A 57,671-nucleotide genomic window follows, 5' to 3' on the forward strand; every position below is an offset into this window, starting at 1 on the left:
GGTCGGGTTTTGAGTATGCTATCAAAATTGATTCGACCTATGAACATTCTGGAAATTGGGACTTATACCGGGTATTCCGCTTTATGTTTGTGCGAAGGCATGCGGGAAAATGGTCAATTGCATACGATTGACATCAAAGAAGAATTAGTTGATTTCCAGCGCAAACATTTTGACAAGTCATCTTGGGGAAAGCAAATTGTACAACATTTAGGTGAAGCAACAGCCATAATCCCAACTTTAGAACTGCAATTTGATTTGGTCTTCATCGATGCTGATAAAGAAAATTATCTGAATTATTTTGAAATGATTGTTCCTAAAATGAATAAAGGCGGCGTTATCCTATCCGATAATGTTTTGTGGAGCGGAAAAGTTCTGGAACCCTTACAAACCAATGATGTGAGTACAAAAGTATTACAAGCCTACAATCAATTATTAAAAAATGACCCCCGTATAGAAACTGTTTTATTGCCTATTCGTGATGGATTGACAGTGAGCAGAGTGCTTTAGTTAGCAATCTTTTTTTGAAACCAAATACCTTAGCCCCGGCAGGAACGACATCTCCCGATGTAGAAAAACAAGATCTTTAATCGTAGTTTTATATCGGAAATACAGTCTAGAGCAGGAAACGACTCCTGCTACTTGATAGGATTAACTGGGAAATATTTTTTCTGTGCTATTGTATATCCTTTAAACATAAGTGTTCCAAAAATAACGCCACATAAATAGCCGGATAAAATATCCAATGGATAATGCAATCCTAAATAGATTCTACTGTAGGCAAAAACTAAAGGCCATAAGAACAGAAAGGCCATATATTTAGTCGTTTTTTTGAGAACAAAGTATAAAAAAACGCAAACAGCCATTGTGTTTGAGGAGTGACCCGAGAAAAAACTAAAGGAATTGCGGACTTGCACAATACGAATAAAGGAATTGATTTCCGGATTATTACAGGGACGCAATCGTTGAAATCCGTTCTTGAATAAGTTCGTTGTCTGATCTGTAATTGTCACTAAAAGAGCTGCAAACAACAATACATATAAGGTTTGCTGTAGGCCTAATTTTTTATAAATGAAATACAACAAAAGCAAAAAAAGCGGAATCCAATTGAATTGACTGGTGATAAACAGCCAAAACCCATCATAAGTGGTCGAACCTAAACCATTCAAATAAACAAATAACTGGGTATCAAGGGATACTATTTTTTCTATCATTATACCTGACGTTTTATGGGACCTGCGGCATCTTCAATAATTTCTTTTGTTGTGTTGATCTGCGAAGTTGTTTCTTCCCGTAAACTCTCAGTAGTTTTATTAATTTCGGTCGATACGCCTTCTGTAATGTTTTTAAATTGCGAGGTATCCCCCATCAAATTGTCCTTTGCCTTATTGATTTCAGTCGTAATATTACCTCGAAAATCGCTCAAAGATTTGGTGTCAAACCCATTCGCCTCTGCTCCTTTTTGAATTTCGCTTTTTATATCGTTAGTTGCATTTTTCAATTGCGCCATTGCTTTACCCATCGTACGTGCCATTTCAGGTACTTTATCTGACCCAAAAAGCATGAGCACTATAAACATAATAAATATTAATTCTCCTCCTCCTATGCCAAACATATTTTTTGTTTTAGTTGCTACAAAGATACCTAATTTTGAAACTTTGCGTTTTAATTTTTTCATAAAAAAAGACTCTTTTTAGAGTCTTTTTTTAGCAGTACCGTTTATTTAATCAAATTTAGATTTCACTTCTTCTTTTGGCCACGTGTTATTGGTTACATCAATATCAGCTGTTTCTAATTTTGGATCTATCTGAATTTTTTTGATTGCTTTTTCAGTTGCATACACTTTCTTAGCCGTATCATTGTTTTTTCTCCAGATTTGCGCAGGATATTTGAAGGTTTCTTTTGTATCATCTTCATAGGTTAGCTCAACAATGATTGGCATTAACATACCGCCTGGCTTGTTGAAATCTACTTCATAGAAATACTTTGGCGATTTAAGTTTAGCTTTTTCATCTGCAGTAAAATTTTGATTTACATACTCCGAAAGTAAATTTACATCTGCAATTGCCAATGCTTTTTTATCTTTAGCGGACAATTCTTCACTTGTTTCTGGGACTAAATAAAGGAAGGGTCCTTTTTCTTGTCCAAAACGACCTCTTCGTACTGTGGCGTCTTTTAAATCTTTCGTGGGAGTCAGTGAAACATAATATTGTTTAACTTCCTTGATGCCTATATCTACAAAATCCGTGGAGTAGAACCAACCTCTGAAAAACCAATCTAAATCTACTGCAGAAGCATCTTCCATAGTTCTAAAAAAATCTTCTGGTGTTGGGTGCTTGAATTTCCATCGGTTTGCATATACTTTAAAAGCATGATCAAACAACTCTCTTCCCATGATAGTTTCTCTAAGGATATTTAAGCCTGTTGCTGGCTTTCCGTAGGCGTTTGCCCCAAATTGAACTATTGTCTCCGAATTAGACATAATAGGCTCCAAGAATTTTTGATCCCCGCTCATGTACGGAACGATCTTACTTGCTGGACCACGACTGGAAGGAAAATTAGTTCCCATTTCTTGCTCTGCCATATACTGCATAAAGGTATTCAATCCTTCATCCATCCAGGACCACTGACGTTCATCAGAATTTACAATCATAGGAAAGAAATTGTGTCCTACTTCATGAATTGTTACACCTATCATTCCATTTTTTATGCGATCACTAGTAACACCTTTTTCATCTGGACGTCCGTAATTCCAACAAATCATTGGATACTCCATTCCTTGATCTTCAGCAGATACTGAAACTGCTTTAGGATAAGGATAGTCAAAAGTATGCGCTGAATAACTCTTCAGCGTGTGTGCTACGGTTCTTGTTGCCGTTTCTCCCCAAAGTGGATTGGATTCTTTTGGATAAACTGAAATTGCCATTACCGTTTTATCATTCAATTTAACGGCCATTGCATCGTATATAAACTTTCTAGAAGTAGCAATACCAAAATCCCTCACGTTTTTAGCGCTAAATTTCCATGTTTTTTTCTTATCTGAAAATCCTTTTTCGCTAGCTTCCGCCTCTGCTTGCGTAACAACAACTACAGGTTTGTCGTACGTTTTTTGTGCTAACTCATATCTTTTTAGTTGCGCCGCCGTAAACACTTCACTCCTATTCATAAGATCACCCGTAGCTTCCATAATATGATCTGCAGGTACCGTGATGTTCACATCAAAATCACCAAAAGGCAACGTAAACTCTCCCGTTCCCCAAAATTGCATATTCTGCCATCCTTCAACATCATTGTATACTGCCATTCTAGGATAAAACTGCGCAATTACATATAATTTATTTCCTGATTTTTCAAATAATTCATACCCTGATCGGCCGCCTTCAGCTCTGTAATTATTGATATTATACCACCAATTGATTGCAAAAGAGAATTTCTCTCCTGGTTTCATCGGTGTCTCTAAATTAATACGCATCATGGTTTGGTTGATCGTAAAAGATAACGGATTTCCTTTCGCGTCTTTTACAAAGTCAATATTAAATCCACGCTCTAATTCTTGTTTTAAAAACTTATTTGTGAAGTTTCCCGCCGGAAAAACCTGTTCCATTCTTTGGCTTTCTGCTAAAGGGGTTTGCGAATTTTTAGCGGATTGATTTTGGTCTAGTTGTACCCACAAATATTCTAAGGTATCAGGTGAATTATTATAATACGTAATAGTTTCAGAGCCTGTTAGCTTAGAATTTTTGTCGTCTAAATCAATATTGATTTTATAATCAGCTTGTTGCTGGTAATAAGCAGGACCCGGAGCTCCTGAAGCCGTACGAAATAGGTTAGGCGTAGCTAACAAATCATACATTTGACTAAACTTATTGGTATCGTACTTTCCGGTTTGTTTTGGCGATACCGTAGTCGATTTTTCTTGCGCAACTAACAACGCAGGAAGAAATAAAAATAAAAATATTTTTTTCATAGTAAATTTATGGTTCTTTAATTGTGTGAAATTAGCATTTTAAATAGCCGTTTCAAAATTTATTCATACTTTAAAACTCCAGTTGATACAGAATCTGTAAACAGCATCGTGTTTTTAATCCCAAAAACCTTAAAATGCATGATGTTTTGCTGCTCGTTATTTCCTTCAATAAGGACTGTATTATACACTTCAAGAGTCGTTATTTTTGGAATATCTTTTATGCTCAAATAACAAATAAGCACATCGCCTTCCATTTCTTTACTCAAAAGATACATCGTGGTGGGATGTCCATTTATTTTTATGGAAAACTTTTCGGTGAAATACTTTTTCAATAAAACCAAATCCGCAGCGGTTTCTTTCTCAGAACCCAAGTTGATTTTTTTACTGTACTTTTTTCCGATAGCACTATTCAAATCATCTACAAAAATACGCGAGGTGATTTGGAGCATTTTCTTTTCGGGAGCGTAATTCACCTGATACAATGCCACGTAAAACTTGTGCATACTGAACGAAGTTAACGTCAAAAATATCAGTCCAAAAAAGGAAATTAAAATTATTTTTTTCATTTTTCAAAAGTAGTAATTCTTTTAAACTCTTCGTTCTTGGTAATTAAGAAATCAATCAGCAAAAACTCATCTTCTTGTTTCAAAAGGTTTTTTGCTTTTGGATCACCCTCACAATAATCCAGAAAAAGACCTATCTCATCCTTTTTCAACCTCAATGTATTGGTAAAAAAATAAGCATCCATTCCTTTCGAGACTACATCCGAAAAATCTACATTTGGATTTAAACCTGCTTTATCTTCGGAATCTTTCTTAAATAATTTCGAAACCATTTTGAACACTCTGACAAAATCCATTCCGTTTTCTATAGTTACGTCTGACGGCATTGTTCTATTAATAGGAGATGATTTTTCGTCATCTACAAATTCCATATCTACAATGCGCTGCGAACCTCCTACTATGGGTTTAATTTCGGCTTTTCGTTTCACAATAACTTCATTGAGCAGCGTAGTTTGCGTCTCTAAATTAATTACAAACAACGATTTTTCAAAATCTTTTTCCGCAACAACTATCTTTTTAGACTTGAATAAACTACTTGAAACAAGCAACGTATCTTTCGCTTTCGCCAAAATATCAAAAAAGCCCTGATTACTTATAAAAGTTCTGGTTTTTGAATTTAAATTAAAAACATACCCGTGATCCACTAAAGCAGATTCGTTAATAAACTGACCATGTAAAGACTTCCTGCTTTCATTTTGACCAAAAGAAAATTGGCAAAAGAAAATTAAACAAATGATTTTTATTCTTGTTTTCATTGTAATTTTTTTTAGTATTATTTTTTTAAAGACTGTTGTCTATTTTCTTTGGCAAGTATAGCTTTATATTCTTCGGCCAAAGCTACCATAAAAAAAGTAGTCTTTTGTTTATTTTTGGAGGCTAAAACTTCCAAAAAAAATTCATTATCTACTATAAAATATTTAAAATCATTTACGTAATCACTTGCAAGCACCAATTGAACCGTAAAATATTCTGGAATGTACAATTCAGAAATTAATTTGATATCGTTTTCTTTTTTCTCCAAAACAACTAATTTCTTAAGCCGTTTCGTTCTCCCATTGATCTTGTTTAGCAGCTTTTCATGGTGCGTTTGTCCAAAAGAAATTTGGTTTAGTAAAAATAACATCCCCGATAAAACACTATTGATTTTCAAGGGCTATTATTTCGTTATAATTTGCAGCAAGGCTTACAATTAAATACATAACCAATGTTTTATTTTTAGCACGCAACGCATTTGCAAAAGCTATATTATCCACACAATAATATTGAAATCCTTTGATATAATCCGAGGGTATTTTTAATGTTTGCGTATAGTACTTATCCTCAAAAAGCCCATCAATTCTCGCTAGTAACTGTTCTTTCTTCTCAATTATAATTTCTTTTTTCAACATGGCTTTTCGTCCAGAAATAGTATTGAGCAATCCATCAATTCCTCCACCGGAAGTTGCGGTGTATAATTTCCTCTCAGCAGGCGTATATTTCTTTTGACCGTAGGGAATAATCCCTAAACTCTCTGCTGAAATAGAAGATTCACCGACTACAACCTCATTTAGAATAATGCTTTTTGGGATCATTATCACTAAAAAAACCGTTTCTAATACATCTTGTTTATTAATTTTTCGGCGTAATGTTTCCAGATTAACGGCAGTAAAGACTAAAACGTCGCCTTCTTTTGCAGGTATAACAAAAAAGCCATTACCCTGTGACACGGTTGCTTTTCCTGTTGATATATTTACAATATTAATGCGGTCAACAGCAACAGAATCCGAAGTGATTTTTCCTCGAATTTCCTTTACCATTTCTACCTGTCCAAAAGTGGCTTGAACTACGAGAAAGAATAACAACTGTAAGGTATTTTTAATTTTCACTGGCAATTATTTCTTTATATTTTATAGCTAATTCCCCCATCAAGAAAGTGGTCATCGTCACATTTTTAGATTTCAAAACAGCCACAAATCGTTCGTTTTCAAGGCTGTAATATTCAAATCCTTTGACATACTCAACCGGTATTTTTAACTTACTCACAAAATAGTCAACGGCAAACAGGTTCTCTAATTGCCTCAAATAGGATTCTTTCTGCTCCACTTCAAGTTCTTTTTTCAGCATTTTTGTTCTTCCTGAAATCCAGTTCAATAACGGATCTGCTGACACGGACCCTCCCATCATGCTACCCACATTAGCACTGGCATTAAGATTGCTGGCAGTATATAGTTTGCGTTCTGCAGGGGTGTAAATTTTTTGCTCTCTAGGAATTATCCCCATTGATACTGCATTGATCCCATTTCGAACAATAACTTCCCGCAATTGATTCGCAATAGGTGTCATTTTTTCAAAAAGAATCCCTTGATCAAAATGGACTTGGGTCAAAAGTATTTTGGTATCTTTGAACTGCACTGCTGAAAACAACAACGTATCACCAACGGCAGCCATAATAGAAAAGTTACCATCCTGACCCGTAATAGAAGTCTTCTCTGTTTTTTTATTTATGACATAAACCCCTTCCGGAACAGAAACATCAGCTGTCACTTTTCCGTTCAGTTGTATTCGGCTTCCTTCTTGTGACATCGCCGCTGTTGTTGCAAAAGCCAAAAACAAATACATAATTCTAATCATCGTTCTTGAAGTCCTTATTGACTTATCGTAAAAGTATCTTAATGCACTCCAAATTAATTACTAATGCCCTGGTAAAAAAATGTTAATTAAAAATTTGAAATAAAAAAGCCTGATTTAATACCTTTAGCGCAAATTATGTGTCAAAAAAAATGAAAAACATCCTAATTGCAAGCACATCTACTCTTGCAAACGAGAACTATCTGGACTATTTATTACCAGAATTACAAGTGCATTTTCAAAACTGTAATACAATTCTCTTTATTCCTTACGCCAAACCTGGTGGGATCTCTCATAAAGAGTATACTGCAATGGTACGCTTGGCTCTCGCCAAAATAAATAAAGAAATAATTGGAATTCATGAGTTTGAAAACACCAAATTAGCTGTAAAAAAAGCAGAAGGAATTTTCACAGGAGGTGGAAATACATTTGTTTTAGTATCACAATTATACAAAAACAACCTTATGGAAACCCTCACTGATGTGGTAAAAAACGGAACTCCGTATTTTGGAACAAGCGCAGGAAGTAACATTTGCGGATTAACGATGCAAACAACAAATGACATGCCAATAGTTTATCCCCCAAGTTTTCAAACGCTGGGATTGGTTCCTTTCAATTTGAATCCGCATTATTTAGATCCGGATACTACTTCAACACACATGGGCGAAACTCGCGAAACCCGAATTAAAGAATACCATGCATTTAATACTGTTCCGGTTTTAGGATTGAGAGAAGGAAGCTGGCTGGATATAAAAGGAGATTCAATCACCCTGAAAGGCAATCTGACCGCACGATTGTTTCGACAAAATCAAAGTCCTGAAGAACTAGAAAGCGGAACTGATTTGAGTTTTGTAAAGTAATCCTAAAATAAATGACACAAAAAAAGCCAAAACAATTATGTTTTGGCTTGAAAGAGCGAAAGACGAGGCTCGAACTCGCGACAACCAGCTTGGAAGGCTGGAGCTCTACCAACTGAGCTACTTTCGCATGATAACAGTAAAATAAAATTTCAAACTAAAATTTGAAATTCAGAGCGAAAGACGAGGCTCGAACTCGCGACAACCAGCTTGGAAGGCTGGAGCTCTACCAACTGAGCTACTTTCGCATTAACAACGGTGCAAATATAATTAATAAGTTTGCTTCAATGCAAGTTTTTTTCTTAAAAAGTCTCAAACTTACTCCGACAGTCTTTTTTTAAAAGAGGATTCAAATCATAAAGAATTTAATATGAAAATATTATATCCTTATACTACTCAAAAAATACTTAAAAAAAACAAAGCAAAACATCAAAAAAAGGGCTGTTTAAAGACTTTTTCAGTACAATATCTTAAATTTAGGGATGAGAACTCGCTAGAAAACGGTCGTTTTGACGAAGATACTTGAGCAACAACTTGCCGTTTTGAATAGTATGCTGCTATAATCTCTTAAAAATAGCCCTCGTATTCAAGGCTAAAAATGATTTATTTACCAAAATAAGCAATTTCAAATATGGGTAATGACCATTCTAAAACAGGTTCAAACAAACTGGTTTAGGCAAAAAACGAATTGTTACCGGAGAAAAACGGCATCTCAAACAGAAACCAAATGTAATTTAGTTCAACGACCCAAAAGAAGTCCTTGGCTTTTACAAAAAAACAGAATATTTTACAAAGGAGTTAATAGTAACGGAATATTTACTGAACGACGGAGTCAATTGGAATCTGGAATAAATCAAAGAAACGTTACAGAACAAAAGAACAAAATTTGTCAAAATCAAAAAAAAAGTCGCCTTTCATCTCTTATATTGGACTGCTTGGAGCGAGAACAATAAATTGATTTTTAAAGATGATAGCGATACTTTTGATGCTGCTTTATACGGCAAATTACAAAACTGATTTGGATCCAAATTTTGACACTCTTGAAGGATGATAAATAAAGAAACAGGATTTATCTTTGATAACACTGATAATTGCTTTAGACAAGGTTACAGGAACAGCAGGACAACCCAAACTTCTTCCTAATCTTTGATTATTTTTTATAAATGAATTAGAAACATACTCTGCTGCATGCATCACCACGCCTCTTGCTCTGGCATTATCATTTACTCCTTTTTCCAGACCATCTAATCGAAGTGACATCCCATGTTTACCAACGTAAATTTCGCCTGTTGAATAAAAGCCTAAACTACTCTTAAAGGATTCCGCAGTATTTGAAAAATTCGAAGCAAATTCATCGCCCGTATTTCTACCATGTGCAACCAAAGAATTAAATAAGACCTCACCGGTACCCAGATTGATCACCCAGAGTCTTTTAATATTAGAAGACAAACTAAAATCAATTAAGGTCAAAATTTCCTTCTTGACTAATCCTTTTTCTTTCAACAAATAGTATCCTTTTAGCGCTTCTGAGAAACTTTCTAATTTAGGCAGTGCAAATTTATTGGAATGCAAATTATTATATGCCACTGTAATATTATCGTCTAAACTCGGTTTCACAGCTTCAGCGTAAATCACTGGCGTGTGTGTCTTTGGTTCAGGAAAGTTGTTTTTGATTGGCACAAACGAAACTAACAGCAAAAAAATAGTAAGAAATATGTTATAAATCATTGATTGTCTTTAAGTTATGGACTAATTGAGGATTGCAAACGTACGTTAAAAATCAAGCCAGAAACCACTTTTTAACAAAGTTTATTCTAACTCTAACGAAAAAAGTGACAAAATATTGAGTAATAAACTTAAAAAAAATACCGTTTATATGTTAATTTTACTATTTTTGTTCAATTATCCTTCAGATTTATGTTCAAATTACTACCTATCACTTTATTATATTTCATATTCTCTAGTTTGAATGCACAAAGTCAAAAAAAAACGCTTCAGGCAAAACCCACCACAGAAAACATTATAATTGACGGAAGATTTAATGAGGAAATATGGAAAACCGCCGCAGTAGCTTCGGATTTTATCATGTTTGAGCCTGATAATGGCAAACCAATCAGTGCGGATAAAAAAACAGAGGTAAAAATATTGTATGACAATAATGCCATTTACATCTCAGCACTGCTATATGATGACGAACCTGATAAAATTCAGAAAGAAATTACGAATAGAGATATTTTTGGTGTTTCCGATCATTTTTCCGTCTATATCAACGGATTCAATGATGGCCAGCAAGATTTTCGTTTTTTTGTAAGTGCGGCAGGCGTACAAATGGACTGTATAGCAACGGAAGATTTTGAAGATTTTAGTTGGGATGCCATTTGGGACAGCCAAGTAACGCTCACTGAATTTGGCTGGACTGTAGAAATGAAGATTCCCTACGCCGCTTTACGATTTTCCAAAGCGGACAAACAAATCTGGGGGTTAAACTTTATGCGGGAAATCAAGCGCGACGTACAAAAATATACCTGGAATAGGATTGATACTAAAATTGGAGCCGTAATTCCGCAAGCGGGAATCCTGCAGGGAATTGAAAATATAAAGACACCGACACGACTTTTTTTGATTCCGTATTCATCGGCGTATTACCAACAAAGTGCGATAGGCTCAGGCATTACTTTAAAAGCGGGCTTGGATATCAAATACGGCATCAATGATTCCTTTACATTAGATGCTATTTTGGTACCTGACTTTGGTCAGACAAAATTTGATAATGCTATATTATATTTAGAGCCATTTGAGCAACAATTAGAAGAAAACCGGCCTTTTTTTACAGAGGGAACCGATCTTTTTAACAAAGGTGGTTTGTTTTATTCCAGACGAATTGGCGGAGGATCCACTACAGAATTACTGCTTGAAAATCAAGAAGAAATAACAAATTATCCCAGCACCGTAAACTTACTGAATGCCGTAAAAATATCCGGCCGAACCGAGAAAGGATTGGGAATTGGATTCCTGAATGCCGTTACGGAAAAGACTAAAGCTACTATTTTAAACAACGACACCGGCCAAATTAGAAAAGAAGTAATTGAACCTTTGACTAATTATAATCTATTTGTAGTGGATCAACGTTTTAACCAAAACTCATCTGTTACTTTTATAAATGCAAATACCACCAGAAATGGCGATTTCAGAGATGCAAATACCTCTGCCTTGTTATTTGATTTGAATACAAAAGCCAATACCTATAGTTTGTATGGCGATTTCAAATACAGTTCCATCAAAACGACTGAGGATTACGACGGATTTAAAACAGAGGTAGGATTTGCCAAAACTAGTGGAAAATATCGGTATGGATTTTCTGGAAAATACGTCTCCGAAAACTATGACATCAATGATTTAGGAATCAATTTTTATTCTAATTACCACAATGCCTATGCAAATGGAAGCTACAGAATTGTAAATCCGACAAAACTATTTAATACCTTCAGAATCAATCAATATGTCAATTTTGAAATGGACAACACCTCCGGTAAGTTACAGACTGGTGCTTTTGGAACAGAAACTAAGGCCACAACATTAAATAACGACGCTTTAGAATTTGTAGTAGAGTTTTCTCCATTGAAAACCTATGATTTTTATGAACCACGAGAATATGGCAAATATGTATTTCTCCCGGAAAAAGTTTTTGCAGCAGTAAATTTCACGTCTAACGACAACAATCCTTTTACATTAGTACTCCAGCCTTCCTTCACAAAATACAATGAAAAGAACCGAAACGTTTATGGGTTGTATATAAGTCCAAAATACCGATTTAACGACAGGCTTTCCATTACCTACATATTGGATTATTTTAATAAAACCAATGATCGTGGCTGGGTAGACTCAGGCCTTACGGAGATAATTTTTGCAGAACGCAGCAGAGAAACTGCCCAAAATGATTTTACCGGAAAATATGCGATCAACAATAGAATGACTGTAAACCTAACCGCACGCTATTATTGGTCCTATTCAAAAAATCATAAATTCCTTACCTTACAAAACTCCGGTTATTTGACTCCAAACAATACCTACGCACAAAATAAAGACAGGAATTTTAATTCTTGGAACTTTGATTTATCCTATTCCTGGTGGTTTGCTCCAGGAAGTGAAATCTCTGTTTTGTACCGGAATTTTGGTATAGAAAGAACAGATATGGTGGAAAAAGATTTGTCTGCAAATCTTAAAAACATTTTCAACAGTGACCTGACCAATGTGCTTTCTATTAGCATCCGCTATTTTATAGACTACAATGTGATCAAAAATAAATTTTAATTTTTTTGAATCAAACTGTAACATTCCACTGAAAAGAAAGTCTAGTAGAATAAACTATTGTGTGAATTGGTGCATTTTCACTTTGAAACTATTTTAGTTTTTCTAATTTTGTTGCAACAATTGAACTATTTCATGAAGAATTCTTTCTTATTTTGTTTTTTAGCACTCTCTTTTATTGGCTACAGCCAAAAAAAAGTATTACACACTAAATTTATTTCGGATAAAATTACTATCGATGGAAACCTAAATGAAGCGACATGGCAATCCGCAGCAATAGCGACTGATTTTATCATGTTTGAACCTGATAACGGCAAAAAAATTCCTGACAATAAAAGAACAGAGGTTCGCATAGTGTACGATAATGATGCCCTATATATTGGCGCAACTATGTATGATGAAAATCCTGATAAAATCCTGAGAGAAATTACCCAAAGAGATAATTTTGGCACTACTGATCTTTTTGGCGTTTTTATAAATGGTTTTAATGATGGGCAACAAGATTTTCAATTTTTTGTCAATGCAGCAGACGGTCAGGCTGATTGCATCACTACAGATACCAATGGCGAAGATTATTCCTGGGATGCCGTATGGAATAGCAAAGCAGTAATTACGAAAAAAGGCTGGATTGTAGAAATGCGAATTCCCTATGCAGCCTTGCGTTTTTCGGGAGAAAAGAAACAAACTTGGGGACTTAATTTCTTTAGGGAAATACGACGAGACCGTCATAAATACACTTGGAATTTCATCGATTCTAAATTAGGCACCTTTACCCAGCAAACCGGAATTCTGGAAGGAATTGAAAATATAAAACCACCTACCCGACTCTTTCTTTTGCCGTATTCTTCCTTTTATGTAAATGCAAACAGCCAAGAAAAAACTATCGGGACACTCAAAGGCGGATTGGATTTGAAGTACGGAATAAATGATGCTTTTACTCTGGACATGATCCTTGTGCCTGATTTTGGACAAACAAAATTTGATGATAAAATTCTAAATCTCGGTCCTTTTGAACAGCAATTCAACGAAAACAGACCTTTTTTTACAGAGGGAACGGATTTGTTCAGCAAAGGCAATCTACTATATTCCAGACGGATTGGGGGAACGCCCTCCTACAAACTAAATAAAAATGAATCGTTTGCGGAAGCCCCAAATATTAGTCTTATTAATGCCTTTAAAATTTCGGGACGAACTAAAGACGGATTAGGAATCGGAATTTTGAACGCTGTTACTAAAAATACCCCAACGACTATTTTCAACAATGAAAGCAGGGCATTAAGAACTGAACTTGAACCTCTGGCTAACTATAGTGTATTGGTTTTAGACCAGCGCTTTCGCAAAAACTCCTCAGTTGCATTTGTAAACACCAATGTAACTCGGAACGGACATTTTCGTGATGGGAATGTTACGGCATTAGTTTGGGATTTGAATACAAAAAAGAACACCTACAACATTTCAGGAGATTTTAAGTACAGTTACATAAATGATACCGAAGAGAAAACAGGGATTAACTCCCAATTGAATTTCTCTGAAACCAGCGGAAAATTTCGTTACGGGCTGGGCGCTGATATCACAACTAAAAATTTCGACAACAATGATTTAGGAATCAATTTCGAGACTAATTATTATAGCATTTATGGCAATTCCAGTTATCGAATATTGAATCCAACGAAGTATTTCAACACTTTTAATGCTCGAATAAATATGTATTCCCAATTTCAAAAAGAAACTGGCAAAGTGCAGTCCAGCAACATCAGCTTTCAGATTAACTCAAATAACAAAAAAAATCATTATTTTGGAATGGGAATTGATGCCAATCCATTAGAAACATTTGATTATTATGAACCCAGATCGGCAGATCGATTTGTAATAAAACCAACCAAAATTGGTGGCTTTGTTTATCTTTCTTCAAATTATAATAATCCATTTGCAATTAATTTTAACCCTTCATTTGCAATTTTTGATGAAACCGGAAGAAACTCTTATGGGTTTTCTTTAGGTCCGAGATACCGATTTAGCGATAAATTATCTTTGAATTACAATTTCAACTTTTTGAGACAAAACAATAACAAAGGGTATGTAGACAGTGTGAATGACGACATGAATGCAACCACACCAAACACAATTGTTTTTGCCAATAGAAATGTAATTACGTATTCTAATACTCTTTCAGGGAAATATTCATTAAACAGTCAGATGACTTTTAATCTCTCAATACGTCAATACTGGTCGTATGCTGAAAACAAAAACGCATTGTCATTGCAACAAAACGGCAGATTGGCTAATTTTATGGCCTACACTAGCAATAAAAATTCCAGTTTTTACTCCTGGAATACGGATTTATCCTATTCCTGGTGGTTTGCCCCCGGTAGCCAAGTGTCCGTTCTCTATCGAAATAATGCAGCTGCATTTGAAAGAAATATTAATAAAGAATTTAGTGAGAATGTCACTAATTTATTGAACAACGAAGCACTAAGCCATGTTTTTTCGATAAGCATTCGCTATTTTATAGATTACAATGAGGTTAAGAACAAATTCTAAAATACGTTTATTTCAAAAAAGTCCCTTTTCTATAGCAAAATAATCATTATTTGCAGGTGATCCCCTTAGAATGAATAATAGTGTTTTTGATTCATTCGAACCTTTTTAGAAATGTTTTATCTTTGTTTAAAATAAATTTCCATGAACAAAAAAGTAATTCTTATGATTCTGGATGGTTGGGGAAAATCTCCTGACCCAAAAGTTTCTGCAATCGACAATGCCAATATCCCTTTTATTAATAGCCTATATAAAAATTACCCCAGTGCTCAACTACGAACTGACGGTTTAAATGTTGGACTTCCTGAAGGCCAAATGGGAAACAGTGAAGTAGGACACATGAATCTTGGAGCAGGTAGAATTGTATATCAGGATTTAGCTAAGATTAACCTTGCTGTTGCAAATGAAACTTTAGCAAAGGAGCCCGTTTTAGTTGATGCTTTTACGTATGCCAGAACACACAATAAAAAAGTACATTTTTTAGGCCTGGTTTCTGATGGTGGTGTACACTCACACACCTCTCATTTGCGCGGTTTGATTGACGCTACACAACAACACGGATTACAAAAAGTTTTCGTTCATGCTTTCACGGACGGTCGCGATGTGGATCCAAAATCCGGTACACATTACATTCAGGATTTACAGAATTATATGGCGAATACTACTGTAAAACTGGCTTCGGTTGTGGGACGCTATTATGCAATGGATCGGGACAAACGCTGGGAAAGAGTAAAACTAGCTTACGATTTATTGGTAAACGGAATTGGAACACCTACCACAAATGCAGTAGCTTCTATCCAAGAAAGCTATGACGTCAATGTAACGGATGAATTTATTCACCCAACAGTTATGGTGGATGAACTAGGCAAACCTGTAGCAACCATAGAAGATGATGATGTGGTTATTTTCTTTAATTTCAGAACGGATAGAGGAAGAGAACTAACCGAAGTATTGACACAAATAGATTGTCATGAGCAAAACATGCACAAACTCAATTTGTATTATGTGACGCTAACCAATTATGATGAAACCTACAAAAACATAAAAGTCGTATATAACAAAGATAATATCACGGAAACCCTTGGGGAAGTTTTAGAAAAAGCCCATAAAAAGCAAATTCGTATTGCCGAAACGGAGAAATATCCTCACGTGACTTTCTTCTTTTCTGGCGGGAGAGAACAGCCTTTTCTTGGCGAAAGCCGCATCCTGAAAAACTCTCCAAAGGTAGCCACGTATGATTTACAACCGGAAATGAGTGCCTTTGAATTAACAGAATCTTTAGTTTGTGAACTAGAGAAAGAAGAGGTAGATTTTGTTTGCCTAAATTTTGCCAATGGGGATATGGTAGGACACACCGGAATTATGAGTGCTGCCATACAAGCCTGTGAAGCCGTTGATAAATGCGTAGCAAAAGTAATCACAACTGCATTAGCGCATAATTACACTACCATTGTCATTGCAGATCACGGGAACTGTGAAACGATGATCAATCCTGATGGAAGTCCAAACACCGCACATACAACTAATCCCGTTCCCATTATTTTAGTAGACAACGACTTGAAAACCATTCATGATGGAGTTCTTGGCGACATTGCTCCAACAATCTTGGAATTAATGGGTGTGGAAAAACCTGCTGTTATGACCTGTCATTCCTTACTTTAAGGATACTAAGTAAGTCGAAAGTTTAAAAGTCGTAAAGTCAAAAGAATTAACTTTAAGCAAAACAGCTTTAAATCAGATTGTTACATAATTTTATCCTGATTTTAAAATACGCCATTATACCATGGTTATTACTTACATAAAAATGTCCCAATAAAAAACTACTTGATTCAAGTAGTTTTTTTTTACAAAAAAAAGTTAAATACTTTTATGTTTGATAGCGTTACTATTATATTTGCAAACAAGAAACAATCACTAACAAGAAAGCATGAATTCTACTGTACTTGTGTTCAATAGCAAATAAAAGATGGGTAATAACCCTACGAATCAAACTAAATTCAAACACAATGAAAATATTTTACACAATCACCCTTTTTTTAATGACCCAAATAAGTATTGGGCAAATCGTTGATTCGATTCAAATCAAAAAAGTGTTCACTAATATAGAACAGGCTTTAAAGGAGCCCGAAAAAGTGTTCCGCCTAAATTTGAGTAATCAAACCTTAAAATTGGACAGCCTTAACTGGTCAAAATTCATAAATCTTGAGTACTTAAGTTTGAAAAATGATCATTTAACGGTAATTCCAAAAGAAATAACACTACTAAAAAAACTTAAAGTACTAGAATTAAGCGGAAATGATTTTTCAGTATTGCCAGAAGATTTTTGGAAGTTAAAAAGCTTAGAAGAACTTTTTTTAAACGATGAAACAAATTTAAATTTAGAGGCGAATATAGAAATAATGAGCAAAATGAAATCTTTACGAATATTACATTTAGAAAATGACAATTTAAACAATATGCCATCATCCATCAGTAGTTTAAAAAATTTAGAATTTTTATATTTGAACAACAATCAATTTAAAGAAATTCCAAAAGAAATCAAACAATTAAAACACTTACAATTACTCGAAATAAAAGATAATAAAATTATGGTTCCAGAGCGGTCTACAGAAAATTTGAATTTTGGTTTTAGAGTAAATCTATAGAACAGGCATAAAAAACAGAGTAGCAACCATTCACGGACTGAACGTTTTAGTATGGTGGCCGTATTAAAACGAGTAGTTGCTACATTTTTATTTGTTTTTAACAAAAGTAAAGAACTTGGGCAGTACAAAAAACGGCTAGCTCTATTGCAATTTATTCAGTTCGTCTGAATGATCCTGCTAATTATGGTGCGCTAAGCATCCGCATTAACCAAATATAGAATCTAAAATTAAAGAAATTACACCCAGAAATTAGAAGATAAATGTATCTAAATTCAATGCTTACAATTTATTTAGTAAAACACTTTTTTATAGCTGGCAATGCTACTATATTTATATAAAATTTCGATAAAATGAATACGGTTCTCTCCTATTTAAAAATACAAGTCAACGAAAAAATCTATGTAAAGGATCCTGAGACATCAGCTTTAGGAAAAAAAATCATTGAGCAAAGTATCCTTTTAATCCATGAGATTGGATTTGATAATTTTACTTTCAAGAAATTAGGTGAGAAAATCAATTCTAATGAAAGTTCCATCTATCGCTATTTTGAGAACAAACATAAACTATTGGTTTATTTATCGTCCTGGTATTGGAGTTGGATGGAAAACAAGCTAGTTATTGCAACAACAAATGTTTTGGATCCCAAAGAAAAACTCAAAATAGCCATTGCAATTGTTACTGAAAAAATAACCAACGACAATAGTGCCTTACACATTAACGAGGCCGTTCTAAATAAAATCATCATTTCAGAATTCACTAAAACGTTACATACCAAAGAAATCGATCAGGAAAACAAGGAAGGTTTTTTCTTGATTTACAAAAGAGTAATCAATAGAATTGTGGCTATTGTAAAAGAAGTAAATCCGGAATACGCCTTTTCAAAATCCCTAATTTCAACAATTGTTGAAGGAAGTTTGCACCAACATTTTTTAATGGATCATTTAAAAACCATCACAGATTGTACTGATTCTGAGAGTACCACTGATTTTTATCAAAATCTTGCAGAAAAAGTTTTAAGTTAAAAAAAAAAAAAAAACACTCCCATTATGACTCCCTTAAAACGATTTTACAATCTACTTGAATTAGATAAAAAAGACGTCTATCAAATATTTTTTTACGCCATTTTTGCCGGACTACTCAGTTTGTCCCTTCCACTGGGAATACAGGCAATTACAAATTTTATCCAATCCGGAAGAGTTAGCGCATCATGGATTGTGCTAATCATTTTAGTCATTTTTGGTGTGGCATTAGTGGGTATTTTATCCATCATGCAATTGCGGATTACGGAAAACTTACAACAAAAAATATTTGTACGTTCCTCTTTTGAGTTTGCTGCACGACTGCCTAAAATAAAATCAAAAGAATTATACTACAGCTATCCGCCGGAGCTAGCCAATCGTTTCTTTGACACAATGACCATTCAAAAAGGGACTTCAAAGTTACTAACTGATTTCTCTGCAGCCTTGTTACAAATTGTTTTCGGGATAATATTATTGTCCTTATACCATCCTTACTTTATCATATTTGGTGTTTTACTGCTTGCATTGCTGTATTTTATTTTTAAATTTTCTTTTAAATCCGGACTGGAAACGAGCTTAAAAGAATCTAAATTCAAATACAAGGTAGCGAGTTGGCTACAAGAAATAGCTCGCAATAATTTTAGTTTTAGAAACGAGCTAAATTATGATTTTGCTTTAAAAAAGAACGACATGATTGTAACCGATTACCTGGCGTATCGAGATAAACATTTTAATGTGATCAAAAAACAATTTACGCATTTGATTGTTTTCAAAGTCATCATTACCGGAAGTTTACTATCCATCGGTGGATTCTTAGTTTTATCTCAACAAATGAATATTGGTCAATTTGTAGCTGCTGAAATTATTATTTTATTAGTTATCAATTCCGTCGAAAAAATAATTATTGGATTGGAAACTTTTTATGACGTACTCACATCTATTGAAAAAATTGGAGAGGTAACGGACTTAGAATTAGAAAATTCTTCCATTGTTAACAGTGACATCTGTTACAATAAAATCTCAATGGAAATAGAAAACCTTACATTCAAATTTCCAGATTCAGAAAAAGAAATTTTAAACTCTATTTCATTAAAAATAGAACAAGGAGACCGAATTGTAATAAATGGAGAAAATGGCTCTGGAAAAACAACTTTAATTAGGATATTATCCGGCTTATTGCAGCCTACCAGCGGTTCCTTTTATGTAAATGACGATACTTTTCGTAAAATAAACATAAAACAATACCTCTCGCAAATAGGAAGTGTCATTTATGGAGAGAAACCTTTTGAGGGAACCTTGCAAGAAAATATTACTTTTAACGATCCTTCCGTCAGTTCCGAAGATATAAAATGGGCGGTAGACGGAGTACAACTCACCTCTTTTATCAAATTGTTCCCTAAAGGATTAGACACCCGAATTTACCCAGAAGGACGACAATTATCCTCGTCTAACGCGCAAAAAGTACTATTAGCCAGAAGCATCATTCACAAACCCAAAATACTTTTTTACGAAGACCCAACTGACACCATGGATGAAAAAGTAGCTAATGAAATTATAGATTTTATTACATCCGATAAAAATAAATGGACGATTATCGTATCCTCAAAAAACCCGTATTGGGAAACCAAATGCAATCGAAAAATCACGATGAAAAATGGGCATATTCAACTTGATTTAAAAAAATAATAGTCATGCTAAACATTTCAGATAACCAAACAAAACTGCAACAGTTAGACCAATACGAAGCGGTCAAAAATCTAACAAACAGGCCGCATTACAAAATTTTAAATAAAATTATAGCGGCTGTTTCCATACTTGGTATAATTGCACTTTTCTTGCCATGGACTCAAAACATTTCTGGTACTGGAGCTGTTACCACCTTAAAACCAAGTCAAAGACCACAATCTATCCAAAGTATAATCTCGGGTCGAATTGAAAAATGGTACGTTCAGGAAGGCGATTTTGTCAAGAAAGGCGACACTATACTCTTTATCTCAGAGATCAAAGAAGATTACATGGATCCTAATTTAGTGCAAAATACGAAAAGCCAGATCGATGCCAAAAAACAATCTTTACAATCTTATGGGTTTAAGGTAAGCACGGTTTCAGAACAAATCCAGGCCATTGAAAGGGAGAAAGTCTTAAAACTAGAACAAGCACAAAACAAAATCAAACAATCCGTTTTAAAAATAGAAAGTGACAGCATGGATCTTGTTGCTGTAAAAACCCAACTAAAAATTGCAGATACACAATACAATCGGTCCGTACAATTGAATAAAGAAGGCTTGAAACCGCTGACCGATATTGAAGAAAAAAGATTAAAACTGCAAGAAGTTGAAGCTAAAATCATCACTCAAGAAAACAAGTACTTAATCAGTAAAAACGAGTTGATCAATGCCAAAGTAGAAATAAACCGAATAAGTGCGGAGTATACGGAGAGGGTTTCTAAAGCAAATAGTGAAAAATTCACAGCGCTCAGCAGCCAGTTTGAAACAGATGTTCAAGTCTCTAAACTGGAGAATCTATACGCAAACTACAGCATCCGTAATGGAATGTATTACATCAAAGCATCCCAAAACGGCTATATCAACAGGGCCTTGCAATCCGGCCTTGGGGAAACAGTGAAAGAAGGCACTCCAATAGCCACTATCATGCCCTCAGATTATGATATCGCTGTGGAAACATTTGTAAATCCAATCGATTTGCCATTATTAGCGAAAGGTGAAAAAGTACGCGTTTGGTTTGATGGATGGCCTACTATTGTTTTTTCAGGATGGCCTAATATGTCTTACGGAACTTTTGGAGGTGAAATTGTAGCTATTGAAAATTTCATTAGCGTCAATGGAAAATACCGAGTTTTGATTGCTCCAGATAAAAACGAAGACAAATGGCCTGTTCAATTAAGTATTGGTGCTGGTGCGCAAACAATCGCTTTATTGGACAATGTCCCTGTATGGTTCGAGCTGTGGAGAACCTTGAACGGATTTCCGCCTAATTATTACAAACCTTCGCCTACAATAACAACAGAAAAAAAATAATGAAACAGATATTTTTAGCATTTTTATTCTTCGGGCTTTCTGCGGGTGCTCAAGAAAAAATATCCAACGAACTGACCTTTACTGAATTTCTGGGGTATGTAAAAAAGTACCATCCCTTAGTGAAAAATGCCAATTTAGAGATCAGTAAATCGCAAGCTAATTTGATGATGGCCCGTGGTGGTTTTGACCCAAAAATTGAAGTTGATTTCAGTGAAAAACAATTCAAAGGCAGCGAATATTATTCCATTTTAAACAGCAGTTTCAAAATACCCACATGGTATGGCATCGAGATTAAAGCGGGCTTCGATAATAGTGAAGGTGTGTACTTGAATCCCCAAAACACGCTTCCCAATCAAGGATTAACTTCGCTAGGAGTGACCATTCCGCTTGGGCAAGGTTTGTTTATAAATCAAAGGATGGCTGATGTTCGAAAAGCCAAAATGCAAATGCAACTGAGTCTGGCAGAACGAAAACTGCAGGCCATTGTGGTTTTATATGATGCTTCATTGGCGTATTTCAATTGGAAAAAAAACTTCAACGAAGTTGCCTTGTACCAGGAATACAACCAGAATGCACAAATTCGTTTCAAAGGAATTCAATCGTTAATCATTCAAGGGGACAAACCCTCCATTGATAGTGTTGAAGCAGGAATTATTGTAAAAAACAGAAAGCTGAGCCTGGAAGATTCAAACCTAAAACTGGCTAAAGCCAAGTTAGAACTGGCAACTTTTCTTTGGCTAGAAAACAACATTCCGCTAGAATTATCCGATGCCTTAATTCCTGAAATACAATTAGAATTTACCATTCAGGAAAGTTTAAAAACCAATGCCTTATTGAATTCAGATTTCTCCATCACCAATCACCCCAAAATAAATGCATTGCAAAGCAAAATTGATATGCTGAATGTGGAACGAAAACTAAAAGCCAACATGCTTTTGCCTAAAATTGATGTGGGGTACTCTTATATTTCAGAACCCAGTTATATTGACAACTATCAATTTGAGGATTATAAAATTGGATTGGATTTCTATTTTCCTTTATTTCTTAGAAAAGAACGCGGTAGTTTGAAACTGGCAAAATACAAAGTACAGGAATCTGAATTTGTATTGGATTTGGAAAAAGTGCAGTTGACTAATAAAATCAATGCCCAAAAACTAGAAATCAAATCACTCTTAAAACAACAGGAGTTAATCAAAGATTTAGTGCAAGACAATCTCATCATGCTAAATTCAGAGGAACGTTTGTTCTCTTTTGGTGAAAGCTCGTTGTTTTTAATCAATATCCGGGAAAATAATTTAGTTACGGCACAACTTTCGAAAATAGCATTAGAAAACCGTTTTTACATCTCTAATTCGGACCTTTTTAAAATCATGGCCAATCCGGATTAAATACTTATAAAATTGTATTTTTGCAACTTGAAAAAATGAAATTATGATTATTATAAAATCCCGTGAAGAAATAGAATTAATGCGCGAAAGTGCGCTGATCGTATCAAAAACATTAGGAATGATTGCTTCTGAAATCAAAGAAGGAGTTACCACATTATACCTGGATAAATTAGCCGAAACCTTCATTCGCGACCATGGAGCTGAACCAAGTTTTCTTGGCTTATATGGTTTTCCAAACTCCCTTTGCATGAGTCCAAACGCACAAGTAGTCCATGGAATTCCAAATAACAAACCATTAGAAAGCGGGGATGTAATCTCGGTAGATTGTGGAGCTTACAAAAATGGATACCATGGCGATCATGCGTACTCTTTTGAAATTGGCGAAGTGGCTCCGGAAACTAAAAAACTATTACAGATAACCAAAGAATCCTTATATATCGGAATCCGAGAATTTAAAATAGGAAACCGCGTGGAAGATGTGGGCAATGCCATTCAAAAATATACCGAATCATATGGATACGGTGTCGTACGGGAATTAGTGGGTCATGGCGTAGGACAAAAAATGCATGAAGATCCTGAGATGCCTAATTATGGCAAAAAAGGAAGAGGCAAACTTTTTGTAGAAGGAATGGTTGTTGCCATTGAGCCGATGATTAACATGGGAACTAGAAACATCAAGCAACACAAAGACGGCTGGACAATCACGACAGCTGACGGAAAACCAAGTGCCCATTTTGAACACGACGTAGCCATTATCGATGGAAAACCAGAAATTTTATCCACTTTTGCTTATGTTTATAAAGCGTTAGGAATTGTAAGTACAGAAGAAGATGAGTTTAGACGAGAGCCTTTAGTATTGTAAAGCATTTCACAAAGATTCACAAAGTAAACTCAAAGATTCACAAAAATTTAAGTCCTAAATTATTTATAAATGACAAACGAAGAATTCATAGAGATCTCTGAAGATTTACAAGCAATTTCATATAAAGTAATTGGTCTAGCTATTGAAGTTCATCGTCAGCTTGGTCCGGGACTTTTGGAATCAACCTATCAAGAATGTCTTTTTTATGAAATCAAAAAAGCAGGTTTGCAGGTAGAAAAGGAGATAACGCTTCCTATTATATACAAGGAAATAAAACTTAATCAAGGATATAGAATTGACCTACTAGTAGAGAACAAGTTAGTTATTGAATTGAAAACAGTTGAAAATTATACTTCCGTACATTTTGCACAAATACTTACCTATTTAAAGCTTGGAAATTATCCGTTGGGATTACTAATAAATTACAATAGTAAAATTTTAAAAAACAATATAAAACGATTTATAAATACAACTTCAGATTCTTAAAAAAAACTTAGTGAATCTTTGAGTTTACTTTGCGAATCTTTGTGAAACAACAATGAAAAAACTCTTTAAACTTATACTCAATACCATTCCGCGGCCCATACTTATTCGTTTAAGTTATGTGGCACGCCCAGTTCTTGCACTTGCGTTAAAAGGAACTACATTCACTGATCCAATTGACGGAAGAAGCTTTAAAACTTTTTTACCTTACGGTTACGGAACACAAAGAAACAATGTGCTTTCACCAAGTACCCTTTCATTAGAGAGACACCGTTTATTATGGTTGTACTTAAATGAAAAAACTGATTTTTTTACGTCTCCAAAAAAAGTTTTACATTTTGCACCGGAACAAGCTTTTTATAAACTGTTTCGAAACCAGAAAAATCTAGATTACACGACAACCGATTTGTTTTCACCGTTAGCAGATGTGAAAGCAGATATTTGTAATTTACCTTTTGAGGACAATCAATACGATGTTATTCTGTGCAATCATGTTTTAGAACACATTCCGGATGATACCAAAGCAATGCAGGAACTGTATCGGGTTTTGAAACCGGGCGGAATGGCAATTTTACAAATTCCACAGGATTTATCCAGAGCCACCACTTTTGCAGATGATTCCATTACCGATCAAAAAGAACGTGCTAAAATATTTGGTCAATACGATCATGTCCGTATTTATGGCCGTGATTATTTTGATAAATTACGAAGTATCGGTTTTAAAGTAATCGAAGAAGAGTATACTGATAAAATTACGCCTGAATTAGTAGAAAAATATTGTTTGGCCAAAGGAGAAATTATACCGGTTTGTTTCAAATAATTGAAAGTATAAATTTACACCATAAAAAAACCTGCTAAAGTTACTTTTTAGCAGGTTTTTAGTTTAGTAGTGCGTCAGTTGATTTTTCTTATAAGCCGTTTATTTGTAATACAAATAATCAGTTAGTCTTTAAGACTGGAACGAATTAAAACGATTTTGACAGCTATTACTTTCGAAATAATTAATGTAAAAACTAGATGAACCAAAGACAAAAGGTAATTGCTATATTTACACAATCTTACGTTTTATAAAATGGAAAACCCTTTGCTCAAAATAGCTGCTTTTATGCTTACTGCATTTTATTCCTGCGTTTCTTTGGCGCAAATAGAAAAAGAAGTTGCTCCGCCATACCACATTAAAACCATTTCATTTGTTCAAAATGACCAAACTATAATTCCAATTTTAAAACTAGGCGAAGGATTTCAATTGCAATTTGATGATCTTTTTGGCAATGAAGCCAATTATTATTATGAAATAATTCATTGCGATTACAACTGGAACCCAACGGCAATACCTAAAAACGAATATTTAGAGGGTTTTGACAACCAGAGAATTCAGGAGTACACCAACTCTTTTAATACTTTACAAATCTATTCGCATTACAAATTAGCCATTCCAAATCAATTTACGCTCCAATTAAAAATCAGCGGAAATTATATGATAAAGGTTTTAGATGAAAATAAAGACATCCTGTTTTCGAGAAAATTTATTTTATACGAAGATCTGGTCACGGTTCCTATTCAAGTCAAACGAGCACGAACAATCAGCACTATCGAATTGAAACACAATTTAGATTTTGCGATTAAATCTAATTCCATTGTTTTCCAAACTCCGTTGCGGAATGTCAGAGTGCTATTACTTCAAAACGGACAACTAAATAGCGGTATAAAAAATATAATTCCGCAGTATACGATAGGAAATGATTTGATCTACAAATACGATACTGAAACGCAGTTTTGGGCGGGAAATGAGTTTTTGTTTTTCGAAAATAAAGACATCAGAGCCGCAAACAACAACATTGGTCGGGTAGACTTTAGCACCCCTATTTATGGTTCTTTTTTATACACTAATGCTGCTAGAGCCAATTTTCCGTATTCCTTTACCCAAGATGTTAATGGAGCTTTTGTAGTCAAGAATATAAGCGCTGCTGACAGCGAATTCGAAGCGGATTATGCCTGGGTCTATTTCAGTCTTTCGGCCCCCACTTTCAGAATGAATAAAAATATTTATGTTGCCGGTATGTTCAATAACTACGCATTAATCCCTGAATATAAGATGGACTATAATCCTAAAAAAGGGCTTTATGAAAAGGCTCTTTTAATAAAACAAGGGTTCACAAACTTTCAATACCTTGTTGCAGATGACAAAGGAGTTCTTGATCCGGAAAATGCGATAGATGGCAATTTTTATCAAACAGAAAATGAATATACCATAGTAGTCTATTACAGAGAAAACATAGGTCGTTATGACAGGGCTGTGGGCAAAGGAATGGCAAATTCAATAAACACCATCAATTAAAAAAACTTTCATAAAATTCAACAAAACGATACCCTTTTTTTGTAAATTTGTTAGTATTAAACTCCTACACACCCATTTAATATGGTTTCTCAAATAACAAGAGGTATAAAAATTTCAGTATTGACTAGTTTTGAAGGTACGTACGTTAAGAACTACAAGCTTCATTTTGCATTTAGTTATGAAATTACTATTGAAAACCACAGTAAAGATTCCGTTCAATTGATCTCGCGTCATTGGGAAATTTATGATTCCTTAAATGATATCGAAATTGTTGATGGCGAAGGGGTAATTGGGAAAAAGCCTGTTTTAAAACCTGGCGAATTTCACACCTATAGTTCCGGTTGTCTATTATCATCCCCTTATGGTGCGATGAAAGGGTATTTTAACATGATTAATTTTACCTCAACAAAAAACTTCAAAGTCATTGTACCTACCTTCCGATTGTGTGCTCCCTTTGCTTTAAATTAATTTTTTTCGCTTAAAATATTCCTTTTTCTTATTCCTATTTTATCAATTTTAAAATTATCCTTTGTACTTTTGCAGTACAGTAATTTTTTGATAAAATATCGAGTAATTTATTTTTTAATTTTCTAATCTTAATCTCTTCAAACAGATTATCAAATTACAATATCATGCTAAAAGGATTTTTTCATGCGCCAAAAGCAGTAAACGAACCAGTAAAAGGGTATGCGCCAAATTCACCTGAAAAAGCCGCCGTACAAGCCGCTTATACTAGAATGTGGAATTCTAAAATTGACGTACCATTATATATAGGAAGCGAAGAAATTAGAACAGGGAATACCAAAACAATGTCAGCGCCTCATGACCACAAACATAGTGTAGGAACGTATCATCTTGCCGAAAAATCACATATCGAGAAAGCTATTGCAAATGCATTAGAGTCAAGAACAGCTTGGGCTAACATGGCTTGGGAACAGCGCGCAGCCATTTTCCTTAAAGCCGCTGAATTAATTGCTGGCCCTTACAGAGCCAGAATTAATGCCGCAACCATGATTGCTCAGTCTAAAAATGTTCATCAGGCCGAAATTGATGCCTCATGTGAGCTAATTGACTTTTTACGTTTCAACGTAGAATTCATGACTCAAATATATGGAGACCAGCCGGCATCCACCTCAGATATGTGGAACCGTCTAGAGTACAGACCTCTTGAAGGATTTGTATATGCGATCACGCCTTTTAACTTTACTGCAATTGCCGCAAATCTTCCAGCAAGCGCCGCAATGATGGGGAACGTTGTAATCTGGAAACCAAGTGATAGTCAAGTTTTTTCTGCGCAAATTATAATCGAAGTGTTCAAAGAAGCTGGTGTTCCTGATGGAGTTATCAATGTAGTTTTTGGAGACCCTTTAATGATTACCGATACCATTCTGGCAAGTCGGGATTTTGCTGGAATTCACTTTACAGGTTCCACTCACGTATTCAAAGATATCTGGGCAAAAATTGGAACAAACATTCACCATTACAAAACGTACCCAAGAATCGTGGGGGAAACAGGCGGAAAAGATTTCATCATAGCGCATTCAAGCGCAAACCCTAAACAAGTTTCTACGGGAATTGTTCGAGGCGCATTTGAATTCCAAGGGCAAAAATGCTCTGCAGCCTCTAGATCTTATGTCCCACAAAGCTTATGGCCCGCTGTAAAAGAGCAAATTATTGCTGATGTAAAATCAATGAAAATGGGATCTCCAGAAGATTTTAGTAATTTTATTACTGCCGTTATTCATGAAGGCTCCTTTGATAAATTGGTCAGTTTTATAGACCAAGCCAAAAAAGATACTGATGCGGAGATTATCGTTGGCGGGAACTATGACAAATCAGTTGGATACTTTATTGAGCCAACGGTAATTGTAACGACTAATCCTCATTATACCACCATGGCAACTGAATTATTTGGACCAGTTATGACTATTTTTGTGTATGAAGATGCAAAATGGGAAGAAACACTAGAATTGGTAGATACAACGTCTGAATACGCATTAACAGGAGCCGTTTTCAGTCAGGACCGTTACGCCATTGAAGTGGCGACAGTAAAATTACAAAATGCTGCCGGTAACTTCTATATTAATGACAAACCAACGGGTGCCGTTGTAGGGCAGCAACCTTTTGGCGGAGCAAGAGCTTCAGGAACCAATGACAAAGCAGGTTCTCCATTGAACTTATTGCGCTGGGCTTCTCCAAGAACAATCAAAGAAACTTTCGTTACTCCGGTAGATTACAGATACCCTTTCTTAGGAGAATAGCTATAATGAGGAATTCACCTCACCAAACAATGTATTTCATAAAAAATCCCAAGATTCAAAACAATTGAATCTTGGGATTTTTTTTAGGACTAGACGTTAACACCAAAAAAACGCTGTTATCCAATAAATACTTTTCCAAACTGATTGCCCCTTTGAAAACTATTTATAAACCACCCCAATTACATCCTTTGGATTGTTTTTGTTACTTTATTAAAAAAGCGCAATGAAACTTTAGCGATTTTTGACTTCCCTTTTATTTTTCAGACAAATCGAATTCTATCTTTTCAAGAAAACAGACTGGCCTTTATCGAAAATAATTTCAATTAATTGATTCGTCTTTGGAAAGAATTAATTAGCCCAATAAAATAAAAAACAATACTAAAATTATAATTAGTTCAATTTTTTGGCTTTAAAAAGAAACAAAAAACATTTTTTAAGGTTAATTACTATTATATAAAATAAAAAATTAAGATAAGATTAGGATTTTTAACTTAAAATTTAGATTTTTGAAGAATATAACCAAAAATCATAACTATGAAACTAAAGTTTAATGGATTCTTAGTACTACTACTAGTACTTGTGACGCAATTGACCTTTGCACAAGAACGATCTGTTTCAGGGATCGTTTCTGATAATGCAGGAATGCCTATCACGGGAGTCAGTGTATTAGTAAAAGGGACTAAATCAGGGACACAAACTGATTTTGACGGAAAATTTTCAATCAAAGCTACATCAAGCCAAATCTTGATTTTTAGCTATATTGGAATGAAAACTCAGGAAAGAGTAGCAAATTTCGAGAACTTGAAGGTTAAACTTATGGAAGACTCACAAGCTCTAGAAGAAGTCGTAATTACATCTCAAGGTATAAAAAGAGAGAAACAAGCAATTGGTTACGCAGTTAGCCAAGTTAAAGCAAAAGATCTAGAACAAAGGTCAGAAGGTGATATAGCTAGGGTTTTAAGCGGAAAGGCTTCAGGAGTGCAAATCATTAATGGTAGTGGTATTTCTGGTTCCGCAACAAACATCAACATTAGAGGCAACTACTCTGTTAGTGGATCATCTCAACCATTATTCATCGTTGATGGAGTTCCTTTTAGCTCAGACACGAATGCTAATGGTTCATTTATTAATGGTAACTCTGGTTCAAGTAGATTCTTGGATTTAGATCCGAACAACATTGAAAACGTAAGTATCCTAAAAGGATTTGCAGCTGCAACACTTTACGGAACTGAAGGTAGAAATGGTGTAATTTTAATTACTACAAAAAGTGGAAGTTTAAAAAAAGGACCTAAAAAAACAGAGATTTCTGTAAGTCAATCCCTTTTTGCTAACGAAATAGCATCTTTACCAGATTACCAAAATAAATTTGGTAACGGATTTGACCAAGCTTTTGGTAACTTCTACAGTAACTGGGGTCCTGGATTTTATCCAAATGGTATTGGTGGTTACACAAATCCAAATTCTGGAATTGCTGCTGATGGCACAATCAAACACCCATACGACAGAGCAAACTTAAATTCTGCTTTTCCAGAATATATTGGTAAAAGAGTACCTTATTCTGCAAAACCAAACAACGTTAAAGATTTTTTTAGAACAGGTATAGTTGCTAGTACTTCTGTTAATATTGCTGGAGCTTCAGCTGACGGAAAAACTAGTTTCAACTTTAACTTTGGTCATTTAGAAGATGAAGGATTTACACCTGGTAACAAATTAGGTAGAAATTCAATCTCTATTGGTGGTAAGTCTGCTTTAAGTAATAAATTTACAATTAGCGGAACTTTAAACTATTCAAATACTAATTTTAAAAGCCCACCAGTTGCTTTAAGTACAGGCTCAGGAGCTTCAGGAACAGGTTTGTCTGTGTTTTCAGATGTGTTTTACACACCTCGTAACGTAGACCTGATGGGATTACCTTTCCAAGATCCTATTACAGGAGGAAGTGTTTATTACAGAAATGATGGTGGAATTGTAAATCCAAATTGGACAGTAAACAATGCTTTCACATCACAATTAACAAATAGAGTTTTTGGTAATTCAGCTTTGAAATACGACATTAACGACAATTTGAACATAACGTATAGAGTAGGTATTGATAATTATACTGAAAGAAACGTTTCAGGAACTAATAAAGGTTCTGGAGGAGCATCTACCTCTGGACCGGTTTTAGGAGACTACAGAACATTTGATAACCTTAATACAATATGGGATCATAACATATTAGTAACCGGTCAGTACACGCTTACTGATAATTTAGGACTGAATTTCAGTGTAGGGGCAACTTCCAGATCCACTAAATATGACCGTCAGGGAGTTAATAGTGTAGAGCAATTAGGATTTGGAGTATTTAGACACTTCAACTTCAAAACACAAACGCCAATTCAGTACTCAGAAAGCCGAAATATTGCAGGTATCTATGGTCAAGTTGAACTTGATTATAATAAATGGGCTTATTTGACACTTTCTGAAAGAAAGGACTGGGTATCTAATACAAATATTAATACTTTGGATTACCCAAGTGCGAGTTTAGCGCTTATTCCAACAAAAATATTCTCTGAAATAGCATCAGATAAGGGTTTAAATTATTTGAAATTAAGAATGGGTTATGGTACCTCTGCTGGATTTGCAACAGGATATCCAGTTTCAAACAACGTAACATTAGCTCCAAGAGGAAACATAAACGATGCAGGAACTACATTTCCTATTGTATCAGCTTCAAATAACTTAGGAAATCCTAATTTGAGACCCGAACTATTGACTGAGATTGAACTTGGTTTTGATTCCAAATTTCTGAGTAATAGAGTAAGTTTAGATTTTTCTTATTTCAAAAGAAAAACAAAAGATTTAATTACCGACAGACCATTACCTCCAAGTTCTGGATTTGGATCAACAAAAACAAATATCGGTCAAATTGACGGAGAAGGTTTTGAAGTTGATTTAGGTGTAAGCGTTATAAATCACGCAAACAATGGATTTAACTGGGATGTTAGTGCTAACGTAACTAAATCTAAATCTATCGTTACTTCTTTAGGCCCTGACACAGAACAAATTGTTTATGATGGATATTCTAACTTAGGTAACGCTGCAATTCCTGGACAACAATTTGGGATAATTGTAGGTAGTAGAATTCAAAGAGATGCTAATGGAAATAAAGTTGTAGAAAGTACTGGTTTGTATAAAATCGAACAAGGTATCTTTAACATTGGTAATCCAAACCCTGATTATATATTAAACGTTTCTAATAGTTTTTCATACAAAAATTTTAATTTTGGATTTTTAATTAATTATACAGCAGGTGGAGATATGTTTTCACAAACAATCGCAACTTTGTTAGGTAGAGGTCTTACAACTGATACAGTAGATAGATTAAATACATATATTCTTCCTGGTGTAAAAGCTGATGGATCTGTAAATGATATTCAAATCAACAATTCAGATAATTATTTCAGTAATATTATAGCTGGTGCTGACGAAATGAAAATTTATGACGCAACTGTAATTAGACTTTCTGAAATATCTTTTGGATATAACATACCACGTAAATTATTAGATAAAACCCCATTTGGAGCTCTATCTATATCTGTATCAGGTAACAACTTGTATTACAATGCTATAAATACTCCTAAAGGAATCAATTTCGACCCTAACGTAGCTGGTCTTGGAGTAGGTAATGGTAAAGGATTTGACCACTTGAATGGCCCAACGGCTAAAAGATATGGTTTTAGTATTAAAGCAAGTTTCTAAATTTAAAAATAACAATTATGAACAATACGAAAAAAATAGCAAGTGTAATAATTTTGTTCTTAGGGGCATTATTATACTCTTCTTGCGAGACAATAGACATGGATATGAAAGAGGATCCAAATGCATTATCTGTTGACAAGGCAGATGTGGATTTCTATTTAAATGGTGTTCAACGTTCTTTTGCACTTAACATGCAAGCTTATGGTAGAACAAGTATGGAAGTAACAAGGATGACTAATATGTTTGGTAGAAGTTATGAAAATGCTTATAGCCCTGCTACATTAGACTCAAAATGGGCAGTTTCTTATCAAACAGTTTTAAAGAACATCCAATTAATGAATGTTAAAGCTGCAGAAAAAGGATTGAAACGCCATATTGGTATGGGACAGGTATTAGAAGCATACACTATTGTTAACTTAGTTGACTTTTTTGGTGATGTCCCCTATACTGAAGCTTTATTAGGAGCTACTAATCTAAATGCAAAGGCAGATACTGGAGCTTCAATTTACAATGCTGCTTTAGTTTTACTAGATAAAGCAATTGTAAATTTTTCAGAAACTAGTCCAACAACAACTACTTTCAATGATTTTTATTACAATAAAGATTGGACTAAGTGGATTAAGTTAGCTAATTCTATTAAGATGAAAATCTACATTCAAAGAAGATTAGTTGACCCTTCAGCTATCGCTAGTTTTAATACTATTGTAGCAACAGGAAACTTTATGCAAACTGCTTCAGATGATTTCCAATTTGACTGGAATTCAAATGTTAACAACCCTGATGGAAGAAGTCCTTTATACAGAGACAACTATTTAACTACAGGTACTTCTGAATACCAATCAAACTGGTTTATGGATTTAATGCTAAGTGACAAGTCTATAGCTGACCCTAGAATGAAATTCTACTTCTACAGACAGTTAAACGGACAATCACCAATTGACCCTACTACATTAAAATGTTCTATTGAACCAGCTCCAGCTCACTACGTAGCCGGAGGTTATACTTACTGTACTGTAGCTAATGGATACTGGGGCAGAGATCATGGAGACAATTTTGGTATTCCACCAGATGCTGACAAGAAAACTGCTTATGGAGTTTATCCTGCAGGAGGTCGTTTTGATGATAACACATTTAAAACTGTAAATAACTTAAGTGGAGCTAAAGGAGATGGAATTACACCAATATTACTAAGTTCTACTATGGATTTCTACAGAGCTGAAGCTGCGTTATACGGAGGTATAGGAAGTGCAAAAGCATTTATTTTATCTGGAGTTCAAAAATCATTCACTAAAGTGAGAGCTTTTATATCTAGAGATGCTGGTGCTATAGTATCAACTGTACCTGCTACAACAAGAGATGTAACTTATATGAACGAAGTTGGAAATAAATTTGATGCTGCTACTTTAACAGGTCAAAGAGAAATTCTTGCGAAAGAATTGTTCATCTCGGTTTTCGGAAACGGAACAGATGCATACAACTTTTATAGAAGAACTGGATTCCCTCAAAGAATTCAACCAAATCTAGAACCAAATCCTGGGCAATTTATAAGATCATTTTTATATCCAGCAAATGAATCTTCTTCTAATTCAAATATGAAGCAAAAAACTAGCGTTTCAGCAAGAGTATTCTGGGATAACAATGCTACAACTGGATTTCCAATTGGTAACTAATAAATATTAAACATGAAAAAATATATAAAAAACTTAACGTATTGCTTACTTGCAATGGGCATGGTACTATTACAATCTTGTAGTGGTGATGAAAGTACTGCAGACAATGTACTTGCCAACACTACAAGAGGCGCAATTTTAAGAACTTTAAAAGTAAACCAATCTACTTTTAATTTCTTTGATACAACTTCTAAATGGTCAGTAAATATTGAAGAACAAGATAGTAAAAATGGAGATCTTCTATCAGAAGTTAGATTGTATGTAAAACACACTAAAAATGGAGTAACAAGTGCCGAAAAATTAGTGAAATCATATTCCGCAACAGCCTTTCCAAAAGGATCTAATAATTTACCTACAGGTGAAGTAAGTGCTACACTTGCTGAGACTCTGGCTAAATTAGGGATTACAACTGGAGGTTACACTACATCCGATAAATTTACAATGAGATTAGAATTAGTGTTAACTGATGGTAGAACATTTACTAATACTAACTCTTCTAGTACAGTTGTAGGTGGAGTTTACTTCTCATCAGGGTTCGTATATTCAGTTCAATTCTTTTGTCCATTAGCTAATGCAGCTGCTTTCAATGGTAACTACAAAGTAACTGCTGATGCTTGGGCTGACTACTCAGTTGGAGATATAGTGCCTGTTCAATACGTATCCACTGATGGATCGTATACATTTAGAATTAGAAATACAAACAATCCATACTTAAACAATCCTTCGACATCCTATATGATAGTAACAATCAACCCTGCAAATGCAGTGGCAACTGTTACTGCTAATGAGCAGTTCGACTACACAGGCTGGATGAAGGTAACTGTGACTGGATCAGGATCTGTAGGTTCTTGTACTGGGGACATTAACTTAAGATTAAACTTCAGTGGATCGTCACAAAATCAAGCTTTTAACTTAGTTAAAATTTAGATTAAATAAATTTCCATATATCTAAAACCACCATCATTACGATGGTGGTTTTTTTTTATATATTTGCACCATGGAAAAAGAACATCAAATATTTGGGATTAGAGCTATAATCGAAGCCATACAAGCAGGCGCAACAGTAGACAAAGTCTACATTCAGAAGGAAGCGAGCAGCGAACTGATGAAAGACTTAATGAAAGTGATGAAGCGCGGTAATATTAACTTTTCTTATGTTCCGGTTGAAAAACTAAATAGACTAACGCCCAATAACCATCAAGGTGCAGTGGCAACCATATCCCCTATCTCCTTTTTTGATTTAGAAACGTTGATTGAATCTGTAATTGAAAACGGGAAAAAACCATTGTTCTTAATATTAGATCAAATCTCTGATGCGCGTAATTTTGGCGCTATCATCAGAACTGCTGAATGCACCGGCGTAAACGGTATTATTGTCCAAAAAGCAGGCTCAGCTCCTGTGAATGGTGATACGGTAAAAACCTCTGCAGGAGCTGTATTCAATATTCCAATTTGCAAAGTAGAACACATCAAAGATGCTATTTTCTTATTGCAAGCAAGCGGTATCAAAACAGTTGCTGCAACTGAAAAAACAGATCAAAACATCTATGATATCTCTTTGAACGAGCCTGTTGCTATAATTATGGGATCTGAGGATCGTGGTGTAAACCCATCTGTATTGAAGATTGTTGACGAAAAAGCTAAACTTCCCATGTTTGGAACTATTGGTTCTTTAAATGTATCCGTAGCTTGTGGTGCTTTTTTATACGAAGCGGTAAGACAGAGAAGTTAATTTCCAAACCCTTCCCAAAGAATAGGGAACCAAAACAAATTCACTAAAAATGAATCAAGACTCCCGTTTTGATTCATTTTTTTTATGCGCTACAACAGTGTAACAAATCGGGAGACTACACCAATAAAAAGAAGCAAATTCCTCAGGCTCGTCTCTCGGAAGATTTACAAAATTACCGTTGGCATCAAAACGCTGCATGAATTTATCCGCCAAGGGATCATAATCCGGATGTTCCCAATCATACTTAAGGACTTTTTTATACTCTGGAGTTTTATATACTAACGTAAGAAGGAATCCAGAGAGCAACCCTCCCAGGTGACCTTCCCAAGAAATAGACTTATTACCTGGAATCTCAGGACTTGGAAAAACATACCAAACTAAACCTCCATAAACAACAATCACGGCAAGAGACAAAGCTATTAATCTATTATACTTTGTTTGAATTCCCTTAAAAAAAATAAAACTAAACAACACATAAATCAAACCACTGGCTCCAATATGGTAATTCTCCCGACCAATAATCCACGTGATAAATCCAGACAATAGAATTCCATACCCAACAACCGCCAACGATTGTTTCGCATAGAAAAATTGTAAAGCGACCAATAATACCAATACAGGTATCGAGTTGTTGTACAAATGCTCTATATCACTATGAATAAAAGGACTGAACAAGATTCCTTGCAGACCTGAAAATGTTCGAGGGTAAATACCGTTTTGGACAAAGTCAAAATCAAATCGGATTTCGAGCCAAAAGACAAACCACAATACTACCACAAAAAAAAGAGGCAGTCCAATAACTAAATTCGTGAATTTAAAATGTTTGTCCATGAATCTTACTTGTTTATACGATCATCTTAATTCAAAAACTTCTCCAAAAGCAATTTAATGCAATTTTGTCATAGTACAACCCAAGAGTAAAATTAAACACAAGAATTCCTAGCCCAGATGGAAACGGCATCCCACGCTTTTTTGCGTGGATATAGTGTACAGCTGGAAATAGCTCCGAAAAATAAATTTGACAATCATAAATGGGCTTAGATTAAAAAAAATATTAATTTTGCACAATGGAAGCACCACTTGCAGAGCGCATACGACCACAAAAATTAGAAGAGTACATTAGTCAATCCCATTTGGTTGGACCAAATGGTTCCTTGACACAACAAATTACAAAAGGAATTATCCCTTCCTTAATTTTTTGGGGACCACCGGGCACTGGTAAAACTACTTTAGCGCAAATTATTGCACAGGAATCAAAACGACCCTTTTATATTTTGAGTGCCATCAATTCCGGTGTGAAAGACATTCGCGAGGTGATTGAAAAAGCAAAGCAAAGTGGGGGTTTGTTTACGGCTAAAAACCCTATATTATTCATTGATGAGATTCATCGTTTTAGCAAATCCCAACAAGATTCGTTATTGGCTGCGGTAGAAAAAGGGTGGATCACCCTAATTGGTGCCACAACAGAAAACCCTAGTTTTGAAGTTATTCCAGCACTACTGTCCCGATGTCAGGTGTATGTTTTGAACGCTTTTAGCAAAAAAGACTTAGAAACACTTCTGGAGCGCGCCATAAAAACAGACGCTTATTTGCAGACCAAAAACATTAAACTAAGAGAAACAGAAGCCTTATTGCGCCTTTCCGGTGGCGATGGACGTAAGCTGTTGAATATTTTTGAACTTGTTGTACATGCATCCGAAGAAGACGATGTTATAATCACTAACGAACGTGTTTTTGCTTTAGTACAACAAAATACCGTTTTGTATGACAAAACTGGCGAACAACATTATGACATTGTTTCAGCTTTTATAAAATCCATTCGGGGAAGTGATCCAAATGGCGCTGTGTATTGGCTTGCCCGCATGATTGAAGGCGGTGAAGATGTTAAATTTATAGCTCGTCGAATGCTTATCCTGAGTAGTGAAGATATAGGAAATGCCAATCCAACTGCTTTTATTATGGCCAATAATACCTTTCAGGCGGTTGCCACAATTGGATATCCGGAAAGCAGGATTATATTAAGCCAATGTGCCGTTTATTTAGCCACTTCCCCTAAAAGTAACGCTTCGTATTTGGCCATTGGAACTGCGCAACAACTTGTAAAACAAACTGGCGATTTACCGGTACCAATTCACTTGCGCAACGCGCCCACTAAATTAATGAAAGAATTAGGGTATGGCGAAGAATATAAATATGCACACGATTACACAAATAATTTTGCAGAACAAGAATTCCTTCCTAATGAACTGTCCAACAATCCCATCTATATTCCCGGAAATAACTCCCGAGAAAACATCACAAGAGAATTCTTAAAAAACCGCTGGAAAAATAAATATGGCTATTAAAACACAAAAAGGGATACACCGCAGTACATCCCTTTTAGAAAAATAATTAATTTATAATTGCACTAAAACTTTACCGCTATTTTTTCAGAATATAATTTGTCGTTTTCATAATACTCAAAAAACCATTGGTTGTTCTTAGCAATTAAAACACCTTTAATATCTCCTTTGAAAGCGATAAAAGATTCGGCACTAGAGGTTTTAAAAACTTTCATAACAACTTTTGGAGAACTATCAATCAACTGGAAACCGGTTGCCGTAGGCTGAGCATAAAGCAAATCCATTTCTTTTTCATCAGATACTGAGGCGCTGACTACTTTTTGAGCCAACACCACCGGAGCGGCCAAGGGCTTGGTAACTTCTGGCTCCATAGTTGTATTTATAGTACCGTTATATTTATATTGCAACTCATTAACGGATTCAAAAGCTTTGTTAAGCGCTTCGCCATACGCAGTTTCATATTGTTTCTCCTTGCTTTTCCCCACTGCAGATTGGAAAATTATTTTCCCGTAACAATCCTTAAGTGTCACAAATAACTTAGTCATCAAAAAAGCATTTTCTTTAACAACATCCATATACAACAAACTGCAACGGTCACTGTAGTCACTTGGAATGGCTTCTTTGCTGTAAAAAGCTTCAAAACCGGCTTTGTTTAGATTGAATTTAGACATTGTTGTCAGTCGATACTGATTCTCTGTTTTGAGGAAATCGTACTTAACGGGAATAATCACAGCTTTATAATCGTTTACCGATTGAGAATAGGAATAACTAACAACTAATATCAGCAGGAATACTAATGATTTTTTCATCTTTATAAATATTTTTTAAGTTCTAATAAATGGTTAATTTGTATGATGTGCTGTTCTACCTGAACTTTACTTTCATTAAAAAAAATAGCTTGCAGTCCCGCATCCAGTGCTCCTTGAACATCCGCTTCTAAACTATCACCAATCATGATACTTTTTTCTTTTTTGGCTTTGGCCAAATCTAAAGCGTAATCAAAGATAATGGGATTTGGTTTTTTTACCCCAGCCATTTCTGAATTAGTTATGGTCTGAAAATAGCTTCCAATTTTTGAATTGTTCAATTTTTTAAATTGCACTTCCGCAAAACCATTGGTTATAATATGCAAATTGTATTTAGGTTTTAAATACTCCAAAAGTTCCACTGTCCCATCAAAAAGATGATTGTTATCCGGCAAAAACCGAATATAATCCTCCGCTATAGTCTCTATTTCTTCATCTGAAATAGTATAACTCAACGCATCAAACGAGTGTTTCAATCGATTGTACCGCAATTCCTGATGGGTAATCTTATCGTATTGATAAAGTGCCCAACACGCTTGGTTAATTGGAACATATTTTTCAATAAACTCCTTGGTTGCTATCGTTGGATGATTTCTGTTAAAAATAGTCTCAAAAGTGAGCTCTGAATTTTTATCAAAATCCCAAAGGGTATGATCTAAATCAAAAAAAACGTCCTTTATATGTGTTTGTTTCATTTTGTAATTTTAAAATATCCCTTCATCTGCAAAGCTGAAATAACTGGTTTCAGTTATAATAAGATGATCTAATACTTTTATTTCTAAACTATCACCTGCCAATTTCAATTTTCTTGTAATTTGTTTGTCGGCATCACTAGGAATCAAGGTTCCGGAAGGATGATTGTGACACAAGATCAATGCTGTAGCTCCGATTTCGAGTGCCGTTTTGAAAACGATTCGCACATCGACCAATGTTCCGGTGATTCCGCCTTTACTCAATTGGGATTTCGACAGTACCTTATTGGAGTTATTCATATAAATAATCCAAAATTCTTCGTGTGGTAATTCCCCAATAATAGGCTGCATGATTTCGAAAATGATTTTGCTGGAAGTAATTTTTGTCAATTCCACAACCTCTTCGCCTCTTCTGCGTCTTCCTAATTCTAAAGCAGCAATAATAGAAATGGCCTTTGCCTCTCCTATTCCTTTAAATTGCATGAGCTGAGACAGTGATAATTTTCCTAAGGCATTCAAATTAGTATCTACGCTTGCCAAAATCCGTTTACTCAAATCCACCGCTGACTCATTCCTGCTGCCGGAACCTATCAAAATAGCTATCAATTCCGCATCACTCAAAACACTTTTACCTTTCAGCATTAGTTTTTCACGTGGTTTATCGTCTTCGGACCAATTGGTAATAGGAAAAAAGGAATTTTCAGCCATTCGCTTGTTGTTTAAATTTGTTTGCGCATGCAAATACTATTTTCTAAACCCACATAAGGCTCATAATTATCAACAATAACATATCCCGCTTTTTGATACAAAGCAATGGCTTCCTTTTGCTTGTATAATGTTTCCAAAACAGAAAATGATGATCCAGAATCCTGCGCCCAAAGTTCCAATTCTCGTAAAATAGTTTGAGCCAATCCCATTCCTCGCACCTCAGGAGAAACAAACATACGTTTTATTTCAATTGTATTTTTATCATATTTTTTAAAACAACCGCAAGCAACAGCTTCGTTTTTTAGATATACAACAATAACATTTGGGTTTAATTCCAAAATATTATTACCCCAATAGTCGGTTTTTAATTCGGGATAACGCTCCCATAAACTTTTATCTAAAGCGCTAATAAGAGCCATAAAGTCAGGATTTTCGCTTGTAGTCTTAGCAATTCTTATAGAATCTTTCATAGCATTATTTACTTTACCAATTCCTTTACTTCATCAAAATTCAATCCGCCGTAATTACCGGAACTCATCAACAACAAAGCCGAATTTTCAAGGTTTAAATTAAACAAATAATCCGCAAAATCTTTTGGATTGGTATAAATAATTAAATCTTTTTTGTTAAACGCAGTAGCAATTTGCTCGTGTGTTACTTCCTCCAATTGTTTGATTTTTACGGCATCGGGCGAATAGAAAACTACTGCTGTATCAGCATATTCAAGTGCGCCTTCGTATTCTTTCAAGAATTCTGCATTCAAGCTACTATAAGTGTGAAGTTCTAAACAGGCCACTAAGGTACGATTTGGATATTGTTCTTTTACCGCCTTAGTCGTTGCCGCCACTTTACTTGGGGAATGTGCAAAATCTTTATAGGCCACTTTTGTTTTACTCTCCGCAATTTTTTCTAATCGTTTTGATGCACCTTTGAAACTGGCAATGGCTTCATAAAAATCAGCTTCATCAACACCCATATTCTGGCAAATCCATTTGGCACCAGCCAAATTATTAAGATTATGTGCTCCAAAAACTTCAATTGGCATGTCGCCTTCCGGAGTTTCCAGCAGTGTCACACCCTCATTAACAGTATATTTGGGGGTATGATAGGCTAATTTTCGGATTGGATTTGTAGCCGCTTCTGCAACACGTTTTACTTCAGTATCATCTTCATTATACACGAGAATCCCGCCATTGGTAATTTTGCCAATAAAAATTTCGAACTGCTCAACGTAATTTTCATACGTGGGAAAAACATTGATATGGTCCCAAGCAATCCCTGAAATTAGAGCAATATTCGGTTGGTATAAATGGAACTTTGGTCTTCTGTCTATCGGCGAGGACAAATATTCATCTCCTTCTAAAACGATAAAGTCATTCTCTTCCGTAAGATGCACCATTGTATCAAATCCTTCCAGTTGAGCGCCAACCATGTAATCTACAGCAATGTCATGGTAGTGCATTACATGCAAAATCATCGAAGTTATAGTTGTTTTTCCATGAGAACCACCAATAACCACACGTGTTTTATTTTTAGATTGTTCGTATAAAAACTCCGGATACGAATATATTTTGAGTCCTAATTCCTGGGCTTTCAATAATTCAGGATTATCTGCTTTGGCATGCATACCAAGAATTACAGCTTCAATAGCTGATGTTATTTTTTCAGGAAACCAGCCTAATGCTGGCGGTAAAATCCCTTTTTTGTCTAATCTAGATTTTGACGGTTCAAAAATGGCGTCGTCACTTCCCGTAACTTGATATCCTTTGTTGTGTAATGCTAAAGCCAGATTGTGCATGGCGCTACCTCCGACAGCTATAAAATGTGTACGCATTAATTGTTTTAATTTAGAGTTTTACAGTCCAAGTGAATTAAAAACTACTTTGAACCTTTTTGTTATTATAGGATTCTAAAAGAGATTTTGCCTTTTCAGTTTCATTCATTTTATCATTATATAAGCTAACCAGCTTTTGGTAACTTATTTTTGAACCACCAGCCAGAATTGCTTTTTTATACTGCTGTTCCGCACCTTTATATCGTTCGAAATATTCCTCAATATGTCCTCTGGACAAATAACCATCAACAGGCGACAACCGCAATAATTCATCGGAATATTTCATAGCCTTAGTTTCACTCCCGCCAACAATTCCCGGTAACTGAATGTATATTTCAATCAAAGCCCAACGCGCCTCTATATGTTTTGGATTCAGATTGATGGCTTTTTCAAAGGAGGCTTTAACTTCCGCAATCATCCCAAGCGCCTTAAATTTACTGCTCTCTTTAGCTCTCATTCCCATCGCACCACCATATTTATAATAATAATTGGCTTCTGATGGTTTTACTGTTTTTAGCTTTTTATAATAGGTAATTGCTTTTTCCCATGAATTATAATAACCGGCAATATCGCCTAAATACTCTATCGTCTTCAAATCTGAAGGATTCGTTTTTAGTATTGATTCAAATATTGTTTGTGCCTGCTCATACTTTTCCTCTTTGAAGAGTTTTTGCGCTTTTTCAAAATTGGATTGTGACCAAATCATAATAGGAAACAATAAAAAAACTAGTATACTATGTTTCATGCTTCAAAAATAAGGAAAATTTAAAGTATTAAACAGCTTTTTTAATCTTAAAAAAGTTAACAAATCAATATGCGTAGCGTGTAATAATAATATATACGAAACATTATCATAACACAGAGTAATTAATTTCGTCAAAACAAATTATGAAAAGAAAGAGAAAAATTCCTTTAGTCGTATTGAGCGATGTACACTTAGGAACATATGGTTGTCAGGCCAATGAATTACTACAATATTTAAAATCGATTCAGCCAAAAATGTTGGTTTTAAATGGAGACATTATTGATATGTGGAGTTTTAGCAAAAGATATTTTCCTGCCTCACACATGAATGTATTGCGACAAATCATAAAAATGTCGAATCAAGGAACTCGAGTTATTTATATTACGGGAAATCATGATGAAGCTTTAAGGAAATATTCCGATTTTATTTTAGGGAATTTTGAATTGGCAGATAAATTGATCCTGGACTTAGATGGAAAAAAAACCTGGATTTTTCACGGGGATGTTTTCGATTCTTCTACGAAAGGTTATGCTAAAATTTTAGCTAAACTTGGCGGAAAAGGCTATGATTTATTGATTTTGATAAATAGTTTTATCAATTGGGTTTTAGTGCTTTTGGGAAAAGAAAAAAGAAGCTATTCTAAAATGATTAAGGACAGTGTAAAAAAAGCCGTCTCTTTTGTGTCAAATTTTGAAACTACAGCCGCCGAAATTGCTATTCAAAAAAAATACAGTTATGTAGTTTGCGGACACATTCACAAACCCCAAATGAGGGAAGTACAAAATGAACATGGAAAGGTTATGTATTTAAACAGCGGTGATTGGGTCGAAAACCTTACCGCATTGGAATACAAAAAAGAAAAATGGAGTATTTACCAGTATAAAAAAACGGACTATATAGACCATGAGAACAAAGAAGATGCAATTATAAATGACATTGTAACCAAAATTTTATCTTAATAACCCTGAGGAAAAATCATCTTATCCTAATAAATCCATATTTAAAAGAAATCAGTTATAATCCAATCTAAATAACAAACATGAAAATATTTTATGCTATTCAAGCCACTGGCAACGGTCATATCAGTCGAGCTATGCAACTTTATCCTTATTTACAAAAATTTGGCACTGTAGACTTCTTCATGAGTGGAAATAATGCTAGCCTAAAAATTGATTTACCAGTAAAATACAAAAGCGACGGTTGCAGCTTGCACTACAGTAAATGTGGTGGCTTGAACTACTGGAATATTGCAAAAAACATTAGGCCAATACAGATGTTCAAAGATGCAAGCTCTCTACCTTTAAAAAATTATGATGTTGTAATAAATGATTTTGATTCAATTACTTCTCTTGCTTGTAAATTACAGAAAGTACATTCGGTACAATTTGGACATCAAGCTAGTTTTGCGTCAAAATTGACACCAAGACCAGAAAAAAAAAGCCTTATGGGAGAAATAATTCTAAAACATTATGCTCCTTCTCCACAGTATATTGGACTGCATTTTGAGAAATACGATTCTTTCATTCTCCCTCCAATTATTAAAGATGAAATCATACAAGCCGAACCAAAAGACTTAAAACACATAACGGTTTATTTACCGTCTTTCCAAAAAGATTGTTTAGAAAAAGCGTTTAATAAACGCTCCGAAATTAATTTTCACTGGTTTTTGAATGATGTAAAACTCAAACATACCATTGGCAACATCACGTATTATCCTGTAAATCAAAAACAGTTCAATCAAAGCTTAATCAACTGTCATGGTGTCATAACCGGTGGTGGATTTGAAACACCCGCAGAAGCATTGTATCTTAGAAAAAAAATACTCAGCATTCCTATACGAAATCATTATGAGCAGGAGTGTAATGCTGCAGCACTAAAAAAAATGGGGGTTCCAATAGTTTATGAAGTAGGTGATAATTTTGATTTAATCATAGAAAACTGGCTTAATAAGGATACTCCTACGCCTAATATACTAGCTAATACAGTCCCTGACACATTACAGTTCTTATTTGACACCTACAACAGTAACTAATTCTTAAATTATGGCAACAAAAAAGGTGTTCTAAAAGAACACCTTTTTTGTGAAATTTATGAAAATTAGTCGTTCAACATTTTCCACAACTTGTCTTTTAATTCTGTCAAACCTTGTTGAGCCACAGAAGAAATAAACATATACGGAACATCCTTGAAAGCAACGTCTAATTCTACTTTTAGCTCTGCTTTTAACTCATCATCAAGCATATCGCATTTAGAAATCACCAGCAAACGCTCTTTGTCAAGCATTTCGGGATTATATTTTGTCAATTCATTTACCAAAATATCATATTCCGCTTTGATATCCGGAGTATCCACTGGAACTAAGAACAATAAAGTTGAATTCCGTTCAATATGGCGCAAGAAATAATGTCCAAGACCTTTTCCTTCGGCTGCTCCTTCAATAATTCCGGGAATGTCTGCAATTACAAAAGATTGAAAATCTCTGTAGGCTACAATACCAAGATTTGGTTTCAAGGTAGTAAACGGATAATCGGCAATTTTTGGTTTTGCAGAAGTCAAAACTGACAATAATGTTGATTTTCCTGCATTAGGAAAACCTACCAAACCTACATCAGCCAGCACTTTTAATTCTAAAATAACATCCATCTCTGCTCCAGGCAATCCCGGTTGAGAATATCTGGGGGTTTGATTTGTTGAGCTTCTAAAATGCCAGTTACCTAAACCACCTTTCCCACCGCGAGAAAGAATTTGTTTTTCACCCTCATCAGTAATTTCAAATAATATTTCTCCCGTTTCTTTATCCTTTACAACAGTACCCAGCGGCACTTCGATAAATTTATCGTCACCATCTGCACCGGTACTCCTGTCTCCACTTCCATCTCCACCATTACCGGCTTTGATATGTCTGGCAAACTTTAGGTGAAACAATGTCCAAAGTGCTTTATTTCCTACCAAATATACATGGCCACCACGACCACCATCACCACCGTCAGGGCCTCCTTTTTCAATAAATTTTTCTCTGTGCAAGTGCGTAGATCCTTTTCCTCCTTTTCCGGATGAAACATATATTTTAACATAATCTACAAAATTCCCTTCAGTCATTTTTTTTTGTTTAAAAGTTTATAGTTTAAAGATTAAAGATTAGCGGCACACTAACTTTACACATTAAACTTTAAACCAAATTTTAACCCTTTAAGGCTTTCACCATCACTTTATCAATCTTGACGCCATCCATATCGATAACTTCTAACTCAAATTTTTGCCAAATTAATTTCTCTCCTTGTTTGGGTATGTGAGATAGTTCCGTCATTATTAATCCACTCACCGTAGTAACTTCATAATCATTGATTAGCTCATCTAACTCAAAGTACGTCAAGAAATCGTGCAACGAATAATGTCCGTCAACGAGCCATGTTCCATCTTCTCTTTCAATTAACTGAAAATCATCTTTATAAAAATCCGAAGCATCACCAACCAGCGCTTCCAGAATATCATTCAGTGTAATAACACCCTGAAAAACACCATATTCATCAGATACAAATGCGTAATGTATTCCGGTTTTTTTAAAATTCTCTAACGCTACATACGCCGTGGTTTGCTCCATCATAAAGGGAGCTTCGGTCATAATATCAGCCAAATTGAAATTTTGGTTCTCAAAATGGGCAAAAATATTTTTTAGGTTAACAACCCCTACAATATCATCATAATTCTCACCGTAAACAGGATAAATAGAATGCAACTCTTTAAGCATAAACTCTCTAACCTGTTCTTTATCTGCATGAAAAGGTAGAAAAACTACTGATTTTCTATGTGTCATCAAAGAATTTATTTTCCGATCACCAATATGAAAAACGCGTTCCACAATATCTTGCTCTATTTCCTGAACTTCGCCTCCTTCAGTTCCTTCTTTGATAATCGCTCTAATTTCTTCTTCTGTAACTTTGCCGTCAGCTGTTGGTTTTATTTGTAAAATACTCAACAAAAATTCCGTTGAATGCGTCAACATCCAAATGAATGGAGCCATAATTACCGAAATAATTTTCATTGGTAATGCCACTGTTTTTGCAATGCTTTCCGGATGATTTAAACCAATTCTTTTTGGCAGTAATTCTCCTAAAACCATAGAAAAAAAAGTTAAAACCACTACAACAATCCCAACAGAAACAGAATGGGCATACGGTTTGAGTATCTCGAAATTATTGATGTAAGTTTCGACGTCAAATGTGATTTTATCCCCACTATAAATACCGGTTAGAATCCCTATCAAGGTAATTCCTATTTGTACGGTTGATAAAAATTTGTTTGGAGAATTGGCTAATTCCAATGCAATTTGAGCATTTTTATTCCCTTTTTTTGCAGAAGTTTCTAATCTATTTTTACGTGCCGAAATCAATGCGATTTCTGACATGGAAAAAATTCCATTAAGCAGTATTAGAAAAAATATTATTAGTATTTCCAATTTCTTAGTTGATTCGTTTGTGTATTAAAATGTGATTCCTCCATTTTTTGTTTTGAAATCGGTTGTTTGTAACCTCAATTTTATAGCCCAGATAACAGTGAAAAGCCCAAAGGTAAAAAAACTATTTTTCTTGAGGCTTGCAAAGTACAGCTGGAACTGCTCCTATAAATGATCAATAACGGTACTTACTCTTTGGGTAATTTCTGCAATGGTACCAATTCCGTTTACTGCGTGAAATTTCCCTTGTCCCTGATAATAATCCATTAATGGCACTGTTTTTTCGTTGTATTCCTGGTAGCGATTTCTGATCTTTTCTTCGTCTTGATCGTCAATTCTGCCACTTGTTTTTCCTCTTTCTAACAATCGTTGTACCAGGATTTCGTCATCAGCTTCGAGTGCAATTGTTGCGGCAACAGTCGAACTAATTGAAACAAGAAATGCATCTAAATCTTTGGCTTGTGATAGTGTTCTTGGATATCCGTCAAATAAAATTCCGTTTGTGTCTGGATGTTTATTTACCTCATCAATCAACATTTTTGTCGTCAATTCATCCGGTACTAAATCCCCTGCATCCATATAAACTCTTGCTTGTTTGCCTAATTCTGTGTCGTTTTTTAAATTAAAACGAAATACGTCGCCCGTGGAAATATGCGTTAATTTGTACTTGTCTTTCAAAAATTCTGCTTGAGTTCCTTTTCCTGCTCCTGGTTTTCCAAATAAAACAATGTTAGTCATAATGTGTTGGTAATTATTCTTTTAGTTTATATACTTCGGATAAATTTCTTCCTAAACCATCATAATCCAAACCAAAACCTACAATAAATTTATTTGGGATTCGAATCCCAATATAATCTATTTTGATATCTTTTGTGTATGCCTCTGGTTTGAAGAAAAGTGTCGCTATTTTGAAATGCTTTACATTTTGTTTTTTGAATAATTCTTTGAGTTCCACTAAAGTATTTCCGGTATCTACAATATCCTCTAGTATGATAACGCTACGTCCAGTCAAATCCTGATTTAATCCGATTAATTGTTTTACCTCATTTGTGGTAGAAGTTCCTTCATAAGAAGCCATTTTTATAAAAGATACTTCACATGGTTTTTTATACTGTTTCATAAAATCAGAAACGACCATAAAAGCTCCGTTTAATACACCTACAAAAACTGGTATTTCATCAGCGAAATCATCTTCTATTTGCGCCACCATTTTAGCAATGGCAAAATCAATTTCTTTAGCAGAAATAAACGGAACAAATTGTTTGTCGTGAAGTTGTATCATTATTTTCGTTTTTAAAATAATGTGCAAAGATACAGAATTCGGATTTGTGAATTGATAAATGAGAATTAATTTGTAATTTTAAGTAAATTTCACATAAAAGGGCCTCAAAATGTATTGAAAGTAACAAAAGTTATAATAAAAATTCCGAAGAAAATAAAATTGTGTTTTCGGATTCCATCATTATAAAGTATCTTTGCTCAAACATACAATTACACCATGAATTATTTTTCTTCTGATTTCAAATTAGGAATTCTCGGTGGCGGACAACTGGGCAAAATGCTATTGTTTGACACCCGAAAGTTCGACATACAAACCTATGTTTTGGATCCAAGTGATGAAGCACCTTGCAAAATAGCTTGTGACCAATTCTTCAAAGGGGATTTAATGGATTTTGAAACCGTGTATAACTTTGGTAAAAAAGTAAGTGTTTTGACTTTTGAAATCGAATTAGTCAATCTGGAAGCTTTGGTAAAACTGGAAGAAGAAGGATTAAAGGTATTTCCTTCGCCAAAAACGTTGAAACTCATTCAAAACAAAGGAATTCAGAAAGATTTTTACATTCAACATACCATCCCAACCGCAAATTACAAGCGATTTGACAATTTAAAAAGTCTTATTGTTGACATTCTAGATTCGAAAACAAAACTACCGTTTGTGTGGAAATGTACGGAATTTGGTTATGATGGAAATGGCGTAAAAGTGATTCGACACATTTCGGATTTGGATAATTTAGCCAATGTAGAATGCATTGCCGAAGAAATGATTCCGTTCAAAAAAGAATTAGCTGTCATCGTTTGTCGCAATCCTTCCGGTGAAATAAAAACGTATCCTGTGGTAGAAATGGAATTTCATCCCCAAGCCAACCAAGTAGAATATGTGATTTGCCCAGCTCGAATTGATGATACAGTAGCCGAAAAAGCAAGAGCTATCGCATTGAATGTTTCTAAAAAATTCAATCATGTGGGATTATTAGCCGTAGAAATGTTTCAAACCGAAGACGATCAAATCCTTGTGAACGAAGTGGCTCCACGCCCGCACAATTCAGGTCATTACTCGATTGAAGCCAGTTATACCTCGCAATTTGAAAATCATTTGCGTGCCATTCTAGATTTGCCTTTAGGGAATACAGACAGTAAAGTAGCCGGAATCATGGTAAATCTAGTGGGCGAAGAAGGTTTTTCAGGAGATGTAGTCTACGAAAACATCGAAAAAATACTGGGATGGAATGGTGTTACGCCACATATTTACGGAAAAAAACAAACACGTCCCTTTAGAAAAATGGGACACGTAACCATCGTAAATGAAGACATCAACGAAGCCCGAAGAATTGCTGAGGATGTAAAGAATACGATTAGAGTGATAAGTTAATTAAAAGATTGAAAAAATTAAAGATTGAAAAATTAAAAAAATTAATTAAATTGAATTTCTCAAAAATCTTTAAATGCTTAAATCTTTAAATCTTTAAATAAGAAACAATGAAAGTAGCCGTAATAATGGGAAGCATCTCAGATATGCCGATCATGCAAGAAGCCATAGATATCCTAAAAGCATTTGAAATCGAAATTGAAGTCGATATCGTTTCGGCACACCGAACGCCTGAAAAATTATTTGATTTTAGCATGAACGCACATACTCGCGGTATTTCTGTGGTTATTGCCGGTGCTGGTGGCGCGGCACATTTACCCGGAATGGTCGCTTCAATGTCGCCACTTCCCGTAATTGGCGTTCCTATAAAATCCAGTAATTCAATCGATGGCTGGGACAGCGTTTTATCCATTCTGCAAATGCCAGGTGGCGTTCCCGTAGCAACCGTAGCCTTAAATGGCGCCAAGAACGCAGGTATTCTTGCCGCTCAAATCATAGGAAGTCACAACAAAAGTGTCCTAGAGAAAGTAATTAAGTACAAAACCGGATTGAAAGAAGCCGTCAATATCGCTTCCCAAAGCCTCCAAAAATAAAAAAAGCTCCATTACAGAGCTTTTTTTATGAATTCAAATAGTGAAATAATTTATTCTGCATCAACAACAATTTCAAGAACTCCTTCAAATTCTGATGCAATAATGTCCTCTCTGCTTAACCAGTATTCAGAAGTTGTAATCGTATAATTCACATTATCCGTGGTCTTAACATCCCATAAAATATCTTCCGCTTCCGAAAAAGGGACGTTTTCAGTCATTGGCAGATCGAACAATCTTTTGATCAAATTACTGCCAGACAAACCGTTGTTTAATAATTTCAGAATATTTTCTTTAGTCAATTCGCTTTCATTTTCACCTTCGACCGGGACCAAACTGCATTCAACAATCGTCGCTTTTGCATTAGGAAAAGTACCGTTGTAAGCTTTGAAAAGCAATTGATTGATATGAAACAATGTTGAATGCAATCCAATTTCAGGATATTCTTCACATACTTTATCTAAAAGCATATCGTTTGAAATTTGCTGAATTTGACCTTCATTCAAATCTTCTGATAATTTGTATTCCAATAGTATTGCAGCGGCATCTTTTGGTTCGAAATCACTTATTGCCATAAACAATAATTCCCTTAAACTGGCAGCATCCCCATCGGCAGCATCCGGATAATCAAACTTTCCCAAGAGTTTTATATAATCCTCATTTGTCCAATATTCTTCAACCTCATCAACAGTATTCGCTCTATTTATTGTAATTTGATAATTCATCTTTTCTTTTAGTTTATTATATTTTTTTCGGTTCATTTTTTACAAAACCAATCATTTTTTACAATTTAAGGCTTTATTACTGCCAAATGAAATAAATAACATTTAAATAACACTTTTGAATCCGCTATTTTGGTCCAAATCAATTCCTTGGACAAACACATTTTTTTTATTAAATCCGTACCTTTGATTTCTTTAAACATCAAATTATTTTTATTACAAAATACAAATGAGCATCCTAACACACCCTTTCAATACAAAGTACAATACTGCACCTTTTTCGAAAATTAAAAATGAAGATTTCCTTCCTGCTTTTCAAAAAGGAATCGAATTGGCAAAAGCCGAAATCGATGCGATTGTACAAAATCCGATAAAACCCACTTTCGAAAATACGATTGAAGCATTAGCGTTCAGCGGCGATGTTTTGGACCGAATCTCAAGCATCTTTTTCAACTTGAATTCAGCCGAAACCAATGACGAAATTCAAAAAATCGCTCAGGAAGTTTCGCCTCTGCTCTCTGAATTTGGCAACGATGTGCGTCTTAATCCGGATTTATTCGCACGAGTAAAAACAGTGTATGAGCAACGAGAAAAACTGAATCTCAATCCGGAGCAAACCACGCTTTTAGACAAAAAATACAAAAGCTTTTCCAGAAATGGAGCGAATTTACCGGAAGATAAAAAGAATCAATTGCGAGAAATTGATAAAGAATTATCAAAATTGAGCTTGCAGTTTGGCGAAAATGTTTTGGCCGAAACACAGTCCTATCAACTGCATATTACTAACAAAACAGATTTAGCCGGTTTGCCAGAGGGAACTATCGAAGCCGCTCGTTCATTGGCTAAAAGTCAAGAAAAAGAAGGATGGATTTTCACATTGGACTATCCTAGTTATGTTCCGTTTGTGACCTATGCTGACAATCGGGAATTACGCATGGAAATGGCAATCGCTTTTGGTGCCAAAGGTTTTCAAAATAACGAATTTGACAATCAGGAAATTGTACTAAAAATTGCCAAATTGCGTTTTGACAGAGCGCAAGTTTTAGGTTATGCTACGCACGCTCATTTTGTACTTGAAGAAAGAATGGCCGAAAGTCCGGAGAAAGTAAAAACCTTCTCGAATGATTTATTAGAAAAAGCCAAACCGGCAGCTTTGAAAGAATTTGCACAATTGACCGCTTTTGCAAAAGAGCTTCACGGAATCGAGCAACTTCAAAAATGGGATGGTGCGTATTATTCGGAGAAATTGAAGCAGCAATTATTCAATTTGGATGATGAAATTTTAAAACCGTATTTTCAATTAGAAAAAGTTTTGAACGGTGCTTTTGCAGTAGCGCAAAAATTATACGGAATTACTTTTGAAGAAGTTTACGAAGTAGATAAATACCATGAAGAAGTAACAACATACGCAGTAAAAGATGAAGACGATCAATTAGTTGCGGTGTTTTATGCTGATTTCTTTCCAAGAAAAGGCAAACGAAACGGAGCTTGGATGACTTCTTTTAAATCGCAATATGTTAAAAAAGAAATTAACGAAAGACCTCATATTTCTATTGTTTGTAATTTCACGAAACCTACCGAAACAAAACCATCCTTATTAACTTTTAACGAGGTAACAACTTTATTTCATGAATTTGGTCACGCGTTGCACGGAATGTTAGCCAACACGACATATCCAAGTTTGTCCGGTACTTCAGTATATTGGGATTTTGTGGAATTACCAAGTCAGATTCTGGAAAACTGGTGTTACGAACCGGAGGCCTTGGCGTTGTTTGCCTATCATTATGAAACCGGCGAAATGATTCCGATGGAATTAGTCCATAAAATTAAGGAAAGTGCCAGTTTCCAGGAAGGAATGGCAACGATGCGTCAATTGAGTTTTGGGTTATTAGATATGGGCTGGCATGCACAAGATCCATCTAACATCAAAGACATCAAATCTTTTGAAACCGAACAATTTGCAGCCACACAATTGTATCCTGAAGTAAAAGAAAATGCGATGAGCACTTCTTTTTCACACATATTTCAAGGCGGGTATTCCTCGGGTTATTACAGTTATAAATGGGCCGAAGTGCTGGATGCTGATGCTTTTGAATATTTCCAAGAAAAAGGTATTTTTAATAAAGAAGTGGCCACCAATTTCAAAGAAAACATACTTTCAAAAGGCGGAACAGAACACCCTATGATTTTGTACAAACGCTTCAGAGGACAGGAACCAAAACCGGAAGCTTTGTTACGAAGAGCAGGATTGGTTTAGAAAAAACTTATTGAAAACCTGAAGTAACAGGCTTCGGGTTTTTTCAATAGTATTTCACATACCTACAAAAAATTAAAACCAACAAAAAAATGAGTTTCTTATAAGCCGAGTGGAATAATTTAGCCCTGAATTAATTATATGGTCAATCCGGAAATTCTAGAGAAATATGTCCCAAAAGGAACAGAAATCGATTGATGGAACGGCAAATGTTATGTTAGTTTTATTGGTTTCTTGTTCGAAAACGTGCGCGTTTTAGGAATGAAGATCCCGTTTCTTTCTGATTTTGAAGAGGTCAATCTTCGTTTTTACGTTAAGCGTTTTGAAAATGGTGTATGGAAAAGAGGTGCCGTTTTTATCAGCAAAATTGTCCCAAAACATACTATTACACTTGTTGCAAATACGTTTTACAATGAGCATTATAGAACGCTACCGATGAAACACGTTTTGAAAGTCAATGGAAACTCCCGAGAATTTATATACCAATGGAAAGTAAAAAACAAATGGAATACGATTCAGGTAACAACCCAAAAAAAACCCATTGCAATTGCACCGGATTCCGAAGCTGAGTTCATTACGGAGCATTATTTTGGGTATACCAAAATCAACGAAAATGCAACTTTTGAATACGAAGTCACGCATCCCCGATGGCAACAATTTGAAGTAACGAAAAACGAGTCAGTAATTGATTTCGAAGGCGTTTACGAAAAAGAATTACTTACGGATTAATTAACTACAACGAAACGGTTACCTGGCGCGGTAAATATTTTGGTTTCTAAAAACCCCTTATTCCTTTTATCCTCGAAAGAAACAAAGTATTAAAAGCTTTGTCTGAAAATAAACAGTAAAAACCAACACACTACGTACACAAAGACCAAACTACTTCAAAAATTCTCGAAAATTATCTTTAATCAACACTAGAAAAATATCCTATTCACCAAATTAATACTATTATTAGTGAACGTACTCACCAATTAAGTGCTTTTTAAAATAATAAAAGTAACAACCACCAAACTATCGGAATGCTTTCAACACAAAAAGAAGTATAATATTTTGATCGTTTTTCATTGGCAAAAATCAAAAATAATGAAATCATCAGTACTAAAATGAAGTTTACAATCAATTGATCTTTATCTAAATTACTTTTAAAAAATTCCAATAAATAAAATGGAATCAAAAGTAACAGTCCCAATATTTTGGTACGGTTTGCTCCTATTTGTTGGGGTACGGTTTTAAGATGCGGATCGTCATGTGCCATATCAATGATTTCAAAAACAAGCACCAATACAAAAATCAAGATAAAGCGTTGCATGCATTTTAGATAGAAATCTATGGTTATTGGGATGCCCGCATCTAAAATTGGGAGTCCTAGCGTGACACCCACCCAGCACAATGCTACGATATAAATTTTGACACCAGCCCAATTTCTTGCGTTTTTTTTATTTGGAAAAAAAGGAAGCGTATACAACAAGGTAATACTCAAAAAAACAATAGCGGTAATTTGCGTCACTCGTTCCAGCATAAAGAAATAATAGCCTACAAATATAAGGGAGCAAAAACTAAACAAAGCAATCCCTTTTAGTTCCTTGCGCATTTTTATCTTTTTGGATCGAGCCAAAGCATCGTATTTCACAAAATTATACCCCACAATAGTTCCAAAAAAAACAAAATTAGCAACTGGTTCACCTACTGGAATGTGGAACATATAGTTCGTCATTCGGACCAAAGCATAACACGATAAACCCACGTGAATACTACTATTTATATAAAAATCGAATATTTGTTTAAAAAACCTCATTAGACAAAATTAATCAAAGTGTTAATAAGAACGGCTTTTAGTTGAAAAATTCACAGAAAATCCGATTAAAAAAGGCAATTAATAGCATATTAATATTTAATTTTACAGCCTTTTAAAACAAGAAACACACAACCTATTTTATATACAATGAAAACAGACGCTTTTGCATTAAGACACATTGGCCCTAGAGAAAATGATTTAGAACACATGTTAAAGACAATTGGGGCAGCAACGCTGGAACAATTGATTCAGGAAACGATTCCAAGTGACATTCGTTTAAAATCTGATTTAGATTTAGAACCTGCAATGACCGAATATGAGTTTGCAAATCACATTCAGAAATTAGGAAATAAAAATAAAGTTTTTCAATCCTACATTGGTTTAGGATACAATGCCGCAATTATTCCTGCAGTGATACAAAGAAATGTATTTGAAAATCCAGGATGGTATACTGCCTATACGCCGTATCAAGCCGAAATTGCGCAAGGCCGTTTAGAAGCCATTTTGAATTTCCAAACGATGGTTATCGAATTAACCGGAATGGAAATTGCGAATGCCTCTTTATTAGATGAAGGAACTGCAGCCGCAGAAGCAATGGCACTGCTTTTTGACGTTCGCTCTCGGGATCAAAAGAAAAATAACACCAATAAATTCTTCGTTTCTGAAGAAATATTACCCCAAACTTTATCCGTTTTACAAACACGTTCCACGCCAATTGGTGTCGAATTAGTACTAGGAAACCATGAAACATTCGATTTTTCATTGGACTATTTTGGAGCAATCCTTCAATATCCGGGAAAATTTGGGCAAGTACATGATTATACTGCCTTTATCGCTAAAGCAGCTGCAAACGAAATAAAAGTAGCTGTTGCCGCTGATATTTTGAGTTTGGCTAAATTGACACCTCCCGGAGAAATAGGCGCAGCTGTTGTTCTTGGAACAACACAACGTTTTGGAATCCCGCTAGGATACGGTGGTCCGCACGCCGCTTATTTTGCAACAAAAGACGAATATAAAAGAAGCATGCCGGGAAGAATCATCGGCGTGACAGTTGATACGGATGGAAACCGCGCCTTGCGTATGGCGTTGCAAACCCGTGAGCAACACATCAAACGGGATAAAGCGACTTCTAACATTTGTACCGCTCAAGTATTATTATCCGTTATGGCCGGAATGTATACCGTGTATCACGGACCAAAAGGATTACAATATATTGCAAATAAAGTACATGCTTCAGCAGCGACATTGGCAAATGCACTAGAAAAATCTGGTTTCCAGCAAATGAATACTGCTTTCTTTGACACCATTGTCATCAAGGCTGATGCCAAAAAAGTAAAAACAATTGCAGAAGAAAACGAAATTAATTTCTATTACATTGATGATAATACGATTTCAATTTCCTTAAACGAGACGACAAGCATTGCTGATTTGAATAAAATTATTGCTGTTTTCGCTTCTGCAAATGGGACTCCGCTTACACTGATTGAAACGTTATCAGAAACCAATCATTTCCCTGAATACTTAAACAGAACATCAACGTTTTTACAACACGATGTTTTCAATAAACATCACTCAGAAACAGCTTTGATGCGTTACATCAAAATGTTAGAAAGAAAAGATTTAGCGTTGAATCACTCAATGATTTCATTAGGGTCTTGTACCATGAAACTGAATGCCGCTTCAGAGATGTTGCCTTTAAGCATGCCACAATGGAACAACATTCATCCGTTCGCACCATTAGATCAAGCACAAGGATACCAAGAAATGCTCGCAAAATTAGAACAACAATTAAATGTAATCACTGGTTTTGCCGGAACAACATTACAACCTAATTCAGGTGCTCAAGGCGAATATACCGGATTAATGGTCATTCGTGCGTACCACCAGTCAAGAGGAGATCACCACAGAAACATTGCTTTAATTCCATCATCCGCACACGGAACGAATCCTGCATCAGCAGCGATGGCAGGAATGAAAGTAGTGGTAACTAAAACATTGGAAAACGGAAATATTGACGTAGAAGATTTACGCGAAAAAGCAGTTTTACACAAAGACAATCTTGCCTG

Annotated in this window: 50 protein-coding genes and 2 tRNA genes (2 of these 52 cut by a window edge); 28 read left to right on the plus strand and 24 right to left on the minus strand. The window is 35.0% G+C overall.

The features are described 5' to 3' along the window. On the plus strand, positions 1 to 507 hold the 3' portion of the coding sequence (locus EKM05_RS08230; protein WP_126458875.1) for an O-methyltransferase. 135 nt of this gene lie to the left of the window's left edge; the window shows 507 of its 642 coding nt (coding positions 136-642); its start codon lies off the left edge, out of view; the stop codon is at positions 505 to 507. Between the two features lie 128 nt (positions 508 to 635). Here EKM05_RS08230 and EKM05_RS08235 read toward each other — a convergent pair whose 3' ends face one another. From EKM05_RS08235 to EKM05_RS08270, 8 genes are all read right to left on the minus strand, one after another. Continuing rightward, positions 636 to 1,211 (minus strand): phosphatase PAP2 family protein, encoded by a 576-nt coding sequence (locus tag EKM05_RS08235; RefSeq protein WP_126554537.1) that lies wholly within the window; start codon positions 1,209 to 1,211, stop codon positions 636 to 638. Continuing rightward, entirely contained in the window at positions 1,211 to 1,612 is a 402-nt protein-coding gene (locus tag EKM05_RS08240; RefSeq protein ID WP_126451902.1) for a twin-arginine translocase TatA/TatE family subunit, read from the minus strand. Before EKM05_RS08240 ends, EKM05_RS08235 begins: the two co-directional genes overlap by 1 nt. 108 nt (positions 1,613 to 1,720) lie before the next feature. Further along, positions 1,721 to 3,964: a M1 family metallopeptidase gene (locus EKM05_RS08245; protein ID WP_126458869.1), complete on the minus strand. Its 2,244-nt coding sequence runs from the start codon at positions 3,962 to 3,964 to the stop codon at positions 1,721 to 1,723. A gap of 59 nt (positions 3,965 to 4,023) precedes the next feature. Next, on the minus strand, positions 4,024 to 4,530 hold the full coding sequence (locus tag EKM05_RS08250; RefSeq protein WP_126554539.1) for a DUF6702 family protein: 507 nt from the start codon (positions 4,528 to 4,530) through the stop codon (positions 4,024 to 4,026). Then, entirely contained in the window at positions 4,527 to 5,282 is a 756-nt protein-coding gene (locus EKM05_RS08255; protein WP_233590894.1) for a hypothetical protein, read from the minus strand. The genes EKM05_RS08250 and EKM05_RS08255 overlap by 4 nt, the downstream gene beginning before the upstream one ends. Before the next feature lie 17 nt (positions 5,283 to 5,299). Then, the gene (locus EKM05_RS08260; RefSeq protein ID WP_126554541.1) at positions 5,300 to 5,677 is read right to left on the minus strand and encodes a hypothetical protein; all 378 of its coding nucleotides are present in this window, start codon (positions 5,675 to 5,677) and stop codon (positions 5,300 to 5,302) included. Further along, complete coding sequence (locus EKM05_RS08265; RefSeq protein ID WP_233579260.1) at positions 5,664 to 6,392, minus strand: carboxypeptidase-like regulatory domain-containing protein; 729 nt, start codon at positions 6,390 to 6,392, stop codon at positions 5,664 to 5,666. Before EKM05_RS08265 ends, EKM05_RS08260 begins: the two co-directional genes overlap by 14 nt. Next, complete coding sequence (locus EKM05_RS08270) at positions 6,382 to 7,137, minus strand: hypothetical protein (protein ID WP_126458858.1); 756 nt, start codon at positions 7,135 to 7,137, stop codon at positions 6,382 to 6,384. Before EKM05_RS08270 ends, EKM05_RS08265 begins: the two co-directional genes overlap by 11 nt. A gap of 149 nt (positions 7,138 to 7,286) precedes the next feature. Here EKM05_RS08270 and pepE point away from each other — a divergent pair, with 149 nt between their 5' ends. Next, the gene (pepE, locus tag EKM05_RS08275) at positions 7,287 to 7,994 is read left to right on the plus strand and encodes a dipeptidase PepE (RefSeq protein WP_126554543.1); all 708 of its coding nucleotides are present in this window, start codon (positions 7,287 to 7,289) and stop codon (positions 7,992 to 7,994) included. Between the two features lie 54 nt (positions 7,995 to 8,048). Here the strand turns inward: pepE and EKM05_RS08280 are convergent. From EKM05_RS08280 to EKM05_RS08290, 3 genes are all read right to left on the minus strand, one after another. Next, a tRNA-Gly gene (locus tag EKM05_RS08280) sits at positions 8,049 to 8,121 on the minus strand. Positions 8,122 to 8,166: 45 nt separating this feature from the next. After that, a tRNA-Gly gene (locus EKM05_RS08285) sits at positions 8,167 to 8,239 on the minus strand. A gap of 757 nt (positions 8,240 to 8,996) precedes the next feature. Continuing rightward, complete coding sequence (locus EKM05_RS08290) at positions 8,997 to 9,719, minus strand: murein L,D-transpeptidase catalytic domain family protein (RefSeq protein WP_126554545.1); 723 nt, start codon at positions 9,717 to 9,719, stop codon at positions 8,997 to 8,999. Positions 9,720 to 9,908: 189 nt separating this feature from the next. On the opposite strand from EKM05_RS08290, the gene EKM05_RS08295 reads away from it, so the two are divergent. The 18 genes from EKM05_RS08295 (at position 9,909) to rlmB (ending at position 36,014) form a co-directional block, all read left to right on the plus strand. Then, on the plus strand, positions 9,909 to 12,302 hold the full coding sequence (locus EKM05_RS08295; RefSeq protein WP_126554547.1) for a DUF5916 domain-containing protein: 2,394 nt from the start codon (positions 9,909 to 9,911) through the stop codon (positions 12,300 to 12,302). A gap of 132 nt (positions 12,303 to 12,434) precedes the next feature. After that, a complete protein-coding gene (locus EKM05_RS08300) occupies positions 12,435 to 14,840 on the plus strand; it encodes a DUF5916 domain-containing protein (RefSeq protein WP_126554549.1) in 2,406 nt (801 codons plus the stop codon). 141 nt (positions 14,841 to 14,981) lie between these two features. Continuing rightward, complete coding sequence (gene gpmI / locus EKM05_RS08305; protein ID WP_126554551.1) at positions 14,982 to 16,499, plus strand: 2,3-bisphosphoglycerate-independent phosphoglycerate mutase; 1,518 nt, start codon at positions 14,982 to 14,984, stop codon at positions 16,497 to 16,499. A gap of 428 nt (positions 16,500 to 16,927) precedes the next feature. After that, positions 16,928 to 17,482 (plus strand): leucine-rich repeat domain-containing protein, encoded by a 555-nt coding sequence (locus EKM05_RS08310; RefSeq protein WP_158615144.1) that lies wholly within the window; start codon positions 16,928 to 16,930, stop codon positions 17,480 to 17,482. Between the two features lie 350 nt (positions 17,483 to 17,832). Beyond that, on the plus strand, positions 17,833 to 18,504 hold the full coding sequence (locus tag EKM05_RS08315) for a TetR/AcrR family transcriptional regulator (RefSeq protein WP_126554555.1): 672 nt from the start codon (positions 17,833 to 17,835) through the stop codon (positions 18,502 to 18,504). A gap of 24 nt (positions 18,505 to 18,528) precedes the next feature. After that, positions 18,529 to 20,187, plus strand: a complete 1,659-nt coding sequence (locus EKM05_RS08320; protein ID WP_126554557.1) for a peptidase domain-containing ABC transporter — start codon at positions 18,529 to 18,531, stop codon at positions 20,185 to 20,187. A gap of 5 nt (positions 20,188 to 20,192) precedes the next feature. Further along, complete coding sequence (locus tag EKM05_RS08325) at positions 20,193 to 21,539, plus strand: HlyD family secretion protein (protein WP_126554559.1); 1,347 nt, start codon at positions 20,193 to 20,195, stop codon at positions 21,537 to 21,539. Beyond that, a complete protein-coding gene (locus EKM05_RS08330; protein ID WP_126458827.1) occupies positions 21,539 to 22,927 on the plus strand; it encodes a TolC family protein in 1,389 nt (462 codons plus the stop codon). The genes EKM05_RS08325 and EKM05_RS08330 overlap by 1 nt, the downstream gene beginning before the upstream one ends. 43 nt (positions 22,928 to 22,970) lie before the next feature. Then, positions 22,971 to 23,789, plus strand: coding sequence for a type I methionyl aminopeptidase (gene map / locus EKM05_RS08335; RefSeq protein ID WP_126451808.1), 819 nt, complete (start codon positions 22,971 to 22,973; stop codon positions 23,787 to 23,789). A 69-nt stretch (positions 23,790 to 23,858) separates the two neighbouring features. Beyond that, positions 23,859 to 24,275 carry a GxxExxY protein gene (locus EKM05_RS08340; protein WP_126554561.1) on the plus strand — a complete coding sequence of 139 codons (417 nt, stop codon included), beginning with the start codon at positions 23,859 to 23,861 and terminating at the stop codon, positions 24,273 to 24,275. A gap of 52 nt (positions 24,276 to 24,327) precedes the next feature. Then, positions 24,328 to 25,092: a class I SAM-dependent methyltransferase gene (locus EKM05_RS08345; protein WP_126515877.1), complete on the plus strand. Its 765-nt coding sequence runs from the start codon at positions 24,328 to 24,330 to the stop codon at positions 25,090 to 25,092. Positions 25,093 to 25,344: 252 nt separating this feature from the next. Next, positions 25,345 to 26,610 carry a DUF5103 domain-containing protein gene (locus tag EKM05_RS08350; RefSeq protein WP_370275750.1) on the plus strand — a complete coding sequence of 422 codons (1,266 nt, stop codon included), beginning with the start codon at positions 25,345 to 25,347 and terminating at the stop codon, positions 26,608 to 26,610. An 81-nt stretch (positions 26,611 to 26,691) separates the two neighbouring features. Beyond that, the gene (gene apaG, locus EKM05_RS08355) at positions 26,692 to 27,078 is read left to right on the plus strand and encodes a Co2+/Mg2+ efflux protein ApaG (protein ID WP_126451805.1); all 387 of its coding nucleotides are present in this window, start codon (positions 26,692 to 26,694) and stop codon (positions 27,076 to 27,078) included. A gap of 164 nt (positions 27,079 to 27,242) precedes the next feature. Next, entirely contained in the window at positions 27,243 to 28,871 is a 1,629-nt protein-coding gene (pruA, locus tag EKM05_RS08360) for an L-glutamate gamma-semialdehyde dehydrogenase (protein WP_126554564.1), read from the plus strand. 534 nt (positions 28,872 to 29,405) lie between these two features. Then, positions 29,406 to 32,612, plus strand: coding sequence for a SusC/RagA family TonB-linked outer membrane protein (locus EKM05_RS08365; RefSeq protein ID WP_126554566.1), 3,207 nt, complete (start codon positions 29,406 to 29,408; stop codon positions 32,610 to 32,612). 53 nt (positions 32,613 to 32,665) lie between these two features. Further along, positions 32,666 to 34,282, plus strand: coding sequence for a SusD/RagB family nutrient-binding outer membrane lipoprotein (locus EKM05_RS08370; RefSeq protein ID WP_233589443.1), 1,617 nt, complete (start codon positions 32,666 to 32,668; stop codon positions 34,280 to 34,282). 60 nt (positions 34,283 to 34,342) lie between these two features. Next, positions 34,343 to 35,209, plus strand: a complete 867-nt coding sequence (locus EKM05_RS08375; protein WP_126554568.1) for a hypothetical protein — start codon at positions 34,343 to 34,345, stop codon at positions 35,207 to 35,209. 70 nt (positions 35,210 to 35,279) lie between these two features. Continuing rightward, positions 35,280 to 36,014: a 23S rRNA (guanosine(2251)-2'-O)-methyltransferase RlmB gene (gene rlmB, locus EKM05_RS08380; RefSeq protein WP_126458809.1), complete on the plus strand. Its 735-nt coding sequence runs from the start codon at positions 35,280 to 35,282 to the stop codon at positions 36,012 to 36,014. 54 nt (positions 36,015 to 36,068) lie between these two features. On the opposite strand, the gene EKM05_RS08385 is transcribed toward rlmB, so the two are convergent. Further along, positions 36,069 to 36,845 (minus strand): rhomboid family intramembrane serine protease, encoded by a 777-nt coding sequence (locus tag EKM05_RS08385; protein ID WP_126458806.1) that lies wholly within the window; start codon positions 36,843 to 36,845, stop codon positions 36,069 to 36,071. 236 nt (positions 36,846 to 37,081) lie between these two features. Here EKM05_RS08385 and EKM05_RS08390 point away from each other — a divergent pair, with 236 nt between their 5' ends. After that, the gene (locus EKM05_RS08390; RefSeq protein WP_126451798.1) at positions 37,082 to 38,359 is read left to right on the plus strand and encodes a replication-associated recombination protein A; all 1,278 of its coding nucleotides are present in this window, start codon (positions 37,082 to 37,084) and stop codon (positions 38,357 to 38,359) included. Between the two features lie 62 nt (positions 38,360 to 38,421). On the opposite strand, the gene EKM05_RS08395 is transcribed toward EKM05_RS08390, so the two are convergent. The 6 genes from EKM05_RS08395 to EKM05_RS08420 are packed head-to-tail and all read right to left on the minus strand — an operon-like array spanning position 38,422 to position 43,141. After that, positions 38,422 to 39,165 carry a hypothetical protein gene (locus EKM05_RS08395; RefSeq protein ID WP_126554570.1) on the minus strand — a complete coding sequence of 248 codons (744 nt, stop codon included), beginning with the start codon at positions 39,163 to 39,165 and terminating at the stop codon, positions 38,422 to 38,424. Positions 39,166 to 39,167: 2 nt separating this feature from the next. After that, positions 39,168 to 39,857 carry a YjjG family noncanonical pyrimidine nucleotidase gene (locus EKM05_RS08400; RefSeq protein WP_126451796.1) on the minus strand — a complete coding sequence of 230 codons (690 nt, stop codon included), beginning with the start codon at positions 39,855 to 39,857 and terminating at the stop codon, positions 39,168 to 39,170. A 9-nt stretch (positions 39,858 to 39,866) separates the two neighbouring features. Then, complete coding sequence (radC, locus tag EKM05_RS08405; RefSeq protein ID WP_126451795.1) at positions 39,867 to 40,562, minus strand: DNA repair protein RadC; 696 nt, start codon at positions 40,560 to 40,562, stop codon at positions 39,867 to 39,869. A gap of 11 nt (positions 40,563 to 40,573) precedes the next feature. Further along, the gene (locus tag EKM05_RS08410; protein ID WP_126458793.1) at positions 40,574 to 41,032 is read right to left on the minus strand and encodes a GNAT family N-acetyltransferase; all 459 of its coding nucleotides are present in this window, start codon (positions 41,030 to 41,032) and stop codon (positions 40,574 to 40,576) included. Positions 41,033 to 41,040: 8 nt separating this feature from the next. Beyond that, the gene (murC, locus tag EKM05_RS08415) at positions 41,041 to 42,396 is read right to left on the minus strand and encodes a UDP-N-acetylmuramate--L-alanine ligase (RefSeq protein ID WP_126554573.1); all 1,356 of its coding nucleotides are present in this window, start codon (positions 42,394 to 42,396) and stop codon (positions 41,041 to 41,043) included. A 37-nt stretch (positions 42,397 to 42,433) separates the two neighbouring features. Next, positions 42,434 to 43,141 (minus strand): lipopolysaccharide assembly protein LapB, encoded by a 708-nt coding sequence (locus EKM05_RS08420; RefSeq protein ID WP_126458787.1) that lies wholly within the window; start codon positions 43,139 to 43,141, stop codon positions 42,434 to 42,436. Positions 43,142 to 43,284: 143 nt separating this feature from the next. Between EKM05_RS08420 and EKM05_RS08425 the strand changes: the two genes are divergently transcribed. Further along, on the plus strand, positions 43,285 to 44,100 hold the full coding sequence (locus EKM05_RS08425; RefSeq protein WP_126458781.1) for a UDP-2,3-diacylglucosamine diphosphatase: 816 nt from the start codon (positions 43,285 to 43,287) through the stop codon (positions 44,098 to 44,100). An 80-nt stretch (positions 44,101 to 44,180) separates the two neighbouring features. Then, the gene (locus tag EKM05_RS08430; protein WP_126554575.1) at positions 44,181 to 45,173 is read left to right on the plus strand and encodes a glycosyltransferase family protein; all 993 of its coding nucleotides are present in this window, start codon (positions 44,181 to 44,183) and stop codon (positions 45,171 to 45,173) included. Between the two features lie 65 nt (positions 45,174 to 45,238). Here EKM05_RS08430 and obgE read toward each other — a convergent pair whose 3' ends face one another. The 4 genes from obgE to hpt all read right to left on the minus strand — a co-directional run bounded on the left by obgE (position 45,239) and on the right by hpt (position 48,876). Next, positions 45,239 to 46,240 (minus strand): GTPase ObgE, encoded by a 1,002-nt coding sequence (gene obgE, locus EKM05_RS08435; protein WP_126451789.1) that lies wholly within the window; start codon positions 46,238 to 46,240, stop codon positions 45,239 to 45,241. Between the two features lie 82 nt (positions 46,241 to 46,322). Next, positions 46,323 to 47,597 carry a hemolysin family protein gene (locus EKM05_RS08440; protein ID WP_126554578.1) on the minus strand — a complete coding sequence of 425 codons (1,275 nt, stop codon included), beginning with the start codon at positions 47,595 to 47,597 and terminating at the stop codon, positions 46,323 to 46,325. Positions 47,598 to 47,759: 162 nt separating this feature from the next. Further along, the gene (locus EKM05_RS08445; protein WP_126554580.1) at positions 47,760 to 48,332 is read right to left on the minus strand and encodes an adenylate kinase; all 573 of its coding nucleotides are present in this window, start codon (positions 48,330 to 48,332) and stop codon (positions 47,760 to 47,762) included. A 13-nt stretch (positions 48,333 to 48,345) separates the two neighbouring features. Continuing rightward, complete coding sequence (gene hpt, locus EKM05_RS08450) at positions 48,346 to 48,876, minus strand: hypoxanthine phosphoribosyltransferase (RefSeq protein ID WP_126458767.1); 531 nt, start codon at positions 48,874 to 48,876, stop codon at positions 48,346 to 48,348. Between the two features lie 216 nt (positions 48,877 to 49,092). Here hpt and EKM05_RS08455 point away from each other — a divergent pair, with 216 nt between their 5' ends. Both EKM05_RS08455 and purE read left to right on the plus strand, forming a co-directional pair. Continuing rightward, positions 49,093 to 50,244, plus strand: a complete 1,152-nt coding sequence (locus tag EKM05_RS08455; protein ID WP_126554582.1) for a 5-(carboxyamino)imidazole ribonucleotide synthase — start codon at positions 49,093 to 49,095, stop codon at positions 50,242 to 50,244. A 107-nt stretch (positions 50,245 to 50,351) separates the two neighbouring features. Continuing rightward, positions 50,352 to 50,834 carry a 5-(carboxyamino)imidazole ribonucleotide mutase gene (gene purE, locus EKM05_RS08460; RefSeq protein ID WP_126458759.1) on the plus strand — a complete coding sequence of 161 codons (483 nt, stop codon included), beginning with the start codon at positions 50,352 to 50,354 and terminating at the stop codon, positions 50,832 to 50,834. A 50-nt stretch (positions 50,835 to 50,884) separates the two neighbouring features. Here the strand turns inward: purE and EKM05_RS08465 are convergent, their stop codons facing one another. Continuing rightward, entirely contained in the window at positions 50,885 to 51,592 is a 708-nt protein-coding gene (locus EKM05_RS08465) for a hypothetical protein (protein ID WP_231507387.1), read from the minus strand. 190 nt (positions 51,593 to 51,782) lie between these two features. Here EKM05_RS08465 and EKM05_RS08470 point away from each other — a divergent pair, with 190 nt between their 5' ends. Continuing rightward, entirely contained in the window at positions 51,783 to 53,810 is a 2,028-nt protein-coding gene (locus EKM05_RS08470) for a M3 family metallopeptidase (protein WP_126554584.1), read from the plus strand. 243 nt (positions 53,811 to 54,053) lie between these two features. Continuing rightward, positions 54,054 to 54,536, plus strand: coding sequence for a DUF2071 domain-containing protein (locus tag EKM05_RS08475; RefSeq protein ID WP_304984559.1), 483 nt, complete (start codon positions 54,054 to 54,056; stop codon positions 54,534 to 54,536). Between the two features lie 256 nt (positions 54,537 to 54,792). On the opposite strand, the gene EKM05_RS08480 is transcribed toward EKM05_RS08475, so the two are convergent. Continuing rightward, positions 54,793 to 55,512 (minus strand): hypothetical protein, encoded by a 720-nt coding sequence (locus EKM05_RS08480; protein ID WP_370275751.1) that lies wholly within the window; start codon positions 55,510 to 55,512, stop codon positions 54,793 to 54,795. 240 nt (positions 55,513 to 55,752) lie between these two features. Between EKM05_RS08480 and gcvP the strand changes: the two genes are divergently transcribed. Next, a protein-coding gene (gcvP, locus tag EKM05_RS08485; RefSeq protein ID WP_126554591.1) for an aminomethyl-transferring glycine dehydrogenase crosses the window boundary here: on the plus strand, positions 55,753 to 57,671 show its 5' portion. 931 nt of this gene lie beyond the right edge of the window; 1,919 of the gene's 2,850 nt are visible here — the first part of the coding sequence; it begins with the start codon at positions 55,753 to 55,755; the stop codon falls past the right edge of the window.

Origin of the sequence: Flavobacterium sp. GSP27, from assembly GCF_003970395.1 — a bacterium.
Classification (GTDB): Bacteria; Bacteroidota; Bacteroidia; order Flavobacteriales; family Flavobacteriaceae; genus Flavobacterium.

Excerpts from the sequence above, each read along its gene's own strand:
- EKM05_RS08385 (WP_126458806.1), bottom strand. The coding sequence starts at position 36,845 with ATGGACAAACATTTTAAATTCACGAATTTAGTTATTGGACTGCCTCTT.
- EKM05_RS08390 (WP_126451798.1), top strand. The coding sequence starts at position 37,082 with ATGGAAGCACCACTTGCAGAGCGCATACGACCACAAAAATTAGAAGAG.
- EKM05_RS08245 (WP_126458869.1), bottom strand. The coding sequence starts at position 3,964 with ATGAAAAAAATATTTTTATTTTTATTTCTTCCTGCGTTGTTAGTTGCG.
- EKM05_RS08315 (WP_126554555.1), top strand. The coding sequence starts at position 17,833 with ATGAATACGGTTCTCTCCTATTTAAAAATACAAGTCAACGAAAAAATC.
- EKM05_RS08480 (WP_370275751.1), bottom strand. The coding sequence starts at position 55,512 with ATGTTCCACATTCCAGTAGGTGAACCAGTTGCTAATTTTGTTTTTTTT.
- pruA (WP_126554564.1), top strand. The coding sequence starts at position 27,243 with ATGCTAAAAGGATTTTTTCATGCGCCAAAAGCAGTAAACGAACCAGTA.
- EKM05_RS08425 (WP_126458781.1), top strand. The coding sequence starts at position 43,285 with ATGAAAAGAAAGAGAAAAATTCCTTTAGTCGTATTGAGCGATGTACAC.
- EKM05_RS08410 (WP_126458793.1), bottom strand. The coding sequence starts at position 41,032 with ATGAAAGATTCTATAAGAATTGCTAAGACTACAAGCGAAAATCCTGAC.
- map (WP_126451808.1), top strand. The coding sequence starts at position 22,971 with ATGATTATTATAAAATCCCGTGAAGAAATAGAATTAATGCGCGAAAGT.
- purE (WP_126458759.1), top strand. The coding sequence starts at position 50,352 with ATGAAAGTAGCCGTAATAATGGGAAGCATCTCAGATATGCCGATCATG.
- EKM05_RS08235 (WP_126554537.1), bottom strand. The coding sequence starts at position 1,211 with ATGATAGAAAAAATAGTATCCCTTGATACCCAGTTATTTGTTTATTTG.
- EKM05_RS08300 (WP_126554549.1), top strand. The coding sequence starts at position 12,435 with ATGAAGAATTCTTTCTTATTTTGTTTTTTAGCACTCTCTTTTATTGGC.
- EKM05_RS08350 (WP_370275750.1), top strand. The coding sequence starts at position 25,345 with ATGGAAAACCCTTTGCTCAAAATAGCTGCTTTTATGCTTACTGCATTT.
- apaG (WP_126451805.1), top strand. The coding sequence starts at position 26,692 with ATGGTTTCTCAAATAACAAGAGGTATAAAAATTTCAGTATTGACTAGT.
- radC (WP_126451795.1), bottom strand. The coding sequence starts at position 40,562 with ATGGCTGAAAATTCCTTTTTTCCTATTACCAATTGGTCCGAAGACGAT.
- EKM05_RS08240 (WP_126451902.1), bottom strand. The coding sequence starts at position 1,612 with ATGTTTGGCATAGGAGGAGGAGAATTAATATTTATTATGTTTATAGTG.
- EKM05_RS08270 (WP_126458858.1), bottom strand. The coding sequence starts at position 7,137 with ATGATTAGAATTATGTATTTGTTTTTGGCTTTTGCAACAACAGCGGCG.
- murC (WP_126554573.1), bottom strand. The coding sequence starts at position 42,396 with ATGCGTACACATTTTATAGCTGTCGGAGGTAGCGCCATGCACAATCTG.
- gpmI (WP_126554551.1), top strand. The coding sequence starts at position 14,982 with ATGAACAAAAAAGTAATTCTTATGATTCTGGATGGTTGGGGAAAATCT.
- EKM05_RS08445 (WP_126554580.1), bottom strand. The coding sequence starts at position 48,332 with ATGACTAACATTGTTTTATTTGGAAAACCAGGAGCAGGAAAAGGAACT.
- EKM05_RS08455 (WP_126554582.1), top strand. The coding sequence starts at position 49,093 with ATGAATTATTTTTCTTCTGATTTCAAATTAGGAATTCTCGGTGGCGGA.
- EKM05_RS08290 (WP_126554545.1), bottom strand. The coding sequence starts at position 9,719 with ATGATTTATAACATATTTCTTACTATTTTTTTGCTGTTAGTTTCGTTT.
- EKM05_RS08375 (WP_126554568.1), top strand. The coding sequence starts at position 34,343 with ATGGTACTATTACAATCTTGTAGTGGTGATGAAAGTACTGCAGACAAT.
- rlmB (WP_126458809.1), top strand. The coding sequence starts at position 35,280 with ATGGAAAAAGAACATCAAATATTTGGGATTAGAGCTATAATCGAAGCC.
- EKM05_RS08395 (WP_126554570.1), bottom strand. The coding sequence starts at position 39,165 with ATGAAAAAATCATTAGTATTCCTGCTGATATTAGTTGTTAGTTATTCC.
- EKM05_RS08400 (WP_126451796.1), bottom strand. The coding sequence starts at position 39,857 with ATGAAACAAACACATATAAAGGACGTTTTTTTTGATTTAGATCATACC.
- pepE (WP_126554543.1), top strand. The coding sequence starts at position 7,287 with ATGAAAAACATCCTAATTGCAAGCACATCTACTCTTGCAAACGAGAAC.
- EKM05_RS08330 (WP_126458827.1), top strand. The coding sequence starts at position 21,539 with ATGAAACAGATATTTTTAGCATTTTTATTCTTCGGGCTTTCTGCGGGT.
- EKM05_RS08345 (WP_126515877.1), top strand. The coding sequence starts at position 24,328 with ATGAAAAAACTCTTTAAACTTATACTCAATACCATTCCGCGGCCCATA.
- EKM05_RS08325 (WP_126554559.1), top strand. The coding sequence starts at position 20,193 with ATGCTAAACATTTCAGATAACCAAACAAAACTGCAACAGTTAGACCAA.
- EKM05_RS08365 (WP_126554566.1), top strand. The coding sequence starts at position 29,406 with ATGAAACTAAAGTTTAATGGATTCTTAGTACTACTACTAGTACTTGTG.
- EKM05_RS08430 (WP_126554575.1), top strand. The coding sequence starts at position 44,181 with ATGAAAATATTTTATGCTATTCAAGCCACTGGCAACGGTCATATCAGT.
- obgE (WP_126451789.1), bottom strand. The coding sequence starts at position 46,240 with ATGACTGAAGGGAATTTTGTAGATTATGTTAAAATATATGTTTCATCC.
- EKM05_RS08250 (WP_126554539.1), bottom strand. The coding sequence starts at position 4,530 with ATGAAAAAAATAATTTTAATTTCCTTTTTTGGACTGATATTTTTGACG.
- EKM05_RS08255 (WP_233590894.1), bottom strand. The coding sequence starts at position 5,282 with ATGAAAACAAGAATAAAAATCATTTGTTTAATTTTCTTTTGCCAATTT.
- EKM05_RS08340 (WP_126554561.1), top strand. The coding sequence starts at position 23,859 with ATGACAAACGAAGAATTCATAGAGATCTCTGAAGATTTACAAGCAATT.
- EKM05_RS08420 (WP_126458787.1), bottom strand. The coding sequence starts at position 43,141 with ATGAAACATAGTATACTAGTTTTTTTATTGTTTCCTATTATGATTTGG.
- EKM05_RS08465 (WP_231507387.1), bottom strand. The coding sequence starts at position 51,592 with ATGAACCGAAAAAAATATAATAAACTAAAAGAAAAGATGAATTATCAA.
- hpt (WP_126458767.1), bottom strand. The coding sequence starts at position 48,876 with ATGATACAACTTCACGACAAACAATTTGTTCCGTTTATTTCTGCTAAA.
- EKM05_RS08320 (WP_126554557.1), top strand. The coding sequence starts at position 18,529 with ATGACTCCCTTAAAACGATTTTACAATCTACTTGAATTAGATAAAAAA.
- EKM05_RS08295 (WP_126554547.1), top strand. The coding sequence starts at position 9,909 with ATGTTCAAATTACTACCTATCACTTTATTATATTTCATATTCTCTAGT.
- EKM05_RS08470 (WP_126554584.1), top strand. The coding sequence starts at position 51,783 with ATGAGCATCCTAACACACCCTTTCAATACAAAGTACAATACTGCACCT.